Here is a 54186-nt window from a genome sequence, read left to right on the forward strand (position 1 = left end):
AAACAGAAGATGAATACCTAGCATCCCTGAAAGGTGAAAAAGGCGATAAAGGTGACCCAGGAAATTTACCGGACTTTATTTCTATCGTAAACCCTAATGGCAATCCTACACCAGGCGGTACGAATACTGGTACAGGCACAACACCAGGTGGTGCGACTCCAGGAACTGGAACAACTGGCAACACAAATCCAGGGGCAGGTTCGCCTCCAAATGTGGAACCTAATGGTGGAAACAATGTTACCATTACAATTTCCAACGGTACAGATGCATCCAATCCTATGCCTACGATTGCTTTCAAAAAGGATGACAAAGGCAATGGTACTGGTGTAATTACAGGCCTTAAAACCCCTGATGGAAAAGATGTAACGGCAGCTACGAATGTGGAGTATGTGACAAATGCGATTAAAACGTCTAATCACAATGTGGATACAGCGTTGCGTCGTTTGAATGATGTCATTGGTGATGTGCGTGATGAAGGCCGTTCTGGAAATGCCATGAATGCGGCGTTGGCTGCCTTGAAACCATTGGATTATAAAGAACATGAACGTACGCAAGTGATGGCCGGCGTTGGTCACTATGAGGACAAAACGGGCTTTGCCTTGGGTGTAGCACATTTCACAAATGAAAGAACTATGTTCAATGCAGGTGTTGCTCTTTCAGGTAATAAACACATGTATAATGCAGGGGCTACTTTCAGATTCGGATCTAGTAGTGACGAAGTGGAAACAGTTCCTAAATCTGAATTAGAAATGCTTCGAGCTGAACTAGAACGTGAAAAAGCTAGAAATGCAGAGCAAGAAGCTGCGATTGAAATGCTAAAACAACTAATTATGAAAAAAGCATAAGTTAAACTACATACTTACATTACATGTTGGGGCTACTCAGAAAGGAGTAGCCCCAATTTGTATTCTAGAGATAAAATTTAGGTTTGCTCGAGAAAAGCACTTCATTTTTCTTTCATAATCATTAAATATACTATACATATTGAAAAAAATATTTAGTAATTGATGATAATTTTTGCTCTGAGCAAAAGTTCTACGTAATAGGATAAGAGGGTAAATGATGAATTATAAACGTTCTATACTATTGTTAGGGATGGGAATGTTAACTGCTAGTGTAAGTTATGGAGCAGATGATGTAACTTTACCACATGACAAAAATAATTATGCTGCTGGTCCTGGTGCGGCTGTGACGAATGGAAATCGTGCAGTTGCAATCGGACATTTGGCGACTGCAGTGGATTCTGGATCTGTTGCTCTAGGGGATGCAGCAAAATCTACAAGAAATGGAGTGGCTATTGGTCGAAGTGCATGGAGTGCATATGATAATGCAATAGCTGTGGGTGATACAGCGGTATCTGCTGAAAATGCTGTAGCTATAGGTAATACGGCTAGAGGTTACTTTAAGGAATCAGTAGCTATTGGCCATGGCAGTGAAACAAATGCAGATTTGAGCGTGGCTCTAGGTACAGGTGCTAATAGTAAAGTGAAAGAATCTATTGCATTAGGTTCAGGATCTATCGTTAATAGAGAAGCTGGAAGTGTAGGATATGATCCATCTGGTGATTTCACCATGAAAGGACCGAATAATACCTTGGAAGTGCGTACAATCACTAGTCCAGAGTTGACCGCTAAGGAAGCTGCCTATGCAGTATTGAAGCAGGAAGTGGACACACTAGAAGCAACAAGAGCAGAATTAACAGAAAAAATTAAAAAAGCTCAAGATGATTATGATAATATGCTTGAACCAGATACGTATAACAAATTAGAACTGAATCGAATGGACCTTGAAGAGAAAAAGCAACAATTATCGGCATTACGTGGTGAGATAGATAAAACGAAGGCACCATGGAAATCATCTAAAGGGGCCGTATCCATTGGTAATCCAGAGGGAGGTGAGACTCGTCAAATTATTGGCCTATCTGCGGGGATAGAAGATACAGATGGTGTGAATGTAGCACAATTAAAATCTTTAGAGACGGCAGCTTATCGAGCGATTGATGGTCTACGTGGTGAAATTAGACAAGGAGCTGCTATGTCTGCAGCACTTGCGGCATTGAAACCTGTGAAATACAAAGTAGATGAACCAACACAGGTGATGGCTGGTATTGGTCAATATGCAAATAAAATAGGTTATGCATTGGGGGTTGCTCATTATACAAATGAGAGAACTATGTTCAATGCAGGTGTGGCACTATCAGGAAATAAGTTCATATATAATGCAGGAGCTACCTTACGCTTCGGAAAAGGAAATAGTGCTACAAAACAGTATGGACCTAATGCATCGGTAGCAGTGCTTTCAGAAAGGTTAGAGAAAGTACAGCGAGAAGCTCAAGAAACGATTATGCAACAAGGGAAAGCCATCAAAGATTTGCAAACAGAGAATGCACAATTACGTGCTGATGTAGATATGTTAAAACATATGATACTAAAATAGTTAAATACTATTAGGTAATTAATTTTCTGAAAAAGTTAAAAAATTTTTACAAAATACTTGCATTATATGTATTAGATGTGTTATTATATACGAGTAGTCAAGAGCACCACAAAAGAGTGAAAAAAATCTTGACAAAGTAAATATAAACATATATAATATTATATGTAAGTGTGCTGGCGTAGCTCAATCGGTAGAGCAGCTGACTTGTAATCAGCAGGTTGTGGGTTCAATTCCTATCGCCAGCTCCATTTTATTTTTGGAGGGATTCCCGAGCGGCCAAAGGGAGCAGACTGTAAATCTGCCGTCTTCGACTTCGAAGGTTCGAATCCTTCTCCCTCCACCATTTATAGCGGGGTGGAGCAGTTGGTAGCTCGTCGGGCTCATAACCCGAAGGTCGCAGGTTCAAGTCCTGTCCCCGCAACCATAATTTCACAGTGAAGTGAACGTTCATTGTGCTGGTGTAGCTCAGTCGGCAGAGCGTATCCTTGGTAAGGATAAGGTCACCGGTTCAATCCCGGTCACTAGCTCCATACATGGCGGCATAGCTCAGTTGGCTAGAGCAATCGGTTCATACCCGGTGTGTCCGCGGTTCAAATCCGTGTGCCGCCACCATTAAACCTCACATTGGTGAGGATTTTTTTATTTCTCCATAAAATATAAATTGAAGCTGATGAGTGTAAGGATTACATTTGTCAGTTTTTTTATTTTAGAAGAATATTTGTATTTTTAGAAGTTTTTCTATATATGGTATAATAATGTATAAGGGAATCTTATATTCCATTGATAAATTAGGGTTAATATATTATATTAATACTAGAATGTAATTTGTTTTTGTGAAGGAGGATACAATCCTAATGGCAAAAGAAAAATTTGAACGTACGAAACCGCATGTTAACATTGGTACAATCGGTCACGTTGACCATGGTAAAACTACTTTGACAGCTGCAATCACTAAAGTATTGGCTGAAAAAGGCCAAGCTGATTTCCAAGATTACAGCATGATCGACAAAGCTCCAGAAGAACGTGAACGCGGTATCACAATCAACACTGCACACGTTGAATACGAAACTGAAAACCGTCACTATGCACACGTTGACTGCCCAGGCCATGCTGACTATGTTAAAAACATGATCACTGGTGCGGCTCAAATGGACGGCGCTATCTTGGTATGTTCCGCAGCTGACGGCCCTATGCCTCAAACTCGCGAACACATCTTGTTGGCTCGCCAAGTTGGTGTTCCTGCAATCGTAGTATTCTTGAACAAAGCTGACATGGTTGACGACGAAGAATTGATCGAATTAGTAGAAATGGAAGTTCGTGAACTTCTTTCCTCCTACGAATTCCCTGGCGACGAAGTACCTATCGTTGTAGGTTCCGCTTTGAAAGCTTTGGAAGGCGACGCTCAATATGTAGCTAAAATCGACGAATTGATGGCAGCTGTAGACTCCTACATCCCAACTCCAGTTCGTGATACTGACAAACCTTTCTTGATGCCTGTGGAAGACGTATTCACAATCACTGGTCGTGGTACAGTAGCAACTGGCCGTGTTGAACGTGGTCAAGTAAATGTAGGCGACACAGTAGAAGTTGTAGGCTTGAAAGAAAAAGCTGAACAATACGTAGTAACTGGTCTTGAAATGTTCCGCAAAACTTTGGACTCTGCAGTAGCAGGTGACAACGTTGGTGCATTGCTTCGTGGTGTTGACCGTAAAGACATCGAACGTGGTCAAGTATTGGCTAAACCAGGTTCCATCAACCCACACACAAAATTCAAAGCAGAAGTATACGTATTGACTAAAGAAGAAGGTGGCCGTCATACTCCATTCTTCTCCAACTACCGTCCACAATTCTACTTCCGTACAACAGACGTAACAGGTGTTGTAAACCTTCCTGAAGGTGTAGAAATGTGTATGCCTGGCGATAACGTAACAATGGATATCGAATTGATCACTCCAATCGCTATCGAAGAAGGTCTTCGTTTCGCGATCCGCGAAGGTGGCCATACAGTAGGCGCTGGCGTTGTAACTGAAATCGAAGGTTAATTCATAATCTTTGTAGTAAATAGGACCCCAATTGGGGTCCTATTTTTGTATTAATTTATATATTGTTTATTGTATTTGTAACCAAAGATACAGAATTATTCTACTAATAGTGCTATTATTACCTCAAGGAGAGCAAAGGCTCTCCTTTTGTGTTTTTATAGAAAAGGAGGTAATGTGATGGGTGAATACAAAAAGTATTGGATAGCCGTAGTAGCCGTTCTTATTATTGGTTTTTCTATTCTTGGTTATCTAGGTACTGATGTGTATCATCAAGCACCGCCAGTGCCGACTGCGTATGTATCTCAAGATGGACAGGTCTTGTTCACTAAGGAAGATATTTTACATGGTCAATCGGCATGGCAATCTACAGGTGGTCAATCGGTAGGGACCGTTTTAGGTCATGGCGCATATCAAGCGCCTGACTGGACAGCAGATTGGTTACATAAAGAAGTATCCGTGATGTTGGATATTAAATCTCAAGAGGCCTTTGGAGCTCTTTATGACCAATTGGGACCTGTACAACAAGCAGCAGTTAAAGAAGTGGTAAAAGAAGAATATCTAGGTAGTGCAGTTCGCGATGATGGAACCGTGGTTTTATCTCCAGAGCGCATTACGGCGATGAATATTACAGGTCGTTATTTTGTTGAACTTTATGGTGATAATCCAGAGTTGACATTGACTCGTGATCATTTTGCAATGAAGGACAATACATTGCCTGAGTTACAAGACCGTATTGATATGGCACGCTTCTTCTTCTGGACTACGTGGATGGCATCTACCCAACGTCCTGGTACCGATGCGACATACACTAATAACTGGCCACATGAACCTTTATTGGATCACAATCCGACACCTGAAAGTGTTGCCTGGTCTGTTGTGAGTGTCATCATTTTATTATGTGGCATAGGTGTAGTTGTATGGTTGTGGTCCTTTGGTAAAAAGGACGACGAACATGCATTGGTTCCGCCAGCAGAAGATCCAATTAGCAAGATTACCTTAACTCCATCTCAACGTTCATTAGGAAAATATTTATTTACAATCCTAGCATTATTCTTATTCCAATTGGGGATGGGTGGTATCATTGCTCACTATACTGTAGAAGGTCAAGCGTTCTATGGTATTCCTTTAGCTCAATATTTCCCATATTCTATTGCCCGTACATGGCATATTCAAGCGTCCTTGTTCTGGATTGCTATGGCATTCTTAAGCGCTGGTTTATTCTTGGCACCAATTATTAATGGTGGTAAGGATCCTAAATATCAAAAGCTAGGTGTAGATATTTTATTCTGGGCGCTTGTAGTCCTCGTAGTTGGTTCCTTCGCTGGCACATACTTAGGTGTAGCGCATCAAATTCCAGCAGCGTGGAATTTCCTTCTCGGACACCAAGGTTACGAATATATAGAACTAGGTCGTATTTGGCAATGGATTGAATACATTGGTATTCTATTCTGGCTTGTACTCATGATACGCAGCATTATTGGTGCTTTCAAACAAAAAGGGGATAAAAACCTTATTGCCGCCTTTATCTTCTCTGTTATCATGGTAGGTATCTTCTATGGCCCAGGTTTGTTCTATGGTGAACATAGCCATTTGGCAATTATGGAGTACTGGCGTTGGTGGGTAATCCATCTTTGGGTTGAAGGCTTCTTCGAAGTATTCTCCACTACATTGATGGCATTTATCTTTGTTACATTAGGGCTTGTATCGTACCGTGCTGGTACAGTTGCGGCCATCTCTTCTGGGGCTATTTATCTCATCGGTGGTATCCCTGGTACATTCCATCATCTATACTTCACAGGTGTTACATCCACTATCGTGGCAACAGGCGCATCCTTCTCTGCGTTAGAAGTAGTACCACTTGTACTCTTAGGTTATGAAGCTTTTGAAAACTATACACGTCTTCATAGTGCTCCTTGGATGCATCGTCTAAAATGGCCTGTGTATTGTTTCATTGCCGTGTCCTTCTGGAATCTAGTGGGGGCAGGGGTATTCGGGTTCTTGATCAACATGCCTGTATCCTTATTCTACATCCAAGGTCTTAATACAACTGCAGTACATGCCCACACAGCATTGTTTGGTGTGTATGGTTTCTTAAGTCTAGGATTTGTATTCCTTATTGCTCGCTATATTCGACCTGAAGTAGAATTTAACGATAAGCTAATGAAGTTCGGTTTCTGGGCTCTCAATATAGGGCTTGCATTGATGGTGCTTATTAGCTTATTGCCAATCGGTCTTATTCAATCCTGGGCTAGTATCACACATGGCTTATGGTTTGCGCGCAGTGAAGAATTTATGCAACAACCATTGTTACAAAACTTGCGGTGGGCTCGTCTCATCGGCGATACGATACTAATTGTTGGTGCTGTAGCATTCTTCTGGCAAATTGTGAAAGTTCTATTTCCGAAGAAATCCTAATTGACAGACATAATATAATTCTATGCATTAACGGCATAAATTGTATGAAAAATATGTGATAATTTAGTACCATATTAATGGCGTTCCTTTATAGACAAGGAACGCCATTTTTTGTTATACTATCCATGTCAGGTACATGTGCCTGGCTTTTTTGAGTTGCTCAAAATTCTTGACATAGCTTGCTACGTATGATATATTTCTTTAGTATGTAGTCGAGCGTTTTCGAGTACAAGAGACAGATTTAGTAAATACAAAGCGAGGTGTATCCGGATGCGTAATGCCATTACTTTAGCTTGCACAGATTGCAAACAACGTAACTATCAAACGAACAAGAACAAAAAGAACAATCCTGATCGTATTGAAATGATGAAATATTGCAAATTCTGCGGTAAACATACATTACACCGTGAAACAAAATAATTCTTATCATTCATTACCTGTTGATTTGAGGATGTGAAACAATGGCAAAGTCTAACTCAGCAGTGCAGCAGCGTGGTGGATTTGGAAAATTCTTCCGCGGTGTGAAAGCTGAACTTAAAAAAGTAGTCTGGCCAACAAAAAAAGAACTCATCAATTATACAATAGTAGTATTTTTAGTGACGATTTTTATCGCCTTTATTATCTATATACTTGATGCAGTCTTTGCCCAACTTTTTAATACGTTGTTGCACTTTGTTGGATAAGGGGGCCATTTCATGGAAGCAGATAAGAAGTGGTATGTAATTCATACCTATTCAGGCTACGAAAATAAAGTTAAAACCACTCTTGAACTTAAAGTTCAGTCTATGGGTCTACAAGATGTGATTAGCCGAATTTTGGTACCTCTTGAAGACGAAATAGATGAAAAAGATGGGGTTAAAAAAGTAGTAAAACGTAAGATATTTCCTGGGTACGTATTGGTTGAAATGGAAGTTAACGACCGCTCTTGGTATGTTGTGCGCAACACACCAGGTGTAACAGGTTTCGTTGGTTCTGCCACTAAACCAGTTCCACTTTCTGATTCCGAAGTAGAACATATACTTAAGTCTCAGGGCTTGGATAAGAAACCAAGCATCAACATCGATGTAGAAGTTGGTGAAACGGTACGCATTACGTCCGGGGCCTTTGAAGATAAACTAGGTGTTATTACCGAACTTAACCCTGAAAAAGGAACATTGAAACTTAATGTGGAAATGTTCAACCGAGATACCGAGGTAGAGGTAGAGTTCTCTCAAATTGAGAAAGCTCTTTAATATATATATTATGACTCTAAAAAGAGCAATCGATTTTGGTTGCCAGTGGGAGGATATATATCCGTTACCACCACAGTATAAGCATAGGAGGTTTAATTACCCATGGCTAAGAAATTAGTTAAACAAGTAAAACTACAAATTGAAGCCGCTAAAGCTACTCCAGCACCACCAGTTGGTCCTGCACTAGGTCAAGCAGGTGTTAACATCGTTGCTTTCACAAAAGAATTCAACGAACGTACTGCTAAACAAGCTGGCTTAATTATCCCAGTAGTTATTAACGTATATGAAGATCGTAGCTTCGACTTCATCACTAAGACTCCACCAGCTGCAGTATTATTGAAAAAAGCTGCAGGTATCCCAAAAGGTTCTGGTGTACCTAACCGTGATAAAGTAGCAAAAGTAGGTCGCGATAAAGTTCGTGAAATTGCTGAATTGAAAATGCCTGACTTGAATGCTAATACCGTAGAACAAGGTATGCGCATGGTAGAAGGTACTGCTCGCAGCATGGGCATTGAAATCGTTGACTAATAAGCGTACGACTTGCGCATAAGCGCAAATCGGTGGGAGGGAATTCCCGTTTGACCACATAAGGAGGATATTATAATGGCAAAAGTAGGTAAGAAATACGCTGAGGCAGTAAAACTTATTGAAGCTGGTAAGTTCTACGAACCAGTAGAAGCAATCGAGTTGGTTAAGAAAACTGCAACTGCAAATTTCGATGAAACAGTTGAAATCGCTTTCAACTTGAATGTCGACCCTAAATACGCTGATCAACAAGTTCGTGGTGCAGTAGTATTGCCTCATGGTACTGGCAAAACTAAACGCGTTCTTGTATTCGCAAAAGGCGACAATATTAAAGCAGCTGAAGAAGCTGGTGCAGATTTCGTAGGTTCTGAAGAGTTAGTAGCTAAAATCCAAGGTGGTTGGAGCGACTTCGACGTAGTAGTTGCTACACCAGACATGATGGGTCAAGTTGGCCGTCTTGGTAAAATCTTGGGTCCTAAAGGCTTGATGCCAAACCCTAAAGTTGGTACAGTAACTCCAGACGTTGCTCGTGCAGTAAACGAAATCAAAGCTGGTAAAATCGAATACCGTACTGATAAAGCAGGTATTATTTCTTGCTCCATCGGTAAAGCGTCCTTCGATGAAGAAAAATTACTTGACAACTACCGTACAATCGTTGATACTATTATCAAGGCTAAACCTGTAGCAGCTAAAGGTCAATACATTAAATCTGTAACCTTGTCCGCTACAATGGGCCCTGGTGTGCCTTTGAACGTGTTCAAATTGAGCAACGTTACAAAAGAGCAATAATCACATATGTCTCTTAGCTGTAGACGGCTGGTATGTATAATGGATGAAAATCCGCCCGCTGAGGCTGACACTAGAACAATCTAGGACTAGTTCGACCTCATCGCGTGCGATGGGGTCGTTTTTTACGCTAAGATAGTACATAGAGCACCAAAAAATCTACAAGGAGGTAATCTAATGGCTGTCACTGAACAAAAGAAAGCAATCGTTGCTCAAATGAAAGAAACTCTTTCTGAAGCAAAAGGCGCTGTATTGATTGGTTACTCTGGTTTGACTGTTGCGCAAGCAACTGATCTTCGCCGCAAAATGTTGGCTGAAGGTGTTGAATACAAAGTAATCAAAAATACTTTGACTCGCATTGCTGCAAATGAATTGAATCTTGAAGGTTTCGCTGAGCATTTGGAAGGTCCAACTGCATTGGCTACTTCTAAAGAAGATGCTGTTGCACCTGCGCGTGTAATTGAACAATTCATCAAAACTACTGAGAAAGAAGTTGTAACAGTTAAAGCTGGTATCGTTGAAGGCGAAGTTATGGACGCTGCAGGCGTTAAAGCAATTGCATCTCTTCCAAACCGCGAAGGTATGCTTTCCATGTTGCTTTCCGTATTGCAAGCACCTGTTCGCAACGTTGCATACGCTGTCAAAGCTGTTGCAGAAGCTCAACCTGCAGAAGCTGCAGAATAATAATTTCTGCGCATTATCAATTGGTCGCTTAAGACTGATACAATAAACTATTTTATGGAGGAAAACTAAAATGGCATTGAACATTGAAAACATCGTTGCTGAATTGAAAGAAGCAACTATTCTTGAACTTAATGATCTTGTAAAAGCAATTGAAGAAGAATTTGGCGTAACTGCAGCAGCTCCTGTAGCTGTAGCAGCTGCTGGTGGTGCTGAAGGCGGCGCTGCTAAAGATTCCTTCGACGTAATCTTGAAAGATGCTGGCGCATCCAAAATCAACGTAATCAAAGTTGTTCGTGAAGCAACTGGTCTTGGCTTGAAAGAAGCTAAAGCTATCGTTGACGGCGCTCCTGCACCTGTAAAAGAAGGCGTAGCTACTGAAGCAGCTGAAGCTTTGAAAGCTCAATTGGAAGAAGCTGGCGCAACTGTAGAATTGAAATAATTCTTGCCATAATAAAAGGCGTACCTTTGGGTGCGCCTTTTTTGTTTGCTATTATGTGATACAGGTTATAATGTGGATACATTATAACCTGTATGAATTAGAAAAAGTACAAAGTAACATATGTTGTATTTATCTAATATATCAAATTCTAATTACTGAATTTGATATACTTTAGCTGATACTGTTTTGCCGATTTCCTTCGTTGCTGTATAGGCAGGAGAATCAACAAAGTTTTTGTTGTATTTGTTTGGAACTATGATAGTTGCACCTCGTTCTGTAATCAGTCTTTGATAAAACTCATCTGTAGTTATAGTAGGCATTAGTGTTTTACCTGCTGTCCATAGAGGATTATCCGTATTATGTACAAATACTTGTGTTGGTGTATCGTCGGTGTAATACAAAATTGATGTATAGTATGTACCATATATATAAGTATGTTGTGTATTTGATTCAATATATGGTTTAAATTGAAGTCCAGATTGATCAAGTAAAATAGGTGTTACCGTTATTGTAATAGCCGTATATAAAATGGTTAGAGGTGTAGCTAAACAAATAGATAATGGTAATTTATTCTTTCTATATTGCTTTGTTAATAAAACGAATAATACTATGATGACAAATGCAATAATTAGTGGTATTGGATTTAACTCAGGCGTTGCTATACTGGCTACTAGGAATAAGAGGGGATATATCGCTAATGGGATGGTAACAATATATTTAAAACTACTATTCTTATTATGAAAGCTATTTATAATAGCTTCAGCCCCCCAAATAATACAAGGTATTATGGCCGGTAAAGTATAAGTTATATATTTTGTCGCTACTAGAGAATAAAATAATATAATCACTACAAACCAGATGGCCCCAAGAAGATAAAAATTTTGTTTCCAGTTAATAGATTTGAGGTGGTAAATAACAGCTGGTGTCCATGGTAAAAGAGCAAGAGGGACAATGATTAAGTAATAATACCAAACATTAAATTTGGGATGCTCAGATACAAGTGCTCGCTCCATGTTGTGAAGCCCTAGGAAACCAGATATAAATTCTTGGCCGTGAATTGAATACATAGCAATGTACCATGGGCTAGCAAGAACTATAAATAGTAAGATTCCTAAAGGGTTAAATAGAAGTGTAATATTCTTAGCTAGTGAGTAATTATCATTATTTTTTTGGGTGAACCATCGTGCAGCAATGAATAGTAATAGTATTAATCCAGGCAAAACAATACCGACTGGTCCTTTAGTTACCACTGCTAAAGCTGCTGCTCCGTAGGCTTTTACCATAGAACATTTGTCATTTTTAGCCAAGGCTAGATAGGAATAGCCAAATATGGCTAATGAAAAGAAAAAGAGAAAGCCATCAGTTATGATTGCATGTGAAATGTACCAAAACTGTAAGGCACTAAATAAAAGCAGTGCACTCATAACAGCTATATGCTTAGATCCTTTAATACGATATACAAGATGATACATAAGTGCTACACTGCCACTGGCAATAAGTGTATTCGGTATACGTGATGTAAAGTCAGATATGCCAAATAGTTTATAACTGATCATGAGTGCCCAATAGGTGAGGGGCGGTTTATCATACCAAACTTGGTCATATATCATGGGGGATATCCATGAGTTATGTTTTAACATTGTAATAGCAGATAAAACATAGTTGGATTCTACCGGATCTGTTATGGGGAGATAGGCGTTATAGAAACCGTAACTCAGTACGGTCAATAAAAAAAGCGCACCTATGCGCAGCATGTGATTGTTAATCATAGTGACTCCTTACTTACATAGTTTATATTATTGTACTATAGGGCGTGTAATAATTAAACCGATGAAAGTTAAATATAGATCTTTTACAATACAGAAACAGTTACAAAAAGAATTATTTATGAATAGAATTATTTATGAACAAAATTATTTGTGAAATAATATATTGTATAGAATATTGTTTGTACAGAATACATGAAATGACTTTTATGTATACAAAATACATGCTATAATGAGCGCGTAAGATAAAACCGTTTCATTGAAATACTATTTTGTATAAAAATAGTAGAAAGAGGATTTATTATGAGAAAAGAACATGATTTTCTAGGTGAATTAGAAGTAGCTGATGAATTATATTATGGTGTACAAACAATTCGTGCATTAGAGAACTTCCATATTACAGGTAAACATTTAGACCAAGATTTTATTAAAGCTTTGGCGATGGTTAAAAAAGCATCTGCGTTAGCGAATATGAAAACTGGTCGCTTAAATGTATCTATAGGTAAAGCTATCGTACAAGCTGCAGACGAAGTAATTGAAGGTAAATTTGCTGATCAATTCCCAGTTGACCCAATTCAAGGTGGTGCGGGAACTTCTGTAAACATGAATATGAACGAAGTATTGGCTAACCGTGCATGTGAAATTTTAGGTCATCCAAAAGGTAGCTATGATATCGTAAGCCCTAACAACCATTGTAACATGGCGCAATCCACAAATGATGCGTTCCCAACAGCTATTAAAGTATGTGCCATTTTGAAATCTAAACCTTTACTTGAAGCATTACAACGCTTAGTTGATGAACTTGAGAAAAAGGCTGATGAATATAGCGAAATTTTGAAAATGGGTCGTACTCACTTACAAGATGCAGTGCCAATTACATTAGGTCAAGAAATGGGTGCTTATGCATCTGGTATCCGTCGTGGTATTAGACGGATTAAATCTGCTGTTGAAGGGGCACATGTAATTAACATGGGGGCTACTGCAGTTGGTACAGGTCTTAATGCTGAACCTAATTATATTCATGATGTAGCGTATGAACTTAGTGAAGTAGTAGGCGAACCATTCTACACTGCGGAAAACTTAATCGATGCTACTAACAATACTGATATTTTTGCAGATATTTCTAGCGGTTTGAAAGTTACTGCTCTCGTATTGATTAAAATGGCCAACGACTTCCGTTTGATGGCATCTGGACCTCGTTGTGGTATTGGGGAATTGAAATTACCAGCTCGTCAACCTGGTTCTTCTATCATGCCAGGTAAGGTTAACCCTGTTATCGCCGAAGTATTGAACCAAGTTTGTTACCAAGTTATCGGTAATGACCTTACAATTACATTGGCTGTAGAAAATGGTCAATTTGAATTGAACGTAATGGAACCTGTATTGGCATACAACTTGTTCAATAATCTTTGCTACCTCAAAAATGGTGTAAATACATTCGTTGATAAATTGCTCGTAGATCTTGAAGTAGACCGTGAACAATGCGAATACTGGTTGAATCGTTCCGTTGGTATCGTAACAGCATTGTTGCCGCATCTTGGTTACGAAACAGCATCTGCACTTGCGAAAGAAGCGTATACTACTGGTCGTGCTATTCGTGATATTATTTTGGAAAAAGGTTTATTGACTGAAGATGAAATCAATCATATTCTTTCTCCTAAAGAAATGACTCGCCCTGGTATTGCTGGTGCCAATCTTTTAAAACAAAAAGGCAACTAATATAGTAAGTTGTCTTGACACATGAATAGAGCATGAAAATGAAAGACTGTCAACCCTTTTGGTTGACAGTCTTTTTTAATACTGATAAAATTATATATTGCAAAAGTAGCGTTTCCTGCTTTTGGATATAAAACTATAACTTGAATAGTGATGAGGTTTTCTTCCAAGGTTGTGCTTGGTTAATGGAAAGCAAGGTTATTTTAAAAAATGAAATGGGCCTTGCTTTATTTGACGTTATCTGAGCAGGAAAACTGAGACCTGTAAGATGTCTTTTCCGTGCCGTTATAGAAAATGGTAGACCAGTGTGTTTTGATAGGGGTGAAAGCAAATATGTTCAAACCTGAACAGGTAGGCAAACGAACTCGTTATACGTACGCAAAAATTAACGAAGTTATCAAGATGCCGCATTTATTGGACATTCAGCGTAAATCGTATGAGTGGTTCTTGGAGAGTGGTTTACAAAATATTTTCAACGATATTTCTCCGATTAAAGACAATTCAGGTAATTTAGTACTTTCTTTCGAAGGTTTCAGCTTAGGTGAACCTAAGTATGATATTAATGAATGTAAAAACCGTGATGCTACTTACGCAGCACCACTTCGTGTAAATATTCGCTTGGTAAATAATGATCCAGAAAATATGGACATTAAAGAACAAGAGGTATTCATGGGCGATTTCCCATTGATGACAGATACAGGTACTTTCATCATCAATGGTGCAGAACGTGTTATCGTATCCCAATTGGTACGTTCTCCAGGCGTTTACTACAATAAAGAAATCGATACAATGGGTAACCGTTTGTATGATTCCACAGTTATTCCTAACCGTGGCGCATGGATTGAGCTTGAAACTGATGCAAGCGAAGTTGTGGCTGTTCGTATTGACCGTAACCGTAAATTACCAGCTACTGTATTGGTACGTGCATTAGGTTGGGATACTAATGAAAGCATCCTGGACCTCTTCTGGAACGGTAAAACTGATGAAGATGGTTTGCCAGTATATGATGAACGCATCGTTCGTACATTAGAAAAAGATACAACTCAATCTGCTGATGAAGCATTGGTTGAAATCTATAAAAAATTACGCCCAGGCGAGCCTCCTACTGTAGAGTCCGCTCGTAACTTGTTCGATAACTTGTTCTTCGATGCACGTCGTTATGACTTAGCGCGCGTTGGTCGTTACAAATTGAACAAAAAACTTGGCTGGCGTCAACGTATGTTGGGTCAAACATTGGCACAACCTATCGTAGATCCAGAAACTGGCGAAATTATCCTTGATGCAGGTGTACAAGTTGGGGAAGAACAACTTGATATCGTTGCTAATAGCCATGTATTCGATGGCGAAGGTTTCGCTGAATTCTACATCATAAATAACGATGGTGTAGAGTCCAAAGTTATCTGTAATAACTGCAATTTGCCATTCGATCACCGTACAGTAACACGGGAAGATATGATTGCTAACATCTCTTACTTGCTTAACCTTATGGATGGTGCAGGTCACACAGATGATATCGACCATTTGGGTAATCGTCGTCTTCGTTGTGTAGGTGAATTGTTACAAAACCAATTCCGTATTGGTTTAACTCGTATGGAACGTGTTGTTCGTGAACGTATGACAATTCAAGAAATTGAATCCATCACGCCTCAAGCATTGATTAACATTCGTCCTGTAGTGGCAGCAATCAAAGAATTCTTTGGTTCTTCCCAATTGTCTCAGTTCATGGACCAAACAAACCCATTAGCAGAATTGACTCACAAACGTCGTCTATCTGCCCTTGGTCCTGGCGGTTTATCTCGTGAGCGTGCAGGCTTCGAAGTTCGTGACGTGCATCACTCTCACTATGGCCGTATGTGTCCTATTGAAACCCCAGAAGGTCCAAATATCGGTTTGATTAACTCCTTGTCTAACTATGCGAAAGTAAATGAATTCGGTTTCATTGAAGCTCCATACCGTAAGGTAGAAAAAATCTACGGTACAGGTGCTGATGCTGACAAGGTTATTAAAGTTCGTGTTACTGATTCTGTAGCTTATATGACTGCAGATGAAGAAGAAGGCATGACAATTGCCCAAGCGAACTCTCCGATCGATGCTGAAGGTTACTTTACTAATGAACACGTAGCTTGTCGTCGTGGTCATGACGTATTGGAAGTTACGCCTGATAAAGTAGACTACATGGACGTTAGCCCAAAAGAAGTTGTATCTATTGGTACAGCTATGATTCCATTCCTTGAAAATGACGATGCTAACCGTGCCTTGATGGGTGCGAACATGCAACGTCAAGCAGTGCCTTTACTTCGTGCTCAAGCTCCACTTGTTGGTACAGGTATGGAATATACAGCTGCTACAGACTCTGGCGTTTGCGTTCTTGCACGTGAAGCTGGTAAAGTTGTACGTTGCTGGGGTAATGAAATACACGTTCTTCGCGATAGCGATGGTCGTGTCGATACATACCGTTTGAATAAATTCCTTCGTTCTAACCAATCTACATGCTTTAACCAAAAACCAATCGTTAATCGTGGCGACCATGTTGTAAAAGGCCAAGTATTGGCTGATGGTCCTGCTACTGATGGCGGTGAATTGGCATTAGGTTATAACGTTCTTGTAGCGTTCATGCCTTGGGAAGGTTATAACTACGAAGATGCGATCTTGCTTAGTGAAGAACTTTGCAAAGAAGATATTTATACATCCATTCATATTGAAGAATACGAATGTGATGCGCGTGACACTAAATTAGGTGCTGAAGAGATTACTCGTGAATTGCCTAATACTGGTGATGACACTCTTAAAAACCTTGATGAAGATGGTATCATTTGCATCGGTGCAGAAGTACACCCTGGCGATATTCTCGTAGGTAAAGCTACACCAAAAGGTGAAACTGAATTAACTCCTGAAGAACGTTTGTTACGTGCTATCTTTGGTGATAAAGAACGCGAAGTGCGCGACACATCCTTGCGCGTGCCTCATGGCGAATCTGGTAAAGTTGTAGACGTTAAGGTCTTCACTCGTGAAAACGGTGACGAATTACAACCAGGTGTAAATAAACTTGTTCGCGTATATATTGCTCAAAAACGTAAGATTCACGAAGGCGATAAAATGGCGGGCCGTCATGGTAACAAAGGTGTCGTTTCTCGCGTTATGAGAAAAGAAGATATGCCATTCCTTCCTGATGGTACTCCAGTACAAATCGTATTGAACCCATTGGGCGTACCTTCTCGTATGAACATCGGTCAGGTTCTTGAAACTCACTTGGGCTGGGCTGTTCAAGGCTTAGGTATGAAAATCAAAGCTACAGACCTTCACATCCAAAATGTATTGAAAGAAGCTCGTACTGATGCATCTTACTGGGAACAAATTGACGCTATTCGCGGCTTATATGCTGAAATTGAAGAATTAGAAGCAAAAGCTAAAGAAGATGTAACAGTTCCTCATTTCGATATCGATGAAAAAATCATTGACTTGAAATCTCAAATTCTTGATCATGTAGAATCTGCAGCGCAAAAGAAACTTGAAGCTCTTGGCGGCGAAGCTCGTTATCAAGAACTTAAAGCTATTGAAGCCAAATACAATGCGCTTCATGTAGAGTTCTTCGACTCTGAAGAAGACGCTCCAGAAATGGATCCTGCTCTTGTAGAAGAATTAGAAGCTATTAATAAAGTTAAAACTACATTGAACCATATTGAGTCTGCTCGTGCTAAACGCGTTGAAATTCGTCATGAACTCGAAGGCCTTGGTTACGACTATGAAACATATGGCATGCCAAAACCAGATGTAGCTGGTATTCATATTGCTACACCTGTATTTGATGGTGCACATGAAAAAGACGTATTTGAAACATTAGGCATTGCTGGTCGTTCCGATGATGGTAAAACAGTATTGTACGATGGTCGTACTGGTGAACCAATGGATAACCGTGTAACTGTTGGTTACGTATATATGCTTAAACTCCATCACTTGGTTGATGATAAAATCCATGCTCGTTCCACAGGTCCGTACTCCCTTGTTACACAACAACCATTGGGTGGTAAAGCTCAATTCGGTGGTCAACGTTTCGGGGAAATGGAAGTTTGGGCTCTCGAAGCATATGGCGCAGCTTATACACTTCAAGAGCTATTAACTGTTAAGTCTGATGACGTTGTTGGTCGTGTGAAAGCATACGAAAAAATCGTTAAAGGCGAAAATATCCCTGAACCAGGTGTACCTGAGTCCTTCAAGGTATTGCTCAAAGAACTTCAAAGTATTGGTCTTGATGTAAAAATCTTGAATGAAGATCAAGAAGAAGTTGTTATGAAAGAACTTGATGACGAAGATGAAGTGGTAGAAACTGGTATTGAAGAAGTTATGGAAGGCAGTGCAGTAGAAACTGATGAAGTAACTGTAGTAGAGCCAGAAGTAGAGGAAGAAGCACCTGCTGATAACGGCGGTGAAGATGATATCCTTAGCCAATTGGCGTTCCCAATGGGCGATTCCTCTAACGATGAAGACTAAAACTATCTATAAGGAAGGGAGCGATAGTAGTGCTAGACGTAAATGAATTCGATTCCATGCGAATCGGTTTAGCCTCTCCAGAGCAGATCTTAGCTTGGTCTCATGGGGAAGTTAAGAAACCTGAAACTATTAACTACCGTACGTTGAAGCCAGAACGTGATGGTCTATTCTGCGAACGCATTTTTGGACCAACAAAGGACTGGGAATGTCACTGCGGCAAATATAAACGCATTCGCCATAAAGGTGTAGTCTGCGATAAATGTGGTGTAGAGGTTACACGTGCAAAAGTGCGTCGTGAACGTATGGGCCATATCCAATTGGCTACTCCTGTATCTCACATTTGGTACTTTAAAGGTATCCCATCCCGCATGGGTCTAATCCTTGATGTATCCCCACGTTCCTTGGAACGCGTATTATACTTTGCTTCCTACATCGTAGTAGATCCAGCTGGTACTCCATTGGCAAAACGCCAATTGTTGTCCGAGCAAGAGTACCGCGAATATGAAGCTCAATTTAACGAAGACGGTTATACTATCGGTGGTAAATCCGTCGTAATCGAAACAGTAGCTCAACGTAACGAACGTTTAGCTATTGTTCGCGAAGCACAACGTAAAGAACGCTATAATGCGGCTCTTCGCGATGATGCAACAATCCCAGAAGCAGATAAAGAATATGAAGAGTTAACTCGTGAAGAGCGTTATGAATTGGGCGCTGCTGAAGAGGTTCTCTTCGCATGTATCGACATGGGTGCTGAGGCTGTAAAAGCTCTCTTAGCAGAACTTGATCTTGAAGCATTGAATGCTGAATTGCGCGAAGAATTGAACACTGCAAGTGGTCAACGTAAAATTCGTGCGGTTCGTCGTTTAGAAGTAGTAGAAGCATTCCGTCAATCTGGCAACCGTCCAGAATGGATGATTATGGACGTTGTTCCTGTAATTCCACCTGAATTGCGCCCGATGGTTCAATTAGATGGTGGTCGCTTCGCTACATCTGACCTTAATGATTTATATCGTCGTGTTATCAACCGTAACAATCGTTTGAAACGTTTATTAGACTTAGGTGCTCCTGATATCATCGTGCGCAACGAAAAACGTATGCTTCAAGAAGCTGTTGACGCATTGATCGATAATGGTCGCCGTGGTCGTCCTGTAACAGGCCCTGGTAACCGTCCATTAAAATCCTTGTCCGATATGCTTAAAGGTAAACAAGGTCGTTTCCGTCAAAACTTGCTTGGTAAACGTGTTGACTACTCCGGTCGTTCCGTTATCGTAGTAGGTCCTGAACTTAAAATGCATCAATGTGGTTTGCCTAAAGAAATGGCATTGGAATTGTTCAAACCTTTCGTTATGAAACGTTTGGTAGAACGTGGTCAAGCATCCAATATCAAGGCTGCTAAACGCCAAGTTGAAAGAATTGGCCCTGGCGTATGGGAATCCTTGGAAGAGGTAATCAAAGAACATCCAGTTCTCTTGAACCGTGCCCCTACATTGCATAGACTTGGTATTCAAGCTTTCGAACCAATCCTTTGGGAAGGCCGTGCTATTAAATTGCATCCATTAGTATGTACAGCCTTCAACGCCGATTTTGACGGTGACCAAATGGCTTGTCACTTACCATTGTCCGTAGAAGCACAAGCGGAAGCTCGTACATTGATGCTTTCTAGCCATAATATCTTGTCCACTAAAGACGGTAAACCAGTAGCAGTACCTTCTCAAGATATGATCTTGGGTACATACTACTTAACAGTTGTACGCGAAGATACTCGTGATAAAGCGAAAACATTTGCTACTTATGATGAAGTAATGCTTGCATACGAATCTCATATCATTGGCTTGCAAGATATTCTTTATATCCGCTTACCTGACCATGGCCGTGTAGAAACAACTGCAGGTCGCTTAATCTTCAACAATGCATTATTCTCAGAATTATGGCAATATGAAAAACGCGAAGATGGCACTTACTCTTTAGGTAAGGTTATGGATAAGAAAACAGTTGGTAAATTGGTTGACCAATGCTTCCAATTGTTTGGCAATGAAAAGACTGCAGAACTTTTGGACCGTATTAAATCCTTGGGTTACTCCTTCGCACGTCGCGCAGGTATGACTGTAGCTATTGCAGATATTAAAGTACCAGAAGTAAAAACTGGTTTATTAGACACAGCAGAACAAGAAGTAGAAAAAGTATCTCGTTTGTATCGCCGTGGTCTTATTACAGAAGAAGAACGTTACCGTAAAACTATCCAATTGTGGACTCAAGCAACAGAAGACGTTACTGATGCCATGATGGATAATATGGCGCGTGATAAAGATGGCTTCAACCCTGTTTACATGATGGCTATCTCTGGTGCCCGTGGTAATAAACAACAGATCCGTCAGCTTGCTGGTATGCGTGGTTTGATGGCCGATCCATCTGGTCGTATTATCGACTTGCCAATCAAAGCAAACTTTAAAGAAGGCTTGACTGTATTGGATTACTTTACTTCCTCTCATGGTGCTCGTAAAGGTTTGGCCGATACAGCGCTTCGTACAGCTGACTCTGGTTATTTGACTCGTCGTCTTGTTGACGTATCTCAAGATGTTATCGTTCGTGAGGACGATTGTGATGTTGTAGGTATCGATCTCGTTCGTGAACGTGCTCGTTTGGCTACTTCTCCGCGTCAAGCATTGGAATTGTTGAAAGACAAACTTATTGGTCGTGTGTTAGATAAAGATGTAGTGAACGTAGAAACAGGGGAACTTGTTATACCTTCCGAAACTATCTTGGACGAACAATGCTTAGCAGATATTGCAGAATCTGGTGTTACATCTGTGGCATTACGCGGTGCTCATTTAGGCTCTGATAGTGATATTAACCATACTAACTTGGTTCAAAAAATTATTCTTGGTGAAAGTGATGACAGTATTCGTGCAACATTAAAAGAAACTATGGTTCAAAATATGTTGAACAAAGATACTGTTAATGCAATTGTTGACAGTGAAGGTGTAGAAATCTTCCCTGCTAACACACGCCTTACTGAAGAAGGCATCGAAGCTATCCTTAACTCCGATGTAAAAGAAGTACAAGTACGCAACAATGAAATCCACGGTATTGAAGTAGAAGCTATTGTTGAGGGTACTGGTGTTATTGAACCATTAAAAGATCGTATTGTAGGTCGTATTGCAGCAGAAGAATTGGTTAATAAGGAAACTGGTGAAGTTATCGTTCCTCTTAACGGTGAAATTACAGAACCATTGGCTGATGAAGTTGTAAAACACTATGAAACAGTTAAAATCCGTTCCGTATTGACTTGCCGCAGCCCTTATGGCGTATGTCGCAAGTGCTATGGACGAGACCTTGGTACAGGCGGTCAAGTTCAAGTTGGTGAAGCTGTAGGTATTATTGCAGCGCAATCCATCGGTGAACCTGGTACTCAGTTGACAATGCGTACATTCCATACAGGTGGTGTCGCAGGTGACGATATTACACAAGGTTTGCCACGTGTCGAAGAATTGTTTGAAGCACGTAAACCAAAACGTAATGCTATCATCGCAGAAAACGAAGGTACAGTTCGAGTTGTACCTAACGAAGGTAAAAAAGGTACTAATACTATCTTCATTACTGGTGAAGATGGTATAGAACTCGATTACCTCATCCCATATGGTTCCCGCATTATCGTTAAAGACGGTGATGTTGTATCCTTAGGCGCACGTTTGACAGAAGGTTCTATCAACCCTCATGACATTATGCGTGTAATGGGTACTGAAGCAACTCAACGTTACCTCGTATACGAAGTACAAAAAGTATACAAATCTCAAGGTGTAGAAATTAACGATAAACATATCGAAGTTATCGTTCGTCAAATGCTTCATAAAGTAAAGGTTGAAACAGCTGGCGATGCAGATATGCTTCCAGGGGATATGGTCGACGTTAATACCTTTGACGAAGAAAACCGTCGTCTTACTCTTAATGGCCGTGAAAACGCTACAGGCAAACGTACATTGTTAGGTATTACTAAAGCTGCATTGGCTACGGATTCCTTCTTGTCTGCTGCGTCCTTCCAAGAAACAACACGTGTTCTTACTGACGCTGCTATCAAAGGTAAAATCGATCCATTATTGGGTTTAAAAGAAAATGTAATCATCGGTAAATTGATCCCTGCTGGTACTGGCATGAGTCGTTACCGTAAGATTGAGGTTGTTAAAAACACACCTGAAATCATCGATATTACAGAAGAAACTGCTGTGGAAGAATAATCTATTGTAATAGAAGAGAGCGTGCCTTAGGGCACGCTCTTTTTTTATAGATACTAAAGTTCTTTGTTAAGATATAATTGTCAGAAAGAATAAATAAACCTAAAAGTTTAATAATATAAATATATTGAATATGGTTAATAAAATTGAACTAAAAAATGACTATTTATTTTTCTGTTATATCAATTATGCATACATAAAATGTGATTTATTAAAATAATATGAAAGTAATGTATAAAAATGAGAATGAAATAACTATTTTTGCATAAAAATAACATATATTGTTATATGATTCGTTATTGTGAAACGCACGGAAACGTGTACATATAAAATGCAGTTGTATAGCGGTGTAGAGCGTCGAAAAACGTTTGACATGTGTTTGTGTAATTGGTATACTTACATAGTGCTCAGGGGCAAGTATGCCTAAGTAGCATAATTTCGTAAGGAGAGTTTACTATGGACATTGCCCATCTGAAGTCGATGAACAAAACAATCGGTGCCAAGCAAACGTTGAAAAACATTGCACGAGGGACTGTGAAGTATGTGTTCATAGGACATGATAGTGATGAAAGTGTAGTTGAACCTATACGAAATGCTTGTGCTGAACAGGGAATACCTGTGAATGACAAGTACACTATGGATGACCTTGGTCGTGCGTGTCGCATTAAGGTGCGGGCCACAGCGGTAGGTGTCCTACGTTAATCTTGGTAATATCCGATGTAACACTTCGTTATGACGGATCAATTATAAATCTCAAATTTGGAAAGGAGGTGCCCAAATGCCAACAATTAATCAGCTAGTACGCAAAGGTCGCATGAGCTTGACTAAAAAATCTACAGCTCCAGCACTTCAAGAATCTCCACAAAAACGTGGTGTATGTACTCGTGTGTACACAGCTACTCCAAAGAAACCAAACTCCGCGCTTCGTAAAGTTGCCCGTGTACGTTTGACAAACGCTATTGAAGTAACTGCTTACATCCCAGGCATTGGTCACAATTTACAAGAACACAGTGTTGTACTTATCAGAGGCGGTCGTGTAAAAGACCTTCCAGGTGTGCGTTATCACATCGTTCGTGGTGCATTGGATACAGCTGGCGTACAAAATCGTATGCAAAGTCGTTCCAAATACGGCGCGAAAAAAGCTAAAAAATAATTTTAGCCATTAAACGAAACTAACACACATCATTATAAAGGAGGAATTGAACATGCCAAGAAAAGGCCCTGTTCCGAAACGTGATGTACTTCCAGATCCGGTGTACAACAGCAAATTAGTAACACGTTTCATTAACAAAGTTATGTACGATGGCAAAAAAGGCATTGCTGAAACTATCGTATATGATGCATTCGAAATTATTCGTTCCAAAATGGGTCAAGACCCAATGGAAGTTTTTGATCAAGCATTGAAAAATGTTATGCCTGTACTTGAAGTACGTGCTCGCCGTATCGGTGGTGCTAACTATCAAGTGCCAGTTGAAGTTCGTGCTGATCGCCGTCAAACACTCGGTATTCGCTGGGTTGTAAACTATGCTCGTCTTCGTGGTGAACGCACTATGAAAGAACGCTTAGCAGGCGAATTGATGGACGCTTTCAACAATGCAGGCGCTGCAATCAAGAAAAAAGAAGATACTCATAAAATGGCAGAAGCTAATAAAGCATTTGCTCATTATCGTTGGTAATAAGAGGTGACAACTGTGGCAAGAGAGTTTTCCTTAGCAAAAACTCGTAATATCGGTATCATGGCCCACATCGATGCTGGTAAGACAACAACTACAGAACGTATCCTCTACTATACAGGTATCGTTCATAAGATCGGCGAAGTACATGAAGGTGCTGCTACGATGGACTGGATGGCGCAAGAACAAGAACGTGGTATCACAATCACTTCTGCGGCGACAACATGTCACTGGAAAGATCATCGTATCAACATCATCGATACTCCTGGTCACGTTGACTTTACTGTAGAAGTAGAACGTTCTCTACGTGTACTTGATGGCTCCGTAGCGGTGTTCAGTGCTAAAGGTGGCGTTGAACCTCAATCCGAAACAGTATGGCGTCAAGCATCTAACTACGGCGTACCTCGTATCGCTTATGTAAATAAGATGGATACAGTAGGTGCTGACTTCTTCAACGTAGTTGATATGATGAAATCCCGTTTGGGTGCAAATTCCGTAGCTATTCAAGTGCCAATCGGCGCTGAAGATACTTTCGAAGGCATCATCGATTTGATGACTATGAAAGCGGAAATTTACAAATCCGATGACGGTAAAGAATATGAAATCACTGATATCCCAGCAGAATATCAAGAAGTAGCTGAAGCTCGTCGCGAAATGATGGTTGATGCTATCGCTGAAACTGATGACGATATTATGATGAAATATTTGGAAGGTGAAGAAATCTCCATTGAAGAATTGAAAACAGCATTGCGTAAAGCAGTTATTGCTAACCAATTGTTCCCAGTTCTTTGTGGTTCTTCCTACAAAAACAAAGGTGTACAAATGTTGTTGGACGCTGTTGTAGATTACATGCCAGCTCCTATCGACATTCCAGCTATTAAAGGTACCGTTCCTGGTACTGAAGAAGAAACTACTCGTCCTTCTTCCGATGATGAACCATTCTCCGCATTGGCATTCAAAATCATGGCTGACCCTTATGTTGGTAAATTAGCGTTCTTCCGTGTGTACTCCGGTACATTGGAATCCGGTTCCTACGTTTTCAACTCCACAAAAGGTAAGAAAGAACGTATCGGCCGTATTCTTCAAATGCACGCTAACACTCGTAAAGAAATCGACATGGTTTACGCTGGCGATATCGCTGCAGCTGTAGGCTTGAAAGATACTACTACTGGTGATACTCTTTGTGATGAAAAGAATCCTGTAATTCTTGAATCCATGGAATTCCCTGAACCAGTTATCTCCGTTGCTGTTGAACCTAAAACAAAAGCTGACCAAGAAAAAATGGGTACAGCTCTTGCTCGTTTGGCAGAAGAAGATCCTACTTTCAAAGTTCGTACTGATGAAGAAACAGGTCAAACTATTATCTCCGGTATGGGCGAACTTCACTTGGATATCATCGTCGACCGTATGAACCGTGAATTCAAAGTAGAATGTAATGTAGGCAAACCTCAAGTAGCTTATCGCGAAACTATCCGTAAAGCTGTTAAATCTGAAGGTAAATTCGTTCGTCAATCTGGTGGTCGTGGTCAATATGGTCACTGCTGGTTGGAATTAATTCCTCAAGAACCAGGTGCTGGCTTCGAATTTGAAAATAAGGTCGTAGGTGGTGCAATTCCTCGTGAATACATCGGACCTGTAGAAAACGGTGTTAAAGAAGCTATGGAATCCGGTGTTATCGCTGGTTATCCAATGGTTGACATCAAAGTTATCGTATTTGACGGCTCTTACCATGACGTTGACTCCAACGAAATGGCCTTCAAAATCGCTGGTTCCATGGGCTTTAAAGAAGGTGCTCGCAAAGCAGATCCTGCATTGCTTGAACCATACATGTCCGTAGAAGTAGACGTTCCTGAAGAATACATGGGCGACGTTATCGGTGACTTGAACTCTCGTCGTGGTCGCATGGACGGCATGGAAGCTCGTAATGGTAATCAACATATCAAAGCATATGTTCCATTGAGCGAAATGTTCGGTTACGCAACTGACCTTCGTTCCAAAACTCAAGGTCGCGGTAACTACTCCATGACATTCGATCATTACGAAGAAGTTCCTAAGAAAATTGCTGAAGAAATTCAAGCAAAGAAAAACGGTTAATCTTACATTAGATTAATAGAATTACTATTTTCCTCGGAGGATAATTTAAAATGGCAAAAGAAAAATTTGAACGTACGAAACCGCATGTTAACATCGGTACAATCGGTCACGTTGACCATGGTAAAACTACTTTGACAGCTGCAATCACTAAAGTATTGGCTGAAAAAGGCCAAGCTGATTTCCAAGATTACAGCATGATCGACAAAGCTCCAGAAGAACGTGAACGCGGTATCACAATCAACACTGCACACGTTGAATACGAAACTGAAAACCGTCACTATGCACACGTTGACTGCCCAGGCCATGCTGACTATGTTAAAAACATGATCACTGGTGCGGCTCAAATGGACGGCGCTATCTTGGTATGTTCCGCAGCTGACGGCCCTATGCCTCAAACTCGCGAACACATCTTGTTGGCTCGCCAAGTTGGTGTTCCTGCAATCGTAGTATTCTTGAACAAAGCTGACATGGTTGACGACGAAGAATTGATCGAATTAGTAGAAATGGAAGTTCGTGAACTTCTTTCCTCCTACGAATTCCCTGGCGACGAAGTACCTATCGTTGTAGGTTCCGCTTTGAAAGCTTTGGAAGGCGACGCTCAATATGTAGCTAAAATCGACGAATTGATGGCAGCTGTAGACTCCTACATCCCAACTCCAGTTCGTGATACTGACAAACCTTTCTTGATGCCTGTGGAAGACGTATTCACAATCACTGGTCGTGGTACAGTAGCAACTGGCCGTGTTGAACGTGGTCAAGTAAATGTAGGCGACACAGTAGAAGTTGTAGGCTTGAAAGAAAAAGCTGAACAATACGTAGTAACTGGTCTTGAAATGTTCCGCAAAACTTTGGACTCTGCAGTAGCAGGTGACAACGTTGGTGCATTGCTTCGTGGTGTTGACCGTAAAGACATCGAACGTGGTCAAGTATTGGCTAAACCAGGTTCCATCAACCCACACACAAAATTCAAAGCAGAAGTATACGTATTGACTAAAGAAGAAGGTGGCCGTCATACTCCATTCTTCTCCAACTACCGTCCACAATTCTACTTCCGTACAACAGACGTAACAGGTGTTGTAAACCTTCCTGAAGGTGTAGAAATGTGTATGCCTGGCGATAACGTAACAATGGATATCGAATTGATCACTCCAATCGCTATCGAAGAAGGTCTTCGTTTCGCGATCCGCGAAGGTGGCCATACAGTAGGCGCTGGCGTTGTAACTGAAATCGAAGGTTAATTTAACCTTTTATGCTCATCGTAGTGATACGTTGGGCACAATATCCACGACATGTAAGAGCGGCATGTTCTGCCGCTCTCGTGTTGTGTTTTCAAACTATGAAGTAGAAGGTTGCCTCTGCGGAGGAGAATTTCTATGGAGCAGTTCATTCACGAAATGGACGACAGGAGGAATTATTAATAATGGCTAAACAGCAAAAAATCCGTATTCGCCTTAAGGCATACGACCACAAAGCTCTCGATCAAAGCGCTGCTAAGATCGTAGACACTGCAAAAAGAAATGGCGCTATGGTATCTGGTCCGATTCCATTGCCAACAGAAAAGAATATCTTCACAATTCTTCGTTCTGTACACGTAAACAAAGATTCTCGTGAACAATTCGAAATGCGTACACATAAACGCTTAATCGATATTCTTGAACCAAATTCGAAAACAGTAGATGCTATCACTCGTTTAGATTTACCAGCTGGTGTATCTATTGAAATAAAACTATAAGGAGGTGCGATAATGTCTAAAGCTATTTTGGGTAAAAAATTAGGAATGACTCAAGTCTTCACAGCTGAAGGCCAATTAGTTCCTGTAACAGTAGTGGAAACTACCCCAAGCGTTGTAGTGCGCGTTAAGACTGTTGAAACAGACGGCTACGAAGCAGTACAAATTGGTTATGGTTCCATTAAAGAAAAACATTTAACAAAACCTGTAAAAGGTCAGTTCGACAAAGCTGGCGTAGCTCCAGTTAAATATCTTCGCGAAGTTCGCGTAGCTAATGCAGCTGACTACACAGTAGGCCAAACTCTGGCAGTTGATATCTTCGCAGAAGGTGAATTGGTGGACGTAGTGGGTACAGGTAAAGGTAAGGGTTTTGCTGGCACAATTAAACGCCATAACTTCTCCCGTGGTCCTGAAACTCATGGTTCCAAATCTCACCGTGAACCTGGTTCCATCGGTCCTATGATCTCCGGTGGCGGCGGTAAGGTATACAAAGGTAAAAAACTCCCTGGACAAATGGGTGGTTACAGAGTTACCGTACAACGCTTATCCGTTGTGAAAGTTGATGCTGAACGTAACCTTTTATTGGTTAAAGGTGGTATCCCAGGCGCTAAAGGTAGCTTGGTTATGGTTCGCAACACGGTTAAACCTGTTAAATAATCATTTGTCGAAAGGAGGATTATGTAATGCCTACAGTAGCAACATATAATCAATCCGGCGTTAAAGTCGGTGAAATACAGTTAAACGATGCAGTGTTCGGCGTTGAAGTTAACGAAGCCGTAATGCATCAAGCCGTAGTTCGTCAATTATCTAACGAACGTCTCGGCACACATGCAACAAAAACTAGAGGTATGGTTCGTGGCGGTGGCCGCAAACCTTGGAAACAAAAAGGTACTGGTCGTGCACGTTCCGGTTCCAGCCGTTCCCCAATCTGGATTGGTGGCGGTACTACATTTGGTCCACAACCTCGCAGCTATTACAAAGCTATGCCTCGTAAGGCTAGACGTTTAGCAGTTAAATCTGCTCTTAGCGATAAAGTGAATAATAGCGAATTATACGTTTTGGAAGAAATCACATTAGCAGCTCCTAAAACTAAAGAAGTGTTGAACATTATCAATAGTTTCAACGTTGGTGATGCAAAAGTATTGTTCATCACTGAAGGTGATGTAAATGTTGAACGTTCCGCTCGCAACATCCAAGGTGTTAAAGCATTGGCTTGCGAAGGTATGAACATTTTCGATCTTCTTCATTACGATAAGCTCTTCATTACTAAAGGTGCTGTCGCAAAAATCGAGGAGGTACTTGGATAATGCAATTACATGATGTACTAATCCGCCCGGTTATTACCGAAAAATCCACTATGCTTATGGAAGAAGGCAAATACACTTTCCGTGTGCCTTTGACTGCAAATAAAGTGCAAATCCGTCAAGCAGTTGAAAAAATCTTCAATGTAAAAGTAGAAAAAGTAGCTACTATTCGCGTTTTAGGCAAAACTAAACGCATGGGTCGTACACAAGGTAAACGCAGCGATTACAAAAAAGCTATCGTTACTTTGAAAGCTGGCGAATCCATTGAATTCTTTGAAGGTGTCTAAGAGTCTAGTTGTAAGGAGGCCCACTAATGGCAATTAAATCATTTAAACCGTACTCCGCTGGTCGCCGGTTTATGACAGTATCCGCCTTCGACGAAATCACAGCAAGCAAACCAGAAAAATCTTTGCTCGCTAAGATTTCTCAAAAAGGTGGTCGTAACAATACTGGTAAAATGACAGTTCGTCACCAAGGTGGCGGTCATAAACGTCAATATCGTATTATTGACTTCAAACGTACTAAAGATAATATTCCAGCTAAAGTAGCAACAATCGAGTATGATCCTAACCGTTCTTCTCGTATTGCTTTGCTTAACTACGCTGATGGTGAAAAACGCTACATTTTAGCTCCTAACGGTCTAAAAGTTGGTGACGTTGTATTCTCCGGTCCTGAGTCCGATATTAAACCTGGTAACTGCTTACCATTGGCTAATATTCCAGACGGTACACAAATCCACAACATCGAATTGAAAATCGGTAAAGGTGGCCAAATTGTTCGTTCCGCTGGTACATCTGCTCAATTGATGGGTAAAGATAATGGCTATGCTATTCTTCGTTTACCATCTGGTGAAATGCGTCGTGTTCGTCAAGAGTGTCGTGCAACAGTAGGTGTTGTTGGTAACGCTGATCACAGCAACCTTGTAATTGGTAAAGCTGGTCGTCATCGTTGGATGGGCGTTCGCCCTGGCAACCGTGGTGTTGTAATGAACCCTTGTGACCATCCACATGGTGGTGGTGAAGGTAAATCTCCTGTTGGTCGTAAACATCCTGTTACACCTTGGGGCAAACCAGCACATGGTGTTAAAACTCGCGACAAGAAAAAAGCTTCTAACAGCTTAATCATTAAACGTCGTACAAAATAGGATAAAGGAAAGGAGATAAAATAGTGTCCAGATCTATTAAAAAAGGCCCTTTCGTAGCAGATCATTTGCTTAAGAAAGTTGAAGCTTTAAACGAAACTAACGAAAAGAAAGTTGTAAAAACCTGGTCCCGTGCCTCTACTATTATCCCAAGTTTTGTAGGCCACACAATTGCTGTGCATGATGGTCGCAAACATGTACCTGTATTCATTACAGAAGATATGGTAGGTCATAAATTAGGTGAATTCGCTCCTACACGTACTTTCAAAGGTCACGGTAAGGACGAAAAATCTACAGGCAAAAAATAGGAGGAATAATTAATGGAAGCAAAAGCAATCGCTAGACATATCCGAATCGCGCCTCGTAAAATCCGTATCGTTGCTGATTTAGTGCGCGGTAAAAACATCGGCGAAGCATTTGCCATCTTGAAGTTCACTCCGAAAGTTGGCGCTGATGTAGTAGAAAAAGTTATGCGTTCTGCAATCGCAAACGCTGAACATAATTTCGATATGAATGTTGACAATCTTTACGTATCCGAGATCTTTGTTGATCAAGGCCCTACATTAAAACGCATTCATCCTCGTTCCCGTGGTCAAGCTTTCAAAATTTTGAAACGCACTAGCCATGTAACAGTAGTAGTTAAAGAAAGAGCTTAAGAAGGAGGGAAACAGAGTGGGTCAAAAAGTTAATCCACACGGTTTGCGTGTCGGTATCGTAAAAGATTGGGACGCAAAATGGTATGCAGATAAAGATTTCGCTGCTAATCTTCATGAAGACGTAAAAATTCGTAACTTCTTGAAAGAAACCCTTTTCATTGCTGGTATTTCCCGCATTGAAATCGAGCGTACAAATAAACGTATTAAATTGACTATCCACACTGCAAAACCAGGTATGGTTATCGGTCGTGGTGGTGCTGGTATCGAAGATATCAAAAAAGCAATGACTCGTTTCACTGACAAACAAGTGGACGTTAACATCGCAGAAATTAAACAAGCAGACATGGATGCAATCTTGGTTGCGGAAAACATTGCTAGCCAATTGGAACGCCGTATCGGTTTCCGTCGTGCAATGAAACAAGCTGTAGGTCGTACAATGCGCTTAGGTGCAAAAGGTATCAAAATCATGGTAAGCGGTCGTCTTGGCGGCGCTGAAATCGCTCGTAGCGAATCCTACCGTGAAGGTTCTATTCCTTTGCATACACTTCGTGCAGACATCGACTACGGTACTGCTGAAGCTCATACAACATACGGTTGTATCGGCATTAAAGTATGGATTTACAAAGGTGAAGTTTTGCCAGAAGCAAAACAACCTGCTAAGAAGGAAGAAGGTGGCAAGTAATGCTTATTCCAAAGCGCGTAAAACATCGTAAGCAATTCCGCGGCCGTATGAAAGGTCGTGCTATGCGCGGTAATACAGTGTCTCATGGTGAGTTCGGCTTGGTAGCATGCGAACCATCTTGGATCACTAACCGTCAAATCGAAGCTGCCCGTATTGCTATGACTCGTTATATCAAACGTGGTGGTAAAGTATGGATTAAAATTTTCCCTGACAAACCAATCACAGCTAAACCAGCTGGTACTCGTATGGGTTCCGGTAAAGGTTCTCCTGAATACTGGGTAGCAGTGGTTAAACCAGGTCGTGTAATGTTTGAAATGGACGGTGTGCCAGAAGCTACAGCTCGTGAAGCTATGCGTCTTGCAAGCCATAAACTTCCAATCAAATGCAAATTTGTTGTTAAGGGTAAAGAATTGGGTGGTGACGTAAATGAAGGTTAATGACATTCGCAATATGAGCGCTGCCGAAATGGAACAAAAAGTTTCCGGTCTTAAGGAAGAGTTATTTAACCTCCGTTTTCAGCTTGCAACAGGTCAATTAGAAAATCCTATGCGCATTCGTGAAGTTAAGAAGACAATCGCTCGTATTAAAACTGTACAACGTGAAGTTGAACTTAAATCTGAAAACGCATAATAACAGATTTGTTAAAGGTTGAAAAGGAGGCTTAAAATCGTGGCAGAAGAAAGAAACGTACGTAAAGTCCGCGTAGGTAAAGTTGTTAGCGACAAAATGAATAAAACTGTTGTTGTTGCTGTAGAACGTAAAGTACCTCACGCATTATATAACAAGCCAATGGTTAGCACTAAACGCTTCAAAGCTCATGATGAAAATAATGAGTGCCAAATTGGCGATACAGTTAAAATTGTAGAAACTCGTCCACTTTCTAAAGATAAATGTTGGAGAGTTGTTGAAATTCTTGAAAGACAAAAATAAGAGTGATGTAAGGAGGAATAGACGATGATCCAGCAACAAACAATTTTGAATGTTGCCGACAACACTGGTGCAAAACGTATTATGTGCATCCAAGTCATGGGCGGTTCTTATCGCAAATTCGGCAATATCGGTGACGTAATCGTTGCTTCTGTAAAAGATGCATCACCCGGTGGCGTTGTCAAGAAAGGCGACGTAGTCAAAGCTGTTATTGTTCGTTCTAAAAAAGGTATCCGCCGTCAAGACGGTTCCTATATCCGTTTCGATGAAAACGCAGCAGTAGTTATTAAAGAAGATAAAACCCCTCGTGGTACTCGTATCTTCGGACCTGTAGCTAGAGAACTTCGTGAAAAAGACTTCATGAAAATCGTTTCCTTAGCTCCAGAAGTATTATAAGAAGGAGGAACGCAGCATATGGCTAAACTACAAATCAAAAAAGGCGATACAGTTGTTGTTATCTCCGGTAAAGATAAAGGTAAGCAAGGTACAGTTATTGCTACTGAACCTAAAAAAGAACGCGTATTTGTTGAAGGCGTTAACACTGTAAAACGTCATACAAAACCTTCTCAAGCTAACCCACAAGGTGGCATTGTTACTAAAGAAGCTGGTATTCATGTTTCTAACGTAATGGTTGTTGACCCTGAAACTAAAACAGCTACTCGTATCAAAAAAGTTGAAGGCAAAGACGGTAAATTCGTTCGCGCTACAGTTAAATCTGGTACAGTACTTAAATAATCAGGAAAGGAGGAGCTAAATAAATGTCTCGTTTATTTGAACAATACAACTCTGAAATTAAAAAGAGTTTGCAAGAAAAATTCCAATACGGTAACGTTATGGAAATCCCTAAATTGGAAAAAATCGTTATCAACATCGGCGTTGGTGATGCAGTAGGCAATGCAAAAGCATTGGAAGCAGCAGTTAATGATTTGACTATCATTGCTGGTCAAAAACCTGTAATCACAAAAGCTAAAAAATCCATTGCGAACTTCAAAGTTCGTGAAGGTATGGCGTTGGGTACAAAAGTTACTCTTCGTGGCGAACGCATGTATGAATTCCTCGACAAATTGATCAATGCGGCATTACCTCGTGTACGTGACTTCCGCGGTATCAGCGCAACAGCATTTGATGGCCGTGGTAACTACGCTTTGGGTCTTAAAGAACAGCTCATCTTCCCTGAGATCGAATATGATCAAGTAGAACGTGTTACTGGTATGGATATCATCGTAGTAACAACTGCTAAAACAGATGAAGAAGCTCGTGAATTGTTGACTCAATTCGGTATGCCTTTTGAAAAATAATAGGAGGAACATATAGATGGCTAAAAAATCTATGATTGAACGCGAAAAGAAACGCGCTAAAATCGTTGAAAAATATGCAGCTAAACGTGCAGCGTTAAAAGCAGCAGGTGATTATGAAGGCTTGTCCAAATTACCAGCAAACGCATCCCCAACACGCTTACACAACCGTTGCAACTTAACTGGTCGTCCTCACGGCTATATGCGCAAATTCGGTATCAGCCGTATTGCGTTCCGTGAATTGGCGTACAAAGGACAAATTCCTGGTGTTAAAAAAGCCAGCTGGTAATATTAGACGAGAGGAGGTTTTTAGATTATGGTAATGACCGATCCTATCGCGGATATGCTTACGCGCATCCGTAATGCAAATGCTGCACTTCATGAAACGGTAAACATTCCTGCATCTAGAATGAAAGCAGCTGTTCTTGACATCCTTTTACAAGAAGGTTTCGTAAAGAACGTAGAAAAAGAAGAAAACACTTTAAAAGTAACTTTGAAATATGGTTCCAATAACGAAAAAGTTATTACAGGAATTAAACGTATTTCCAAACCTGGTTTACGTGTTTACGCGAAAAAGGAAGAACTTCCTCGTGTACTTGGTGGTTTGGGTATCGCAGTTATTTCTACATCCAAAGGCGTTATGAGCGACAAACAAGCTCGTAAAGAAGGTCTTGGTGGCGAAGTAATCGCATACGTTTGGTAATAGTAGCAATAGGAGGTAGAAATAATGTCACGTATCGGTAGAATGCCTATCGAAATCCCTGCAGGCGTTACTGTTACATATGATAACCATCATATGAACGTAAAAGGTCCTAAAGGTGAATTATCTCGCGATTTGCATCCAGATATGAATATCACTGTTGAAGGTAACACAATTACAGTAGCTCGTCCTTCCGACAATAAAGCTCATCGTTCCCTTCACGGTTTGACTCGCGCTCTTGTTGCTAATATGGTAACAGGCGTATCTGAAGGATTCACAAAAACTCTTGAAATCAACGGTGTTGGTTACAGAGCGGCTAAACAAGGCAATAAATTAGCTCTTACACTTGGCTTCTCTCATCCAGTAGAAATGGAAGCTCCAGCTGGTATTACAATTGAAGTTCCAGCTCCTAACAAAATCGTTGTTTCTGGTGCAGACAAAGAAGTTGTAGGCGCAGTAGCAGCTGATATCCGTAAATGGAGAAAACCTGAACCTTACAAAGGTAAAGGTATCCGCTATGAAGGCGAAGTTGTTCGTCGCAAAGCTGGTAAAGCTGGTGCAAAAGGTAAATAGTAATATCATCTATATGAATGAAAGGAGTGAATATCTTGCCTCGTAAATCTAGTAGAAATATCGCTCGAGCAAAACGTCATCTTCGTATTCGTCGTCACATCTCTGGTACGGCAACTTGCCCACGTTTGAACGTATTCCGTTCTTTAGGCAACATTTATGCTCAAGTTATCGATGACGTAGCAGGTACAACTTTGGTTGCTGCTAGCTCTTTAGATAAAGATTTGAACTTATCCTATGGTGGTAACGTAGCTGCTGCTAAAGCTGTTGGTGAAGCAGTTGCTAAAAAAGCTATCGCTAAAGGCATTGACACTGTAGTGTTTGACCGTGGTGGTTACATTTACCACGGCCGCGTAGCAGCCCTTGCAGAAGGTGCTCGTGAAGCAGGCTTAAAATTCTAAGAAGGAGGAACTATAGACATGGCGAGAATTGACTACACCAGTCTTGATCTTAAAGAAAGAGTAGTATTCATCAACCGCGTAGCCAAAGTAGTTAAAGGCGGTCGTCGTTTTTCCTTCAGCGCTCTTGTAGTTGTTGGTGATGGCAACGGTTATGTAGGCGTTGGCTTAGGTAAAGCAGCGGAAGTACCAGAAGCAATTCGCAAAGGTATTGATGATGCTAAGAAAAATATTGTAAACGTAGCAATTAAAAATGGTACAATCCCTCACAGCGTAACAGGCGTATTCGGCGCAGGCCGCGTATTCTTGAAACCAGCTGCTGAAGGTACTGGCGTTATCGCTGGTGGCCCTGTTCGTGCCGTATTGGAATTAGTAGGTGTTCGTAACATCTTGACTAAATCTTTGGGTTCTTCTAACCCTAACAATATGGTTCGCGCTACAATCGAAGGTTTGAAAGATTTAAAACGCGCTAGCGAAGTTGCAGAACTTCGTGGTAAGACCGTTGAAGAAATTTATAACGCGTAATAAGGAGACAAGAAATGGCACAAGTTAAAGTAACATTAACAAGAAGCTTAATCGGTCGTCCTGAAGATCAACGCGCGACAGTTAAAGCTTTGGGCTTGAAAAAAACTAATTCTCAAGTCGTAAAAGAAGTAACACCACAAATCGAAGGTATGCTTCACAAAGTTAGACATTTAGTAAAAGTTGAAGAAGTTTAATACTGATAAGGAGGTGCACTGAATGAAACTTCATGAATTACAACCAGCTGCTGGTTCCAAAAAAACTCGTACTCGTGTAGGCCGTGGTTTAGGTTCTGGCTTGGGTAAAACATCTGGTCGTGGTCAAAAAGGTCAAAACTCCCGTTCTGGCGGTGGCGTTCGCTCCGGTTTTGAAGGCGGCCAAATGCCTCTTTATCGTCGTTTACCAAAACGTGGTTTCAACAACGTTTTTGCTAAACAATATGCTGAAGTTAACGTAGAACAATTGAACCGTTTTGAAGACGGTGCAACAGTTGATCCAGTAGCTCTTATTGAAGCTGGCATTTTGAAAAATGTACGCGATGGCATTCGTATTTTAGGTAACGGTACATTGGAAACTAAGAACTTGACAGTTATCGCTAACGGCTTCACTAAATCTGCTGAAGAAAAAATTACAGCAGCAGGCGGAAAAGTTGAGGTGATCTAGGGTGCTAGATAGCCTCTCGAACATCTTTAAGATTACCGAACTACGTAATAAGATTCTTTACACATTAATGATGTTTGCTATCTTTAGAGCTGGCATTCATATTCCTGTTCCAGGTGTAGATGCATCTGTTATCGAATCCTTGTTTACATCCGGTAACCTATTCGGTCTATTAGACTTGTTTGCTGGTGGTGCGTTAAGTAAGTTCTCTATCTTTGCAATGAGTATTACACCTTACATCAATGCTTCCATCATCATGCAACTGCTTCAGGCTGTAGTTCCTCAGTTTGAAGCATGGAGTAAAGATGGTGAAGACGGGCGTAAGAAAATAGCGAAGGTAACTCGTTATGGCACCGTAGCCCTCGGCTTTATACAAGCCGCAGGCATGGCATTTGCTCTTAGAGCAAACAACGCTTTGGTAAATAATGATTTCCTTAGTGTATTCGTTGTGGCCATCATCCTAACAGCAGGCACATGCTTGTTGATGTGGATTGGTGAACAAATCACAGCATATGGTATAGGTAATGGTATTTCCTTAATCATCTTTGCTGGTATCGTAGCTCGATTACCAGATGGTTTAGAAACTATTTATCAATATATCCAAAATGGAACAATCAATATGTTCCAAGCATTCTTATTTGCTGTAATTGCACTTGCGATGATTGCTGTCGTAGTTGCAGTTACACAAGGCCAACGTCGTATTCCGATTCAATATGCTAAACGTGTAGTAGGTCGTAAAATGTACGGTGGTCACTCTACATTCTTGCCGTTGAAAGTTAATCAGGCAGGTGTAATCCCAATTATCTTTGCGTCATCTGTGTTGATGTTCCCTGTGACAATTGCGCAATTTATTGACAATGAATATGTTCATAAAGCTGCGGATCTATTTACATGGGGTACGCCGTTACAAACGGCATTGTATGCATTATTGATTTTCATCTTTACATATTTCTATACTGCAATCTCTATCAACATTACAGATATGGCAGATAATATGAAAAAATACGGTGGTTTTATCCCAGGTATTCGTGCGGGTAAACCAACTGCTGATTATGTGGATAACGTGATGACCAAGATCACTTTGGCTGGCGCTGTATTCTTAGCTGTCGTTGCTATTATACCGAATTTCCTCGGTAGTATTACCGGCGTCCAAGGCGTATACTTTGGTGGTACGGCTCTCCTAATCGTTGTAGGTGTAGCACTTGATACAATGCAACAAATTGAGTCGCTCATGGTAACACGCCACTATAAAGGCTTTGTGAAGTAGGAGGGAAACAATATGTATATTCTATTAATGGGACCTCCTGGTGCTGGTAAAGGCACTCAGGCAGCTCGACTTATTGAAAAATACGGTATTCCCCAAATTTCAACAGGTGATATGTTCCGCGCTGCGATTAAGAACGAAACACCTCTTGGAGTTGAGGCTAAGAAATACATCGATGCTGGTCAATTGGTACCAGACAGTGTAACTGTTGGTATCGTACGTGATCGCTTGGTGAAAGATGACTGCAAATCTGGATTTATTCTTGATGGATTCCCAAGAACTACAGCTCAAGCTGTGTCTTTGGATGCAATCCTTAAAGAATTAGGAATTTCTTTGGACGCTGTGCTTAACTTAAATGTTCCTTCCGAGGAATTAGTTAAACGTATTAGCGAACGAGCTGTTCTAGAAAATCGTGCTGATGATAACCCTGAAACAGTACAGAAACGTCTAGCTGTGTACGAAGAATCTACTAAACCTTTAATTGACTACTACCGCAATAGCGGTTTGTATCAAGAAATCAATGGTTTACAAGATGTAGACGCAGTATTTGCTGACATCATTAAGGCTTTGGAGAAATAATCTATGATTATTTTGAAATCGTCCCATGAAATTGAATGTATCCGCAAGGCAAGTAAGCTTACAGCAGACACGTTGTCCTTGTTAGTAGAAAAGGCTAAACCTGGCATCACGACGCTTGAGTTAGATACAATTGCCGAAGAATATATTCGCAGCCACGGTGGTATACCAAGTTGTAAAGGGTACTATGGATTCCCTGCTACAATCTGTGCTTCTATTAATGATGAAGTTGTTCATGGTATTCCGAGCGCTAAGCGTAAGCTTAAAAATGGTGATGTCCTCAGTATTGATCTTGTATCATCTATTGATGGATATCACGGCGATTCGGCTGTGACAATTCCTATCGGTCACGTCAAACCCGATGTGATGAAATTGTTAAAAGTTACAGAAGAGAGTCTGTTCAAGGGAATTGAACAAGTGAAAGTTGGCAACCGTATTGGTGCTATCGGTCATGCTGTTCAAACGTATTGTGAGAAACATGGTTACGGTGTCGTTCGCGACTTCGTAGGCCATGGTTTAGGTCGCGAAATGCATGAAGATCCACAAATACCAAACTATGGTAGTCCTGATCAAGGACCTTTAATGAAACCAGGTATGGTATTGTGTATTGAACCTATGATTACATTAGGGTCTTATCGTGTTCATGTATTAGGGGATGACTGGACAGCAGTTACCGTAGATGGTAAACCTGCTGCTCATTTCGAACATACAGTGGTTGTTACAGAAAACGGCCCTGAAATATTAACCATGCGTGATGAACCGCGGTTAATTAAATAAACAGGTAACCGGAGGAAAAGATATGTCAAAAGAAGACGTTATTGAGGTGGAAGGTACGGTAGTTGAGGCTTTACCGAATGCTATGTTCCAAGTTGAATTGGAAAATGGTCATATCGTATTGGCTCATGTGTCAGGTAAAATGCGTATGAATTTTATCCGTATTCTTCCTGGTGATAAAGTTACTATGGAACTGACACCGTATGACTTAAATCGTGGTCGCATCACCTATCGCTTTAAATAAGCATAGGGTCCACAAAGGAGGTACTAATGAAGGTTCAACCATCAGTTAAAAAGATATGCGAAAAATGTAAAATCATTAAACGCAAAGGCCGCGTAATGGTTATTTGCGAAAATCCAAAACATAAACAAAAACAAGGATAATCTGATAGGAGGTGGATGATTAGATGGCACGTATCGCCGGTGTAGATTTACCTCGTGATAAACGAGTGGAAATTGGTTTAACTTATATTTATGGTATTGGTCCAACTTTAGCATCTGAAATCATTGCTAAAACTGGCATCAATCCTGACACACGTGTTCGTGATCTTTCTGAAGATGAAGTAGCGAAAATCCGTGAATTGTTAGATGCTGATTACAAAGTTGAAGGTGACCTTCGTCGTGAAGAAGCTCTTAACATTAAACGCTTAATTGAAATCAACTCCTATCGAGGCAAACGTCATCGTATGGGTTTACCACTTCGTGGTCAACGTACTAAAACGAATGCACGTACTCGCAAAGGTCCTAGAAAAGCAATTGCTGGTAAAAAGAAATAAGATAAAGGAGGGATAAAGCGTGGCTAAAAAAGTTGTTAGAACTAAAAGAAAAGAAAAGAAACATATTGAATCCGGTGCGGCTCATATTCGTTCTACATTCAATAACACTATCGTAACTTTAACAGATACAAACGGTAATGCGTTGTCTTGGGCTTCCGCTGGTGGCTTGGGCTTCCGTGGTTCCCGTAAATCCACTCCATTTGCTGCTCAAATGGCTGCTGAACAAGCTGCTAAAGCTGCAATGGAACACGGTCTTCGCACTGTTGAAGTATTCGTAAAAGGTCCTGGATCCGGCCGTGAAGCTGCAATCCGTGCTTTACAAGCTGCAGGTCTTGAAGTTACTTCCATTAAAGACGTAACTCCAATTCCTCACAATGGTTGTCGCCCTCCAAAACGCCGTCGTGTATAATATATAGACGGCCGTTTTGACGGCCGTGCTATAATTAAACTAAGAACGTGTGTTATATAGGAGGATGTTCCTGATGAGCGAAGAAAAGAAACTTAAAATCGAGAAAGTGGACATCGCCGAAGGCGGTCGCTATGGTAAATTCGTATGCGAACCATTAGATCGTGGCTATGGTATCACTCTCGGTAATAGCTTGCGCAGAATTTTGCTTTCATCCTTGGATGGGGCAGCTATCACCTCTATCAAAATTGATGGAGTTCTTCATGAATTCTCTACCATTCCTGGTATTCGCGAAGACGTTACAGATATCATTCTTAACCTAAAGCAATTGTGCATTAAAGTTGAAGAAGATGTTCAATTACCTTTAGAAGTTCATTTTGACTTCCAAAAGGATGGCGTATTGACAGCTGCTGACTTATCTGAGCAATTCCCACCAGAAGTGGAAGTATTGAATCCTGAACTCGTGATTGCGACAATGGATGAGACAGCTCATCTCGTTATGGACGTAATGATCGAACGTGGCAAAGGTTACGTTCCATCCACGAAGAATAAAAAAGATACAGATGTAATCGGTTGTATTCCAATTGATTCTATTTATTCTCCAATTCTTCGTGCCAAATACGAAGTGAGTGATGTTCGTGTAGGCAATGAAATGGACTTTGACAAACTTACATTGGAAGTTTGGACTGATGGTTCCATTACTGCTGCTGATGCAGTGGCAAAATCTGCTGCCATTATGATTGGTTATTTAGGGAACTTCACTAAATTAGCACACTCTGCAGATGTTGTAGATGTAAACACAGGTGAAGGCGGTATCGTTGTTGATCCAGTAGGTTCCGATAATGAAGAACCAGCTGTAGATGACGGCCCAGCAAAGATTTCCATTGATGAATTGGAACTCTCTGTTCGTGCGTATAACTGCTTGAAACGTGCTGGCATTAATACAATTGCAGATTTGCTAGACAAAACCATTGATGACTTAGGAAAAGTTCGCAATTTAGGCAAAAAATCCATCGATGAAATTGAGGAGAAACTCAACAATCATCCAGGTGGTTTTCAACTTAAACAAAAAGGCGAATAAGGAGGAAGACGAATGTACAGAAAATTAGGCCGCGACAGCTCCGCTCGTAAAGCGTTGTTCCGTAGCATGTTAACATCTTTCTTCCAATATGAGCGTATTGAAACTACAGAGGCTAAAGCGAAAGAACTTCGCTCTTTAGCTGATCAAATGGTAACTTTGGCTAAACGTGGTGATCTTCATGCACGTCGCCAAGTTCTTGCATACCTCATGGATGAAAGCGTAGTAAAAAAATTGTTTGATACAATTGCTCCAAAATATGCAGACCGTCAAGGTGGTTACACTCGTGTAATCAAAACTGGTCTTCGCAAAGGTGACGCTGCACCTTTGGCTATTATCGAGTTAGTTTAATCAAACTCATACGGTGTTGTAACTTATGTTGCAGCACCGTTTTTTTATTGTCAATTTTATGGTACAATCGACTAGTATAATATCGTAATATGTTAGCAGTTATCGTAAATAATGAATGTGAATTGTTAACCGTCTATATAAAATTCAAGATATTATTACATTTAAATTTCATTAATAGGATATATTAAAGTAATAGTATTATGTTCATATAGGTATGATAGGTAACGTAAATAGTTCTATTTTTAAAACGAAATTGACTAGAAAGATATGAGGTTATCCATGAATAAAAAAGACATTATGATTGAGGTCAATCATATGAGTCATATTTATACTGATGAAAATGGCAATGATGTACACGCATTAAATGATGTGAGTTTATCGATCAAACGAGGAGAATTTGTTTGTATCATCGGTACTAATGGGAGTGGTAAAAGTACACTTGCGAAACATTTTAATGTACTTTTACAACCTAGTGAAGGTTATATCAATGTATGTGGCTTTGATACGCGTGACGAAGCACATATCTGGGATATACGTCAACATGTAGGTATGGTATTTCAAAATCCTGATAACCAAATTGTAGCGGCCGTTGTAGAAGAGGACGTTGCCTTTGGTCCTGAAAATCTAGGTATTCCAAGTGAGGAAATTAGAAAACGTGTTGATGCTGCCTTAGAGGCTGTTAATATGACTGAATATAGAGAACATGGTCCTCATTTATTGTCTGGTGGTCAAAAGCAACGTATTGCTATTGCTGGGGTATTGGCAATGAAACCAGATTGTATCGTTCTTGATGAGCCAACAGCTATGCTTGATCCAAAAGGTCGTCGTGAAGTACTAGAAACAGTTCATAAACTTAATAAAGAGGAAGGTATCACTATTATCTATATTACGCACTTCATGGAGGAAGCTGTTACGGCAGACCGTGTAGTAGTTATGAAAAATGGAGTGAAATTACATGATGGTACACCGCGTGAAATTTTTAGACATGTAGATACTCTAAAAGGTCTTGGACTTGATGTACCAGTGGCTTCTGAAATTGCTTTCAAATTAAATGAAAAAGGCTTTGAAATTGGTAAAAGTATTATCAATAATGAAGAGTTAGCAGAAGGTCTTAAGCATTCTAAATTGGCTAACCAATTACTAAGTAAGCATAATGTAGGAGTTAATACAATTAGTTCTCCTATTAATGAACACACAAATGTGGTAAGAGGGGAGGGCACACACTAATGGCGATTATATTAGATAATATTACCTATACTTATGGTGTAGGTACTCCATTTGAAAAGACAGCCCTTCATGGCATATCTCTTACCATTGAAAATGGTGAGTTTCTTGGCATTATAGGTCATACTGGATCTGGTAAGTCTACCTTTGTACAACATTTAAATGGTTTACTACATCCTACAACTGGCACAGTTACCGTAAATGGTATAGATATTAGTGCATCTACAGAGGAAGCCAAAAAGATGCGTCATAAGGTAGGCATGGTGTTTCAATATCCAGAACATCAGTTATTTGAAGAAACTATTGCCGAAGATATTGCCTTTGGCCCTAAAAACTTAGGGCTTAGTGCAGATGAAGTAGATGAACGCGTACGAGAGGCTATGAAATTTGTAGGTCTTGATTACAATACCTATGCAGAGCGCTCTCCATTCCATTTGTCTGGTGGTCAAATGCGTCGTGTTGCCATTGCTGGTGTAGTGGCTATGGATCCAGATTTTTTAGTTCTTGATGAGCCATCGGCAGGTCTTGACCCATTTGGTCGTGAAGAAATCTTTGAAGAAATTATTCGCCTTCATAAGGAAAAGGGCATTACGGTAATCCTTGTATCACATAACATGGAAGATATTTCTCGTATGGCATCTCGCCTTGTAGTACTTGATAAAGGTCGCATCGTTCTCGATGGACAGCCAATGGATATTTTTAATAATCATCGTGATGAATTACAGGCTGTTGGTGTAGACGTACCACCAGTATCTGTAACTATGGAGTACTTGCGTGAACAGGGCTTAGATGTATCTAATCGTGTATTATCTGTAGATGATGCAGTACAAGCCATTTTAGAAGGAGGTAGCCATGTTAAATAACATTACTATTGGGCAATACTTCCCAGGAAACTCCTTCTTGCATCGCATGGACCCTCGTGCAAAGATTATTGCTACCACTATATTCGTTGTAGCTATCTTCCTAGCGAATTCTCCTTTAGCATATGGATTAGTTGGTGCATTTACCATCTTTGCTATGTTGTTATCAAGGTTGCCATTACGATTAATGTGGTCTGCTATTAAACCTCTTTGGATTATCATCGTATTTACCTTGGGTATTCATATTTTTACGACACCAGGTACTTCACTTTTCCAATGGGGCGTTATTAATATTACTGACCAAGGGTTGGCCATGGGCCTTCAAATGGCGGCGCGATTAATCTTTTTAATCTTGTTCTCGTCCTTATTGACCTACACGACATCTCCAATTCGTTTGACCGATGGCATTGAACATTTACTCAATCCATTCCGTTGCATTGGTGTACCTGCTCATGAATTAGCTATGATGATGACTATTGCGTTGCGTTTCATCCCTACTTTATTGGATGAGACAGATCGTATTATGAAAGCCCAATCTGCTCGTGGTGCAGATTTTGTGACTGGATCCATCATTCAACGTGCTAAAAACATGGTACCACTTTTAGTGCCATTGTTTATTAGTGCTTTTAGAAGAGCTGATGATCTAGCTATTGCCATGGAGGCTCGCTGTTATAGAGGTGGTGTTAATCGTACGCGGATGAAAGAATTACAAGTTACCTATGTAGATTTTATCGGTGTAGGGGCTGTCGTTTTGGTTACCATTGTACTTATCGTTTTATGGTGGCTTGATCTATGAGAAATATACGTATCATAGTCGCTTATGATGGTACTGATTTAGCTGGTTATCAAAAGCAACCTGACGATAAGGGCTTAACGGTGCAAGGCTGTTTAGAATATGGATTGTCAAAAATTTGCAATGAATCAATCCAAATCTACGGTGCTTCTAGAACTGATGCAGGTGTACATGCAAAGTATCAAGTATGTACGTTCCAAACATCTGGATCTATACCGGCAGAAAATATTCCTCGTGCTATGATTGCTCATATCCCAAAGGATATAGTTGTTCTGGACGCGGTGGAAATCCCTCTAGATTGGAAGCCACGGTGGAATATATATGGTAAGGAATATGTATATACAATACATAATCAAGTCATTGCTAATCCTTTGACAAAACGATATCATTGGCACGTTAAGAAACCTCTTAATATTAATCTCATGCAAGCTGCTGGTAATAAACTAGTAGGTACTCATGATTTTACAACCTTAAAGGGAACGAATTCAACGCCTGCTGATCCGGTAAAGACTATTATGGGAATCCATGTAGAGGCAGAAGGACCTCATGTTACAATTTCTGTAGTGGGTGATGGTTTCCTATACCACATGGTTCGCAATATTGCAGGACTCCTCGTAGATGTAGGCCTTGGTAGACGCAAGGTTGAGGATATTAAGGGCTATTTAGCCGCTAAAGATCGTCGTGTAATAGGAAAAACGGCACCAGCGCAAGGTTTGTGCTTAGAGGAAATCTTTTTTACCGAAGAACGGCAACAAGAGGTGTTACAGAATAAATATTCTATATAATTTTATATAGAGTTTACTGTTATAATACATTTAAAACGATAACTATTAATACCAAAAGGATACTACTTAATATGTAGTATCCTTTTCTCTTATAATTTTTAGTTATAATACCTTAGTTTATACCTATGATTATGTGAAATGATACATTGTAAACCTAAAATATAAATGATACAATGTCGATGTAAGACAGGTTCGTACTATATATTTATAGTAAAATAGTAGAGTAGACTCTTGTCAGCAGTATAATTTTTATCCTAAGGAGGGTGAATCTCTTGCAAAAACGTAAAGATTTTATCTGGAAAATGGGCGGCCAACAAGGTGAAGGTATTGAGAGTTGTGGCGAAATCATGGCAACAATACTTGCTAAAGAAGGCTATTCCTTGTATAGCCAACGTTTATTTGCATCTCGTATCAAAGGTGGTCATACAACATTTGCGTTGCGCGTTGCATTAGAACAAGTTATGTCCATTGGTGAAGGCGTAGACTTCTTGCTGTCTCTTGATCAAGAAACAGTTGATATGCATGGTTCTGAAGTTCGTGAGGGCGGTTACATCATCTGTGACAGCAAAGTAAATCCTGACTTCTCTAAATTTGAAGGTACAAAGGTTAATTGCTTGTCCTTACCAATCTCTGAAACAGCAATGAAACAAGGTTCCTTGTTGATGCGTAATATCGTAGCACTTGGTATGTCTGTAGCACTTCTTGGATTTGATACTAAGATGTTTAAAGATGCGATTGCTGCTAAATTTGCGAAAAAATCCCAAGAAATCGTGGATAAAAACTTAGCTGCCTTTGATGATGGTCATAGCCTTGTAATGGAACAATTGGGCGATGTGGAAATCGATACATTGCCAGCTCCTGGTAAGAAAGATCAAATGTTCTTATTAGGTAATGAAGCATGTGCTTTAGGTGCTATTGCTGCAGGCTCTCGTTTCATGGCATCTTATCCTATTACTCCAGCATCTGAAGTAATGGAATATATGATTAAAAATATGGATAAATTGGGTGCTACAATCGTTCAAACAGAGGACGAAATCGCAGCATGCATGACAGCTATGGGTGGCGTATACGCAGGTGTCCGTGGCTTCACATGTACTTCTGGCCCGGGGCTTTCCTTGATGGCTGAATCCTTATCCATGGCTTCCATGGCTGAATTGCCAATGGTTGTTATCGACGTTCAACGTTCTGGCCCATCTACAGGTATGGCTACAAAGGTTGAACAATCCGATATTGATGCGGCTTGCTACAATGCACATGGCGATTACTCTGGTATTGTAATTTCTCCAACATCTATCGAAGAATGCTTCTATGAAATCCAAAAAGCTTTCAACTTGGCAGAAATGTACCAATGTCCAGTTATCTTCATGCCTGATTTACAACAAGGTTTGAATAAACAATCCGTTCCTTCCTTCGATTTGAACCGTGTACCTATTAACCGCGGTAAAATGATGAAAGAAGCTGATCTTCCTACATTGGAACAACCTAATTACTTTAAACGCTTTGAATTGACTGAAGATGGTATTTCTCCACGTACAATTCCTGGTATGAAAAATGGTCTATTCCTTTCCACAGGTCTAGAACATAATGAAGAAGGTAAACCAGCGGAAGCACCTACAATGCACGTAGCGCAAACTGATAAACGTTTCCGCAAATTGGAAACTGTAGCTGATAACTATGAACCATTCTTGAACAATGCTAAATACGACGAAGCAGATGTACTTGTTATTGGTATGGCGTCTAGCCGTGGTGCTATTGAAGAAGCTGTTGCTGAATTCGATCAAGAAGGCGTTAAAGTTAACCACTTACAATTGCGCTTGATTAAACCATTCCCTGCAAAACAATTGAAACCATTCATGGATGCTGCGAAAAAAGTGGTTATCGTTGAGCACAATGCAACAGGTCAATTGACTAACTTATTTAAAATCAACATGCATAAGAAATCTAAAATTTCCAGCTGCTTGAAATACGATGGTAATCCATTCACAAAAAGTTATGTGAAAAATGCGATTAAGGAGGTCCTATAATATGACAACAGCTAAAGATTACAGAAACGATATTCGTCCTAACTGGTGTCCAGGCTGTGGCCATTATGGGGTTCAAGCAGCGATTACTGACGCTGTAGTAGCGAAAAATATTCCACCAGAAAAATTAGCAGTAATTTCCGGTATCGGTTGCTCTAGCCGTATCGGTGGCTATTTCTACGCATATGGTGCTCATACAACTCATGGTCGTGCGCTTCCTTACGCACAAGGTGTTAAACTTGCTAACCAAGACTTAGAAGTTATCGCTTGCTCTGGTGATGGCGATGCGTTCGCTATTGGTATGGGTCACACTATTCATGCTTTTAAACGTAATGTAAATATGACATACATTGTAATGGATAACCATGTATATGGTTTGACTAAAGGTCAAGCATCCCCTCGTTCCGATATTGGTTTTGTTACTAAAACAACTCCTCGTGGAGCGTTTGAATCTCCATTGTCCGTTTGTGAAACTGCAATTGCTGCTGGTGCAACCTTTGTAGCACAAGGTTATATGATTAACCGTGCACAACTTGTAGATTTGATTCAACAAGCAATGGATCATGAAGGTTTCTCCTTCATCAACGTATTCAGTCCATGTGTTACATACAATAAACACAACAGCTATGACTGGTTCAAAGAACATTTGGTAGAATTGCCAGAAGGTTATGACCCAACAGATCGTGCAGCAGCACTTAAAACATTGGGTGAAACTGATGGCTTGGTAACAGGTGTTATCTATCAAGATACTACTAAACCTTCCTTCGAAAAAGCTATGGCTGCAGCAAATGGTGGCCCACATCCTCGTCCATTGACAGAAGATGTAGTAAAACCAGATCAAGCGCTATTTGATAGCCTTTGCAATCAATTTAAATAATCTTATTTAAATTGGATTGTTTATGATCTATGCCCCTCTTTACTGGATGTCCAGCAAAGAGGGGCTTTTATATTATGGCATTATGAATAGTATAATTACTTTATATTGCTATGAATAACTATGGTTATTTTGTTATGCTATGGATAGTATCATTACTTTACGGAGTTTTTCTTACTTGATATACTAATTTATAATTTAGGATGTCTATAGAAGATTATCCAGAATTACAAAGTCAAGATACGATTCGCGATGCAATGCAACAAAACTCTTACTTGCAAAAAGAAATTACTGCAGCTAGAACATGAAGGGGATACTATGAAGTCTTATGAAAAAGGAATTAGCTTGTCTATTTGGAGCTTGAGCTGGCCTATATTTATTGAAGTATTCCTGCAGTTGTTAGTAGGGAATATTGACCAATTGATGATGAGCCATTACTCACCTGAAGCTGTGGCTGCGGTAGCTAATGCAAATCAAATTTTGAATATCTTTATTATGCTCATCATTGTAATGAGTACAGCTACGACGATTTTGATCGCTCAATATTTAGGGGCTCGGAATCAGTCGAAGCTATCAGAGGTGTGTACGGTTAGCTTGGTACTGAATTTTTTCTTCTCATCTATAGCGGCCGTATTCTTTATTACCTGTCATAAATGGATCTTTACGTGGCTTGGTATTCCGCCAGAAACGATGAGTGATACATCTGTATACACAACCATTGTGGCAGCAGGATTACCCATCCAGGCCATGTACTATGCATTGGTAGCTGTATTTAGGGGGCATTCATTAACACGTATTACCATGTATATTGCATTGGTTATGAATGTTATCCATATTGTGACTAACTATATATTGATATTTGGCCATGGCCCAATACCAAGCCTAGGTGTATTAGGGGTATCAATTTCCACCTGGTTATCTAAGGTGGTTGGACTCGTAATTATCGGCTATGCATTTAAGAAGTTGCTTACTTTAGAGGTGAGCTTTACATTCTTAAAACCATTCCCGTGGCATACCATTAAGTCTCTACTGAATATCAGTGTTCCCTCTGGTGGTGAAACCTTGAGCTATCAGTTATCTCAGACAACGATTATGAAAATGGTCAATATTTTGGGGTTAGCTGTTATTAATACAAAGGTGTATGTATCTGTTATAGCCATGCTTTGCTATGTATATACTATAGCACTAGCAAATGCGTCTCAAGTTATTGTGGGTTACCTGATGGGGGCTAAACGGCAAACTGAGGTGACAAATCGTGTATGGCATTCTATGTTTTTAGCCATTGCTATTAGTGTAGGCCTGGCTACGTTCTTTTATAGTACCAGTGATATTGTACTATCCGTATTTACTACGGATCCAGAAATTCTATTGTTAGCACATAGTGTTTTACTGGTTGAGATTTTCCTTGAGTTAGGGCGTGCCGTTAACATTGTTATGGTTGGCTGCTTACAAGCAGCAGGGGATATTAGGACACCGATGCTCGTAGGCATTTTTGGCATGTGGCTATGCGCCGTACCATTGTCCTATCTATTTGGTATTTACTGGGAATGGGGGCTCGTAGGCATTTGGATTGCCATGGCTGCTGATGAAATTTTACGCGGATTATTATTTGTATATCGCTGGTATAGTGGTAAATGGAAAAATAGACATCTCATTGAGGTGTAGTTTTATATTTTTCTGATTGCCGTTAATTATTTAGTAGTTTGTAAATGTAGTTAGCCTTACATTGGAGCGTGTATGGCTAATTATTTGTGAAAGCAGGTTTATATGAGTAAGACAGTAGGTATTATTGGCTTAGGCCTATTAGGTGGTTCGTTGGCAAAGGCTTTAAAGGCTTATACTGATTATGAGGTAGTGGGCTATGCACGTCGTCAAGAGGTTTGTGATGCGGCTATTCAAGATGGTGTTGTGAATGCTGCTTGGACTGAGGTAGAACCATTGATTGATAATTCTGATATTGTCGTATTTTCTTTGCCACCGGATACAAATGCAAGACTATTTACAGAAACGGCACATCTCTTTAGACCAGGACAAGTTGTGACCGATGTGTCTAGTGCAAAGGAAAACTTTGTACGAGCTGTATATAGTTCTATTCCAAAAGGGACTATTTTTGTATCTATTCATCCTATGGCGGGCTCTGAAAAAGGTGGCTATGAAGTGTCTCATAAAAACCTATTTAAAGGTATGGGTTGGATTGTACTAGAGGATAAGGCCTCTGATGTATATAGTGAGAAAGTAGCTCAAGAGCTAGCTGAAATGGGGCGTGCTGTAGGATCACGTATTGAGTTTGTCGATATCTATGCTCACGATGCATATTTAGCCATGGTTAGCCATATGCCACATTTATTGGCATCCATTTTAACTCAAGTTTCTGGTGGTGATGAACTAGGCGAGTTGCGTATGAAATTATCCGCAGGAGGCTTTAGAGACTGTACGCGTGTAGCCGGCGGTTTGCCATCTATGTGGCGCGAAATCATCTACGGAAATAGAGATAATGTAATCGAAGGGCTTTCACAGATCGAATCTGAAATTCAACACGTAAAAGAGATACTTTCACAAGAAGACGAAGGTCAAGCTTTAGAATCCTATCTTGAACGAGGGCGAGAAATCCGCGGTAAATTACCATATTTAACAGGACAAATAAAGAATAGCTAATGGTAAATAACGATTAGGCATTGTGTTATTAACAAATCAGAATTAATGCAGTATGATAGTATATAGATGCAATTGTGCAGCTAAAGTTACATTATTGAAATAGTAAGATGTGTATACTAAAATTAGTAAAGAAGATACATACAATATATATTATTTAGTTAAGGGAGAAATCATGAGTTTGTTAGAAGAAACCTGTGGCACTATTATAGGTCGCAGTCATGAGATTGAACAACATATAATTGATAGTTGGAATGTGGGATCACCTATAGAGCAATATGGTCGACTTGTAAATGTGGTAGCTCAATATGGGGCAGCTACGAATCAAGACCCTGTTACCATTCCTAAGCCATGTATGATTATCGCATCTGCAGACCATGGTGTGGCAGATATGGGGGTAAGTGCATACCCAAAGGAAACAACTATTGGAATGACGCAAAACTATCTCATTCCTAAAGGAGCTGGTGCTAACTCCTTAGCTAATTACTGTGGCGCTCAAATGGAAGTTATTGACATGGGCGTTGATGCGGATATGAGTTGGGTTCCAGGATTGCGTAGTCATAAGCTTGGAATGGGCACGAAAAACTTTGCAGAAGAACCGGCCATGACGCGTGAGCAAGCTATAGAAGGTATTGAAACAGGTATTCGTCTTGTAAAAGAGAAAATCGATGAAGGCTTTAATGTCTTCTTAGTAGGGGAAATGGGCATTTCCAATACTACAGCTAGTGCTCTTATGACGGCTAAATTTGCAGGACTCACTGCGGAGGAAGCGACAGGTCGTGGCACTAATATTTCTGATGAACGTCTTAAATTAAAGCGACGCATTGTGCATGATGTATTAGAGAAATATAAAGATATTCCGAAGGACGATGCTATCGGAATCCTTGCGGCTGTAGGGGGCTTTGAATTTACTTGTATCGTAGGTGTTATTTTAGGCGCTGCAGCTAATAAGGCACTCGTTATTATTGATGGTTTTAATACATCCGCTTGTGCATTGGTGGCCAAAACATTGGTGCCACAGGCGATGGATTATGTGATGGCGTCTCATTTATCTGCTGAAAAAGCGGCTAAATCGTCATTAGAAAATTTAGGGCTTGAAGCTTATGTTGATTTAGGTTTATGTCTTGGCGAGGCCTCAGGCGGCTCCATTCAAATGGGGATGCTTGACCTTGCTGTTCATATGTATTTGGCTGTTACAGGAGGTAAGGCATGAGAACTTTTACAATCGAACCATTACATGCGCCATCCATGGAAGCATGCCGATTACGTATTGATAATTTAACAAAACCTATTTACAGTCTTGCTACGTTAGAGTTAATAGCAGAACGTTTTGCAGGTATTCTGGCAGATCCTAAACCTAATCACTTGCGTCATGGTGTGCTCATTGTGGCATCGGATCATTTGGTAGATGGGCCTCAAAATAGTCAGCATGGTTGTGAAAGTTATGAGGTTATCAAGCGTTTTAGTATAGGTAGAACGGCTACGCAAGGTGCGGCATCTAAGTTACATGCAGCTGTGCAGGTTGTAAATGTAGGCCTTGAACAAGACACAACGGATTTAACAAATATTGACCAAAAGGTTATTCGTAAGGGTTCCCACTTTTTCGGTGTAGAACCAGTTATTTCTCATGAAGAATTAGAAGAAGCTCTTGACTTAGGTTTTAATTATGCTGATAAACTACATGATGATGGATTACAAGTCGTTGCTATTGGTAATATCGGTGAACGGGCATTTCTTGATTCTCTCGTAACGACTGCAACTATAACAGGTTGTGAATTTAGCGATATTCTTGTTCATACTGAATGTGGCCCTACTATTGAACAGCGAGCGGCTCATATTCATTCTTTTGTAGATCGTTTTAATATCGCTGTTGATGATTGGTCTGCTTTGAGTGAAAGCGAGCGCCGTAATGCGGTATTGCATTTACTTCATATTGCAGGCGGTTTAGATATTGCATTCTTAACAGGCTTTATCTTAGGTGCTGCTAGTCATCGTATGGCTATTGTTTTTGATAATGCAGTAACAGGTGCTGCTATATTGGCTGCTGTTACCATTGAGCCATTAGTAAAAGACTATGTATTCCCATCGGCTGCTTATGAGGAACCAATTCATAAGGAACAATGTCGATTCCTTGGAATAAAACCATGTTTACACTATAATTTACAAATTGATGAAGCATTGGGTTCCACAATGGGGCTATCTATTATCGATGCATCCATGCATATGTTAAATGATATGAAAACCTTCGTGGAAGCTGAGGTAAAAGCGGCTGAAGATGGTGCCGGTAAAGGTAGACAAAAGAATAAAGAGTAATCTATATAAACGAGGGGTTATTAAATCCCTCGTTTTATATATTTTATGTTCGATTATGCAAAATTAACTGAGAATTTCATGGAAAAACCATTGACACTATATGTGTAAATTGATATTATTATAGGGCAGTCAGGACAGACTTAAATTCTTCTTGACGACAGATTGATGATTATGTTATATTAATTATCGGTTCTGTATGCGGGAATAGCTCAGCGGTAGAGCACCGCCTTGCCAAGGCGGGGGTCGCGAGTTCGAATCTCGTTTCCCGCTCCATACATTCCTCGATAGCTCAGTTGGTAGAGCAATCGGCTGTTAACCGATCGGTCGTAG

The 54186-nt window shown here is 40.3% G+C and carries 60 protein-coding genes and 6 tRNA genes; 65 read left to right on the forward strand and 1 reads right to left on the reverse strand.

Translation table 11 applies throughout. From position 1 onward, the window contains the following. The 16 genes from RWP19_RS07435 to rplL form a co-directional block, all read left to right on the forward strand. Positions 1-845 (forward strand): YadA C-terminal domain-containing protein (locus tag RWP19_RS07435; RefSeq protein ID WP_314357147.1); only part of this gene is annotated, 845 nt, incomplete at its 5' end. Positions 846-1059: 214 nt separating this feature from the next. Further along, a complete protein-coding gene (locus RWP19_RS07440) occupies positions 1060-2436 on the forward strand; it encodes a YadA-like family protein (RefSeq protein WP_314357149.1) in 1377 nt (458 codons plus the stop codon). Positions 2437-2608: 172 nt separating this feature from the next. Then, a tRNA-Thr gene (locus tag RWP19_RS07445) sits at positions 2609-2684 on the forward strand. Positions 2685-2694: 10 nt separating this feature from the next. Further along, positions 2695-2779, forward strand: a tRNA-Tyr gene (locus RWP19_RS07450). A gap of 5 nt (positions 2780-2784) precedes the next feature. Next, positions 2785-2860 (forward strand) — tRNA-Met (locus RWP19_RS07455). Positions 2861-2890: 30 nt separating this feature from the next. Further along, positions 2891-2966, forward strand: a tRNA-Thr gene (locus RWP19_RS07460). A 5-nt stretch (positions 2967-2971) separates the two neighbouring features. Continuing rightward, positions 2972-3048: transfer RNA gene (locus RWP19_RS07465), tRNA-Met, on the forward strand. Positions 3049-3290: 242 nt separating this feature from the next. Next, on the forward strand, positions 3291-4478 hold the full coding sequence (tuf, locus tag RWP19_RS07470; protein WP_126413463.1) for an elongation factor Tu: 1188 nt from the start codon (positions 3291-3293) through the stop codon (positions 4476-4478). Between the two features lie 177 nt (positions 4479-4655). Then, positions 4656-6893, forward strand: a complete 2238-nt coding sequence (locus tag RWP19_RS07475; RefSeq protein ID WP_314357152.1) for a nitric-oxide reductase large subunit — start codon at positions 4656-4658, stop codon at positions 6891-6893. A 270-nt stretch (positions 6894-7163) separates the two neighbouring features. Next, positions 7164-7313: a 50S ribosomal protein L33 gene (rpmG, locus tag RWP19_RS07480; RefSeq protein WP_004693530.1), complete on the forward strand. Its 150-nt coding sequence runs from the start codon at positions 7164-7166 to the stop codon at positions 7311-7313. Positions 7314-7354: 41 nt separating this feature from the next. Beyond that, positions 7355-7576: a preprotein translocase subunit SecE gene (gene secE / locus RWP19_RS07485; RefSeq protein ID WP_060924347.1), complete on the forward strand. Its 222-nt coding sequence runs from the start codon at positions 7355-7357 to the stop codon at positions 7574-7576. Positions 7577-7588: 12 nt separating this feature from the next. Continuing rightward, positions 7589-8125 (forward strand): transcription termination/antitermination protein NusG, encoded by a 537-nt coding sequence (gene nusG, locus RWP19_RS07490; protein ID WP_005385471.1) that lies wholly within the window; start codon positions 7589-7591, stop codon positions 8123-8125. A gap of 102 nt (positions 8126-8227) precedes the next feature. Further along, complete coding sequence (rplK, locus tag RWP19_RS07495; protein ID WP_004693535.1) at positions 8228-8653, forward strand: 50S ribosomal protein L11; 426 nt, start codon at positions 8228-8230, stop codon at positions 8651-8653. A 75-nt stretch (positions 8654-8728) separates the two neighbouring features. Then, positions 8729-9439: a 50S ribosomal protein L1 gene (rplA, locus tag RWP19_RS07500; protein ID WP_005385473.1), complete on the forward strand. Its 711-nt coding sequence runs from the start codon at positions 8729-8731 to the stop codon at positions 9437-9439. Positions 9440-9613: 174 nt separating this feature from the next. After that, positions 9614-10120, forward strand: a complete 507-nt coding sequence (gene rplJ, locus RWP19_RS07505; RefSeq protein ID WP_060924345.1) for a 50S ribosomal protein L10 — start codon at positions 9614-9616, stop codon at positions 10118-10120. 70 nt (positions 10121-10190) lie between these two features. Further along, the gene (gene rplL, locus RWP19_RS07510) at positions 10191-10559 is read left to right on the forward strand and encodes a 50S ribosomal protein L7/L12 (RefSeq protein ID WP_005385476.1); all 369 of its coding nucleotides are present in this window, start codon (positions 10191-10193) and stop codon (positions 10557-10559) included. Positions 10560-10711: 152 nt separating this feature from the next. On the opposite strand, the gene RWP19_RS07515 is transcribed toward rplL, so the two are convergent. Further along, the gene (locus RWP19_RS07515; RefSeq protein ID WP_314357153.1) at positions 10712-12328 is read right to left on the reverse strand and encodes a glycosyltransferase family 39 protein; all 1617 of its coding nucleotides are present in this window, start codon (positions 12326-12328) and stop codon (positions 10712-10714) included. A 300-nt stretch (positions 12329-12628) separates the two neighbouring features. Between RWP19_RS07515 and RWP19_RS07520 the strand changes: the two genes are divergently transcribed. From RWP19_RS07520 to RWP19_RS07760, 49 genes are all read left to right on the forward strand, one after another. After that, on the forward strand, positions 12629-14044 hold the full coding sequence (locus RWP19_RS07520; RefSeq protein ID WP_314357155.1) for an aspartate ammonia-lyase: 1416 nt from the start codon (positions 12629-12631) through the stop codon (positions 14042-14044). A gap of 330 nt (positions 14045-14374) precedes the next feature. After that, entirely contained in the window at positions 14375-18529 is a 4155-nt protein-coding gene (gene rpoB, locus RWP19_RS07525) for a DNA-directed RNA polymerase subunit beta (protein ID WP_314357157.1), read from the forward strand. A gap of 29 nt (positions 18530-18558) precedes the next feature. After that, positions 18559-22761 carry a DNA-directed RNA polymerase subunit beta' gene (rpoC, locus tag RWP19_RS07530; RefSeq protein WP_314357158.1) on the forward strand — a complete coding sequence of 1401 codons (4203 nt, stop codon included), beginning with the start codon at positions 18559-18561 and terminating at the stop codon, positions 22759-22761. A 453-nt stretch (positions 22762-23214) separates the two neighbouring features. Continuing rightward, on the forward strand, positions 23215-23460 hold the full coding sequence (locus RWP19_RS07535; RefSeq protein WP_314357159.1) for a ribosomal L7Ae/L30e/S12e/Gadd45 family protein: 246 nt from the start codon (positions 23215-23217) through the stop codon (positions 23458-23460). Between the two features lie 76 nt (positions 23461-23536). After that, positions 23537-23911 carry a 30S ribosomal protein S12 gene (gene rpsL, locus RWP19_RS07540; protein WP_004693554.1) on the forward strand — a complete coding sequence of 125 codons (375 nt, stop codon included), beginning with the start codon at positions 23537-23539 and terminating at the stop codon, positions 23909-23911. Positions 23912-23963: 52 nt separating this feature from the next. Then, positions 23964-24434, forward strand: a complete 471-nt coding sequence (rpsG, locus tag RWP19_RS07545; RefSeq protein WP_004693556.1) for a 30S ribosomal protein S7 — start codon at positions 23964-23966, stop codon at positions 24432-24434. A gap of 15 nt (positions 24435-24449) precedes the next feature. Then, the gene (gene fusA, locus RWP19_RS07550) at positions 24450-26525 is read left to right on the forward strand and encodes an elongation factor G (protein WP_314357161.1); all 2076 of its coding nucleotides are present in this window, start codon (positions 24450-24452) and stop codon (positions 26523-26525) included. Between the two features lie 50 nt (positions 26526-26575). Next, a complete protein-coding gene (tuf, locus tag RWP19_RS07555) occupies positions 26576-27763 on the forward strand; it encodes an elongation factor Tu (protein ID WP_126413463.1) in 1188 nt (395 codons plus the stop codon). Between the two features lie 182 nt (positions 27764-27945). Beyond that, complete coding sequence (gene rpsJ, locus RWP19_RS07560; RefSeq protein WP_004695100.1) at positions 27946-28257, forward strand: 30S ribosomal protein S10; 312 nt, start codon at positions 27946-27948, stop codon at positions 28255-28257. A gap of 12 nt (positions 28258-28269) precedes the next feature. After that, positions 28270-28911 (forward strand): 50S ribosomal protein L3, encoded by a 642-nt coding sequence (rplC, locus tag RWP19_RS07565; RefSeq protein WP_314357162.1) that lies wholly within the window; start codon positions 28270-28272, stop codon positions 28909-28911. Positions 28912-28937: 26 nt separating this feature from the next. Next, positions 28938-29561: a 50S ribosomal protein L4 gene (rplD, locus tag RWP19_RS07570; RefSeq protein WP_005377066.1), complete on the forward strand. Its 624-nt coding sequence runs from the start codon at positions 28938-28940 to the stop codon at positions 29559-29561. After that, a complete protein-coding gene (gene rplW / locus RWP19_RS07575; protein WP_004695108.1) occupies positions 29561-29845 on the forward strand; it encodes a 50S ribosomal protein L23 in 285 nt (94 codons plus the stop codon). The genes rplD and rplW overlap by 1 nt, the downstream gene beginning before the upstream one ends. Before the next feature lie 26 nt (positions 29846-29871). After that, the gene (rplB, locus tag RWP19_RS07580) at positions 29872-30702 is read left to right on the forward strand and encodes a 50S ribosomal protein L2 (protein WP_005385496.1); all 831 of its coding nucleotides are present in this window, start codon (positions 29872-29874) and stop codon (positions 30700-30702) included. Between the two features lie 23 nt (positions 30703-30725). Continuing rightward, positions 30726-31007, forward strand: coding sequence for a 30S ribosomal protein S19 (gene rpsS, locus RWP19_RS07585; protein ID WP_060923779.1), 282 nt, complete (start codon positions 30726-30728; stop codon positions 31005-31007). Positions 31008-31019: 12 nt separating this feature from the next. Continuing rightward, positions 31020-31355 (forward strand): 50S ribosomal protein L22, encoded by a 336-nt coding sequence (gene rplV / locus RWP19_RS07590; protein WP_004695112.1) that lies wholly within the window; start codon positions 31020-31022, stop codon positions 31353-31355. Positions 31356-31371: 16 nt separating this feature from the next. Continuing rightward, entirely contained in the window at positions 31372-32037 is a 666-nt protein-coding gene (rpsC, locus tag RWP19_RS07595) for a 30S ribosomal protein S3 (protein ID WP_105084923.1), read from the forward strand. Next, positions 32037-32474 (forward strand): 50S ribosomal protein L16, encoded by a 438-nt coding sequence (rplP, locus tag RWP19_RS07600; RefSeq protein ID WP_004695114.1) that lies wholly within the window; start codon positions 32037-32039, stop codon positions 32472-32474. Before rpsC ends, rplP begins: the two co-directional genes overlap by 1 nt. Continuing rightward, the gene (gene rpmC, locus RWP19_RS07605; protein WP_004695115.1) at positions 32464-32667 is read left to right on the forward strand and encodes a 50S ribosomal protein L29; all 204 of its coding nucleotides are present in this window, start codon (positions 32464-32466) and stop codon (positions 32665-32667) included. Before rplP ends, rpmC begins: the two co-directional genes overlap by 11 nt. A gap of 39 nt (positions 32668-32706) precedes the next feature. Next, on the forward strand, positions 32707-32967 hold the full coding sequence (gene rpsQ, locus RWP19_RS07610; protein WP_005385504.1) for a 30S ribosomal protein S17: 261 nt from the start codon (positions 32707-32709) through the stop codon (positions 32965-32967). A gap of 24 nt (positions 32968-32991) precedes the next feature. After that, on the forward strand, positions 32992-33360 hold the full coding sequence (gene rplN / locus RWP19_RS07615) for a 50S ribosomal protein L14 (protein WP_005376994.1): 369 nt from the start codon (positions 32992-32994) through the stop codon (positions 33358-33360). Between the two features lie 18 nt (positions 33361-33378). After that, positions 33379-33699, forward strand: a complete 321-nt coding sequence (gene rplX / locus RWP19_RS07620; protein ID WP_004695118.1) for a 50S ribosomal protein L24 — start codon at positions 33379-33381, stop codon at positions 33697-33699. 23 nt (positions 33700-33722) lie between these two features. Next, a complete protein-coding gene (gene rplE, locus RWP19_RS07625; protein WP_024065152.1) occupies positions 33723-34262 on the forward strand; it encodes a 50S ribosomal protein L5 in 540 nt (179 codons plus the stop codon). Between the two features lie 16 nt (positions 34263-34278). After that, positions 34279-34548, forward strand: coding sequence for a 30S ribosomal protein S14 (rpsN, locus tag RWP19_RS07630; protein WP_005377140.1), 270 nt, complete (start codon positions 34279-34281; stop codon positions 34546-34548). Positions 34549-34575: 27 nt separating this feature from the next. Beyond that, entirely contained in the window at positions 34576-34962 is a 387-nt protein-coding gene (rpsH, locus tag RWP19_RS07635; protein WP_004695128.1) for a 30S ribosomal protein S8, read from the forward strand. A gap of 24 nt (positions 34963-34986) precedes the next feature. Beyond that, positions 34987-35532 carry a 50S ribosomal protein L6 gene (gene rplF, locus RWP19_RS07640; protein ID WP_039968986.1) on the forward strand — a complete coding sequence of 182 codons (546 nt, stop codon included), beginning with the start codon at positions 34987-34989 and terminating at the stop codon, positions 35530-35532. 17 nt (positions 35533-35549) lie between these two features. Beyond that, positions 35550-35930 (forward strand): 50S ribosomal protein L18, encoded by a 381-nt coding sequence (rplR, locus tag RWP19_RS07645; protein ID WP_050781715.1) that lies wholly within the window; start codon positions 35550-35552, stop codon positions 35928-35930. Positions 35931-35948: 18 nt separating this feature from the next. Further along, the gene (gene rpsE, locus RWP19_RS07650) at positions 35949-36452 is read left to right on the forward strand and encodes a 30S ribosomal protein S5 (protein ID WP_004695136.1); all 504 of its coding nucleotides are present in this window, start codon (positions 35949-35951) and stop codon (positions 36450-36452) included. Between the two features lie 14 nt (positions 36453-36466). Beyond that, positions 36467-36646, forward strand: a complete 180-nt coding sequence (gene rpmD, locus RWP19_RS07655) for a 50S ribosomal protein L30 (RefSeq protein ID WP_004695138.1) — start codon at positions 36467-36469, stop codon at positions 36644-36646. 22 nt (positions 36647-36668) lie between these two features. Continuing rightward, positions 36669-37112, forward strand: a complete 444-nt coding sequence (gene rplO / locus RWP19_RS07660) for a 50S ribosomal protein L15 (protein WP_005385511.1) — start codon at positions 36669-36671, stop codon at positions 37110-37112. A 1-nt stretch (position 37113) separates the two neighbouring features. Continuing rightward, positions 37114-38376, forward strand: a complete 1263-nt coding sequence (gene secY, locus RWP19_RS07665) for a preprotein translocase subunit SecY (protein ID WP_314357164.1) — start codon at positions 37114-37116, stop codon at positions 38374-38376. Between the two features lie 12 nt (positions 38377-38388). Continuing rightward, positions 38389-38952, forward strand: coding sequence for an adenylate kinase (locus tag RWP19_RS07670; protein ID WP_004695145.1), 564 nt, complete (start codon positions 38389-38391; stop codon positions 38950-38952). Positions 38953-38955: 3 nt separating this feature from the next. After that, the gene (map, locus tag RWP19_RS07675; protein ID WP_314357165.1) at positions 38956-39726 is read left to right on the forward strand and encodes a type I methionyl aminopeptidase; all 771 of its coding nucleotides are present in this window, start codon (positions 38956-38958) and stop codon (positions 39724-39726) included. Positions 39727-39748: 22 nt separating this feature from the next. Further along, the gene (infA, locus tag RWP19_RS07680; RefSeq protein WP_004695147.1) at positions 39749-39967 is read left to right on the forward strand and encodes a translation initiation factor IF-1; all 219 of its coding nucleotides are present in this window, start codon (positions 39749-39751) and stop codon (positions 39965-39967) included. A 26-nt stretch (positions 39968-39993) separates the two neighbouring features. After that, on the forward strand, positions 39994-40107 hold the full coding sequence (gene rpmJ / locus RWP19_RS07685) for a 50S ribosomal protein L36 (protein ID WP_004695148.1): 114 nt from the start codon (positions 39994-39996) through the stop codon (positions 40105-40107). Between the two features lie 23 nt (positions 40108-40130). Next, complete coding sequence (rpsM, locus tag RWP19_RS07690; RefSeq protein WP_004695149.1) at positions 40131-40499, forward strand: 30S ribosomal protein S13; 369 nt, start codon at positions 40131-40133, stop codon at positions 40497-40499. A gap of 19 nt (positions 40500-40518) precedes the next feature. Then, on the forward strand, positions 40519-40908 hold the full coding sequence (gene rpsK, locus RWP19_RS07695) for a 30S ribosomal protein S11 (RefSeq protein WP_004695151.1): 390 nt from the start codon (positions 40519-40521) through the stop codon (positions 40906-40908). A 73-nt stretch (positions 40909-40981) separates the two neighbouring features. Further along, complete coding sequence (locus RWP19_RS07700; RefSeq protein WP_314357167.1) at positions 40982-41986, forward strand: DNA-directed RNA polymerase subunit alpha; 1005 nt, start codon at positions 40982-40984, stop codon at positions 41984-41986. A 12-nt stretch (positions 41987-41998) separates the two neighbouring features. After that, the gene (gene rplQ, locus RWP19_RS07705; RefSeq protein ID WP_004695155.1) at positions 41999-42334 is read left to right on the forward strand and encodes a 50S ribosomal protein L17; all 336 of its coding nucleotides are present in this window, start codon (positions 41999-42001) and stop codon (positions 42332-42334) included. A gap of 279 nt (positions 42335-42613) precedes the next feature. Further along, complete coding sequence (locus RWP19_RS07710) at positions 42614-43561, forward strand: energy-coupling factor transporter ATPase (RefSeq protein ID WP_314357168.1); 948 nt, start codon at positions 42614-42616, stop codon at positions 43559-43561. After that, complete coding sequence (locus RWP19_RS07715; protein ID WP_295210130.1) at positions 43561-44421, forward strand: energy-coupling factor transporter ATPase; 861 nt, start codon at positions 43561-43563, stop codon at positions 44419-44421. Before RWP19_RS07710 ends, RWP19_RS07715 begins: the two co-directional genes overlap by 1 nt. Continuing rightward, on the forward strand, positions 44411-45214 hold the full coding sequence (locus tag RWP19_RS07720) for an energy-coupling factor transporter transmembrane protein EcfT (RefSeq protein ID WP_295259665.1): 804 nt from the start codon (positions 44411-44413) through the stop codon (positions 45212-45214). The genes RWP19_RS07715 and RWP19_RS07720 overlap by 11 nt, the downstream gene beginning before the upstream one ends. Next, a complete protein-coding gene (gene truA, locus RWP19_RS07725) occupies positions 45211-45996 on the forward strand; it encodes a tRNA pseudouridine(38-40) synthase TruA (RefSeq protein WP_295210136.1) in 786 nt (261 codons plus the stop codon). Before RWP19_RS07720 ends, truA begins: the two co-directional genes overlap by 4 nt. Before the next feature lie 272 nt (positions 45997-46268). Continuing rightward, on the forward strand, positions 46269-48020 hold the full coding sequence (locus RWP19_RS07730) for a 2-oxoacid:acceptor oxidoreductase subunit alpha (protein WP_314357169.1): 1752 nt from the start codon (positions 46269-46271) through the stop codon (positions 48018-48020). A 1-nt stretch (position 48021) separates the two neighbouring features. After that, complete coding sequence (locus RWP19_RS07735) at positions 48022-48894, forward strand: 2-oxoacid:ferredoxin oxidoreductase subunit beta (RefSeq protein ID WP_314357170.1); 873 nt, start codon at positions 48022-48024, stop codon at positions 48892-48894. A 315-nt stretch (positions 48895-49209) separates the two neighbouring features. Beyond that, on the forward strand, positions 49210-50556 hold the full coding sequence (locus RWP19_RS07740; protein ID WP_314357172.1) for an MATE family efflux transporter: 1347 nt from the start codon (positions 49210-49212) through the stop codon (positions 50554-50556). A gap of 102 nt (positions 50557-50658) precedes the next feature. Continuing rightward, the gene (locus RWP19_RS07745; RefSeq protein ID WP_314357173.1) at positions 50659-51546 is read left to right on the forward strand and encodes a prephenate dehydrogenase/arogenate dehydrogenase family protein; all 888 of its coding nucleotides are present in this window, start codon (positions 50659-50661) and stop codon (positions 51544-51546) included. Positions 51547-51718: 172 nt separating this feature from the next. Next, entirely contained in the window at positions 51719-52756 is a 1038-nt protein-coding gene (gene cobT, locus RWP19_RS07750; RefSeq protein ID WP_314357174.1) for a nicotinate-nucleotide--dimethylbenzimidazole phosphoribosyltransferase, read from the forward strand. Then, positions 52753-53856, forward strand: coding sequence for a nicotinate-nucleotide--dimethylbenzimidazole phosphoribosyltransferase (locus RWP19_RS07755; RefSeq protein WP_314357175.1), 1104 nt, complete (start codon positions 52753-52755; stop codon positions 53854-53856). The genes cobT and RWP19_RS07755 overlap by 4 nt, the downstream gene beginning before the upstream one ends. Before the next feature lie 198 nt (positions 53857-54054). Then, positions 54055-54129: transfer RNA gene (locus RWP19_RS07760), tRNA-Gly, on the forward strand. The last annotated feature ends 57 nt before the right edge of the window (positions 54130-54186 follow it).

Origin of the sequence: uncultured Veillonella sp., from assembly GCF_963522475.1 — a bacterium.
Lineage (GTDB): Bacteria > Bacillota > Negativicutes > Veillonellales > Veillonellaceae > Veillonella.

Coding starts and splice junctions, on each gene's coding strand:
- rplF (WP_039968986.1), top strand. CDS start 34,987: ATGTCACGTATCGGTAGAATGCCTATCGAAATCCCTGCAGGCGTTACT.
- rpsG (WP_004693556.1), top strand. CDS start 23,964: ATGCCAAGAAAAGGCCCTGTTCCGAAACGTGATGTACTTCCAGATCCG.
- rplR (WP_050781715.1), top strand. CDS start 35,550: ATGAAAGGAGTGAATATCTTGCCTCGTAAATCTAGTAGAAATATCGCT.
- RWP19_RS07720 (WP_295259665.1), top strand. CDS start 44,411: ATGTTAAATAACATTACTATTGGGCAATACTTCCCAGGAAACTCCTTC.
- RWP19_RS07755 (WP_314357175.1), top strand. CDS start 52,753: ATGAGAACTTTTACAATCGAACCATTACATGCGCCATCCATGGAAGCA.
- RWP19_RS07710 (WP_314357168.1), top strand. CDS start 42,614: ATGAATAAAAAAGACATTATGATTGAGGTCAATCATATGAGTCATATT.
- RWP19_RS07735 (WP_314357170.1), top strand. CDS start 48,022: ATGACAACAGCTAAAGATTACAGAAACGATATTCGTCCTAACTGGTGT.
- RWP19_RS07515 (WP_314357153.1), bottom strand. CDS start 12,328: ATGATTAACAATCACATGCTGCGCATAGGTGCGCTTTTTTTATTGACC.
- RWP19_RS07700 (WP_314357167.1), top strand. CDS start 40,982: ATGAGCGAAGAAAAGAAACTTAAAATCGAGAAAGTGGACATCGCCGAA.
- RWP19_RS07670 (WP_004695145.1), top strand. CDS start 38,389: ATGTATATTCTATTAATGGGACCTCCTGGTGCTGGTAAAGGCACTCAG.
- truA (WP_295210136.1), top strand. CDS start 45,211: ATGAGAAATATACGTATCATAGTCGCTTATGATGGTACTGATTTAGCT.
- RWP19_RS07520 (WP_314357155.1), top strand. CDS start 12,629: ATGAGAAAAGAACATGATTTTCTAGGTGAATTAGAAGTAGCTGATGAA.
- rplC (WP_314357162.1), top strand. CDS start 28,270: ATGTCTAAAGCTATTTTGGGTAAAAAATTAGGAATGACTCAAGTCTTC.
- RWP19_RS07440 (WP_314357149.1), top strand. CDS start 1,060: ATGATGAATTATAAACGTTCTATACTATTGTTAGGGATGGGAATGTTA.
- rpsN (WP_005377140.1), top strand. CDS start 34,279: ATGGCTAAAAAATCTATGATTGAACGCGAAAAGAAACGCGCTAAAATC.
- rplW (WP_004695108.1), top strand. CDS start 29,561: ATGCAATTACATGATGTACTAATCCGCCCGGTTATTACCGAAAAATCC.
- rpoB (WP_314357157.1), top strand. CDS start 14,375: ATGTTCAAACCTGAACAGGTAGGCAAACGAACTCGTTATACGTACGCA.
- rplB (WP_005385496.1), top strand. CDS start 29,872: ATGGCAATTAAATCATTTAAACCGTACTCCGCTGGTCGCCGGTTTATG.
- rplD (WP_005377066.1), top strand. CDS start 28,938: ATGCCTACAGTAGCAACATATAATCAATCCGGCGTTAAAGTCGGTGAA.
- tuf (WP_126413463.1), top strand. CDS start 26,576: ATGGCAAAAGAAAAATTTGAACGTACGAAACCGCATGTTAACATCGGT.
- RWP19_RS07745 (WP_314357173.1), top strand. CDS start 50,659: ATGAGTAAGACAGTAGGTATTATTGGCTTAGGCCTATTAGGTGGTTCG.
- RWP19_RS07740 (WP_314357172.1), top strand. CDS start 49,210: ATGAAGTCTTATGAAAAAGGAATTAGCTTGTCTATTTGGAGCTTGAGC.
- RWP19_RS07475 (WP_314357152.1), top strand. CDS start 4,656: ATGGGTGAATACAAAAAGTATTGGATAGCCGTAGTAGCCGTTCTTATT.
- rplQ (WP_004695155.1), top strand. CDS start 41,999: ATGTACAGAAAATTAGGCCGCGACAGCTCCGCTCGTAAAGCGTTGTTC.
- rplA (WP_005385473.1), top strand. CDS start 8,729: ATGGCAAAAGTAGGTAAGAAATACGCTGAGGCAGTAAAACTTATTGAA.
- rplX (WP_004695118.1), top strand. CDS start 33,379: ATGGCTAAACTACAAATCAAAAAAGGCGATACAGTTGTTGTTATCTCC.
- rpsE (WP_004695136.1), top strand. CDS start 35,949: ATGGCGAGAATTGACTACACCAGTCTTGATCTTAAAGAAAGAGTAGTA.
- map (WP_314357165.1), top strand. CDS start 38,956: ATGATTATTTTGAAATCGTCCCATGAAATTGAATGTATCCGCAAGGCA.
- rplL (WP_005385476.1), top strand. CDS start 10,191: ATGGCATTGAACATTGAAAACATCGTTGCTGAATTGAAAGAAGCAACT.
- rpsH (WP_004695128.1), top strand. CDS start 34,576: ATGGTAATGACCGATCCTATCGCGGATATGCTTACGCGCATCCGTAAT.
- rplK (WP_004693535.1), top strand. CDS start 8,228: ATGGCTAAGAAATTAGTTAAACAAGTAAAACTACAAATTGAAGCCGCT.
- rplO (WP_005385511.1), top strand. CDS start 36,669: ATGAAACTTCATGAATTACAACCAGCTGCTGGTTCCAAAAAAACTCGT.
- secE (WP_060924347.1), top strand. CDS start 7,355: ATGGCAAAGTCTAACTCAGCAGTGCAGCAGCGTGGTGGATTTGGAAAA.
- tuf (WP_126413463.1), top strand. CDS start 3,291: ATGGCAAAAGAAAAATTTGAACGTACGAAACCGCATGTTAACATTGGT.
- cobT (WP_314357174.1), top strand. CDS start 51,719: ATGAGTTTGTTAGAAGAAACCTGTGGCACTATTATAGGTCGCAGTCAT.
- rplP (WP_004695114.1), top strand. CDS start 32,037: ATGCTTATTCCAAAGCGCGTAAAACATCGTAAGCAATTCCGCGGCCGT.
- RWP19_RS07535 (WP_314357159.1), top strand. CDS start 23,215: ATGGACATTGCCCATCTGAAGTCGATGAACAAAACAATCGGTGCCAAG.
- RWP19_RS07715 (WP_295210130.1), top strand. CDS start 43,561: ATGGCGATTATATTAGATAATATTACCTATACTTATGGTGTAGGTACT.
- rpsM (WP_004695149.1), top strand. CDS start 40,131: ATGGCACGTATCGCCGGTGTAGATTTACCTCGTGATAAACGAGTGGAA.
- rpmJ (WP_004695148.1), top strand. CDS start 39,994: ATGAAGGTTCAACCATCAGTTAAAAAGATATGCGAAAAATGTAAAATC.
- rpmC (WP_004695115.1), top strand. CDS start 32,464: ATGAAGGTTAATGACATTCGCAATATGAGCGCTGCCGAAATGGAACAA.
- rpsL (WP_004693554.1), top strand. CDS start 23,537: ATGCCAACAATTAATCAGCTAGTACGCAAAGGTCGCATGAGCTTGACT.
- rpmG (WP_004693530.1), top strand. CDS start 7,164: ATGCGTAATGCCATTACTTTAGCTTGCACAGATTGCAAACAACGTAAC.
- rplV (WP_004695112.1), top strand. CDS start 31,020: ATGGAAGCAAAAGCAATCGCTAGACATATCCGAATCGCGCCTCGTAAA.
- rplN (WP_005376994.1), top strand. CDS start 32,992: ATGATCCAGCAACAAACAATTTTGAATGTTGCCGACAACACTGGTGCA.
- rpmD (WP_004695138.1), top strand. CDS start 36,467: ATGGCACAAGTTAAAGTAACATTAACAAGAAGCTTAATCGGTCGTCCT.
- infA (WP_004695147.1), top strand. CDS start 39,749: ATGTCAAAAGAAGACGTTATTGAGGTGGAAGGTACGGTAGTTGAGGCT.
- rplJ (WP_060924345.1), top strand. CDS start 9,614: ATGGCTGTCACTGAACAAAAGAAAGCAATCGTTGCTCAAATGAAAGAA.
- rpsJ (WP_004695100.1), top strand. CDS start 27,946: ATGGCTAAACAGCAAAAAATCCGTATTCGCCTTAAGGCATACGACCAC.
- nusG (WP_005385471.1), top strand. CDS start 7,589: ATGGAAGCAGATAAGAAGTGGTATGTAATTCATACCTATTCAGGCTAC.
- rplE (WP_024065152.1), top strand. CDS start 33,723: ATGTCTCGTTTATTTGAACAATACAACTCTGAAATTAAAAAGAGTTTG.